The sequence below is a fragment of the Streptomyces deserti genome (assembly GCF_054782695.1).
Genome location: NZ_BAAGRZ010000010.1, coordinates 169,035 through 224,988, shown reverse-complemented (window position 1 = coordinate 224,988; position 55,954 = coordinate 169,035). Strand labels below are relative to the sequence as shown.

Below are 55,954 nucleotides of genomic sequence, written 5' to 3'. Positions count from 1 at the left end.
ATGAACATGTTGATCAGCCCGGTGCCACGGGCGCGCAGGGGCCGCCAGACGCCGCGGTCCGTGGCCCAGCCCACCAGGGCCCCGAAGGCCACGGCGGCGAGGGCGGCGGGGATCAGGTGCCAGCCGGGACCGGCGGGTGAGACGTTGAGGAAGAACGCGAACGTGGCGCCGATGGTGACGAACTCGCCGTGCGCGAAGTTGATCAGATGGATGGTCCCGAAGATCAGCGAGAGTCCCACCGCGGTGATCGCGATGATGACACCGAACTGAACGCCGTCGATGAACGCCTGCAGGGCGCGCGCCCCGAAGGCCGGGCCATGCCGGCCCTCCTCACCCTGCGCCCGCGCGGCGACCGCGCACAGCACCACCAGAAACAGGGCGAGCGCCGGTACGAGAACCCACCGACCACGCATCACGAGTCCGATATGTCTGATCTGTTCGTGTTAATAGTGTAAGAGGTGTCAAGAGGCCGTCTGGCGCAGCCCCAGCGCCCCCGTCACCTTCCGGGCCAGCGCCACCGAGTAGCTCTGTCCCCGGTCCTGCGGGTAGATCTGGGCCATCGTCGCGAGCGTGACGCGGCTCATCGGTGTCTCGTGGCCGGGGATCAGCGCCCGGTACCCGGGCGTCACCACCGGCTGGGCGAACCCGGCCTTCGAGAAGTGCCAGTCCTTGATCCAGGACTCGTCGAACTCGCAGTTGACGCGCCGCAGGTACGGCAGGAACCGGGTCAGCAGTTCGCCGGGCTCGGTCGTGAAACGCCAGTCGTCGCGCTCGACGTAGTTGCCGACGTACAGGACGTGCCGCCCGCCGTACACCGCCGGGTCGATCATCCGCGTGTGCTCGACCACCGCGAGGAACGGGAAGTCGGGTTCGTTGATGTTGAGCCAGTAGTACGGGATCACACTGCGGTCCAGCTCCAGGACGAAGCACGTCGCGCCCAGGTACTGGTTCCTCCACACGGCATCGTCCGCGGGCAGCCCGGCCGCCTTCGCGAAAACCGGCTGCGGGGTGGTGACGATCAGCCGGTCGAAGTCGTACGACGAGCCGTCCGCGCACCGCACCACCGCCGGCGCCTCGGCACCGTCCTGCCGGATGGACTCCACCGCCTTGCCGCACTCCACCTTGCCGCCGCGCTCCTCCACCCCGTCCCGCAGCGCCGCGTACACCCGCTCGAAACCGCCGTCGACATAGCCGAGTTCGAACGTACGGCAGTGGATACGGGCCCACAGCCACGCCATCGACACCTGCTCGGCCCGCTCCCCGAACTTGCCCCGCAGCAGCGGCTCCCAGATCGCCGCCGTGGCCTTGCGGCCGGCCCAGCGGCGCAGCCACGCCAGCGCCGTACGGTCGTTGTACCGCTCCCCGCTCCGCACCGCCTTCAGCAGCGCCGACGACCCCGCGAACCGCACCGCGTCCAGCGGCGAGAACTCCGGGAAGCGCAGCATGTCCACCGGCGTGGTGAAGTCGATCAGCCTGCCGCCGCGGAAGATGCCCGTCGTCGGCCTGTGGAAGCGCAGCGCGTCGCCCAGCCCCAGCTCCTCGATCAGGGCGATCATGTCCCGGTCGCTGCGGAAGATGTGGTGGTAGTAGCGCTCCAGGGGGACACCGCCCACCTCCAGCGAGGCGGCCAGGCCGCCCAGCTCGCGGGCCGCCTCCAGGACGGTGACCCGGTGGCCGGCGCGTACGGCGTCCCAGGCGGCGGTCAGGCCGGTGGCACCCGCGCCGATGATGCCGAGGTTCATCCGAAACTCCACTTTCTGTTGAGCGCGAACTGGAGCGCCAGGACCAGCGGCAGCGAGCCCGCCTTGACGAGGTTGGCGTCGATCCCCAGTGAGTCGGTGAAGACGAGGAGGAGCAGGTACGTCAGGGCGATCCCGGACAGCCCGACGGCGTAGAAGCGCAGGAAGCGCACGACGATCCGGTCGCGCCGGTCGAAGGTGAACAGCGCGTTGAGGACGAAGTTGTTGGTGATGCCGAGCGTGGTGCTGAGCGCGTTGGCGGCCTGCTCGTCCAGCCCCGCCGCGTTGTGCAGGAGCAGGAAGGCCACCAGGTCGAGCGTGACACCGCTGCCGCCGATCAGGGTGTAGCGGATCAGCTGGCGCAGTGTCCGGGAGGGAGCCTCGGCGGTCGTGGTGTCAGTCGCCACCGCCACCGCCCCGCCGCGCCCCGGCATCGGTGCCGATCACCTCGCGCACCAGGTACAGCGGCCGCCCCTGCGCCTCGCTGTAGATGCGCCCGACGTACGCGCCGATCACCCCGAGCGACAGCATCTGGGTGCCGCCCAGGAAGAGCACCACGACCATCAGCATCGTCCAGCCGGAGACGGTGATGTCGGGGCGGAAGAACTTCATGAACAGCGCGTAGAGGATGCCGAGCAGCGACAGCAGCAGCACCACGAAGCCGAGCCGGGTGATCAGCCGCAGCGGCACCGTGGAGAAGCTGGTCACCCCGTCGGCCGCGAGGCGGGCCATCTTGCGCAGCGGGTACTTCGTCTCCCCGGCGAACCGTTCGTCGCGGTCGAAGGTCACCTCGGTCTGCCGGTAGCCCATCGAGGCGACGATGCCGCGCACGAAACGGCTGCGTTCCCGGTACCTGCGCAGCTCGTCGGCGACCCGCCGGTCCAGGAGCCGGAAGTCTCCCGTGTCGAGCGGGATGTCCACCTCGGCGGCGGAACGCAGGACGCGGTAGTACAGGTGGGCGGTGGCCCGCTTGAAGGGGGAGTCCTGCCGGGTGCGGCGGCGGGCGTGCACGATCTCCGCGCCCGCCTGCCAGGCGTCGATCAGCTCCAGGCTGACCCGCGGCGGGTCCTGCAGATCGGTGTCCATGACGATCACCGCGTCTCCCGCGGCGAGGTCGAGCCCCGCGGTGATGGCGAGCTGGTGCCCGAAGTTGCGGGCGAAGTCGACCACCCGGACCCGTCGGTCCTGCTCCGCGAAGTCCTTGAGGATCGCCAGCGAACCGTCGACGGAGCCGTCGTTGACGTACACCAGTTCGTAGTCGAACTCCGTGCGCCGCGTGAGCGCGGCGGTCAGCTCGCAGTGGAAGGCGGCGATGCCGTCCTGCTCGTTGTAGACCGGGAGCACGTACGAGATCAGCGGCCGCGGCTCCGGCGGCGCGAGCCGGACCGGAGCCGGGGCGGGGACGGGCCGGCGGATGTCCTGCTGGGTCATCTCGGTCCGCCGACGGAGTCGAACGGTCTGCGGGAGAACGCTGTCTGAAGCATTGGAGGACGCTATGGAGGTTTCGTGAACCTCGGCCCAACGGCCCGCGTCCGTCAGTCGTCTTCCCTCTTTCTCTTCGCCCCGCCCGCTGCCCTCAGCGGCGCACCACCCGCTTCAGGTTCCGTGCCTTGCGCGCCATCCGGCGCACGGTCGCGTTGCGCGGCAGGAACGACAGCTGGGCGGGCACGCCGCCCGGCAGCCCCAGCGAGGTCAGCCGCTTCTTCTTGAAGTACCGCCGGGTGTGCGGGTTCAGATGCCTCGCCAGATACCCCTCGGCCTGAGCGCGCAGCTCCGGAAGGATCTTCGGCTGCATCGCGAACCCGACGGTCCTCACGAGGCCGCCGAGCGCGTCGGTGTCCATCGACCCGCGCTGTTCGTGGACGGCGGCGCGGTCGGTCAGCTCGGGCAGCAGCGCGTCGACGATGGTGACGGGGACGCGGTTGCTGTTCTCGTACGGGGTCAGGCGCTCCAGCAGGATGTCCGTGCCGATCCGGGCGACCGGCAGGCCGTACAGCGCGGACGCGGTGAGCAGGCCGGTGGAGAAGCAGCCGACGACCAGCGCCGGACGCATGCGCTGGTACAGCACCTCCGCCAGCACCGGCGTGTCCAGGACCGTGAGGTCGACGCCGAGCTTCTCGGCCTCCGTCTCCAGGATGCGGGAGAAGCGCGCCGGGGCCGAGGGATGCGGCTTGAACACGACCCGGGCGTGCCCGAGCTCGACGGCGCCCTTCAGCATCCGCACGTGCAGCTTCTCCTCCTTTTCGGCGGAGAGGATGCCCAGGGCCGACAGGTACTGGCCGAGCAGCAGCGCCGGCTCCTCGATGTCCGGCAGCTCGGCGCCGGTGTCGACCAGTTCGGCCAGCACCTTGGTGAAGGCGGCCGTCGGCACGACCTCCGGCTCCACGCCGAACTCGGTGAGCAGCAGGGGCCGCAGACCCGGCACGAGGTCCAGGTGCAGCAGCCGCTCCACGCGGGTGCCGACCAGCGGGTCGATCTTGTTGCGGGTGGGGCCGTAACTCATCAGGCCGTCGGCGTAGACGGTGACGGGCGCGTCGGTGAAGATCTGCGCCACGCCGAGCGCCGGGTTGACCTGGATCGACTCCACGGCCAGCGCCAGATCGTCGTCGCCGAGGCCCCAGGCGAGTCTCAAGTACCGCTCCCACATGGGGGCGTCCTCTATCCGCGGCGCCCAACCCCCGGGATGGAAGGGGAAGATGGCCTCGTTCCACGACACCACGTCGTCGAACCGGCCGCGCAGCCGCTCGAATCCGGGCATCTCGTCCACGGCCGGGGCCGTCTCCGGTGTCGCCGCGTTGTTGGAGACGAGGAGGATCCGCCGGTCGGCGGGCGCGAAGCAGCCGGCGTCCAGCGCGGCGGCGAGCGTGGCCGTGCCGTACAGCGTCGACGCCATGAAGATCTGCGTGGTCACGCGGCCACCTCCGCGGCCGGCACCGGACGGCGGCGCAGCCGGCGCAGGCGCGTGGCGCGCTCGGTGTCCATCGAGCCGAGGACCTCGTCGAGCGCGTCCTGCGGCATGCGCCGCAGCGCGGCGGCGCTCATCGACTTCAGTTTCTTGGCCACGGGAGGCTCGAACCTTTCGATGGAACCGAGGTGGTGGGAAATGATGGCGCAATACGTGCGCACGGCCTTCGGCAGCAGATTCGCCGCGTCCGCGTCCTCGGCGGTCTCCCTGACGACCTGGTCGAACGCGCGAATGAAATCGAGCTGCCGGGCGTCCCCGATCTGCGTCAGCGACGAGGCCACCCCGCGCCGGTAGAACACGCCGAGCAGCCCGGTCACCGCGAAGGACTCCGCCTCCCGGTGCAGCTTCCAGATCCACGGCCGGTCCTCGGCCGTGCGCAGCCCGTCGGTGAAGTGCAGCAGGCCGCGGTCGACGAGGCGGCGGTGGTAGACGCCGGCCCAGGCGTAGGCGTAGTCGACGGAGGTCGAGCGGTGGGCGGGCAGGATCGCCTCGCGCGGGCTCAGCACCGTGTTCCGGCGGCCGTGCGGCACGCGGTGCACGGAGCGGGCCCGCGCGGTGCACTGCACGTGGTCGACGCGTACGAAGTCGCAGCCCAGCCGCTCGATCGAGGCGACGAGCTGCGGGTAGTAGCCCGGGGCGAGCCAGTCGTCGCCGTCCAGGAACGTCAGGTACTCGCCGCGTGCCCGGTCGATCCCGGTGTTGCGCGCGGTCGCCAAGCCGCCGTTCCGCTCATGTCTGACCAGCACCGCGCCGGGCAGCTCGCGCTCCGCGCGCGCGAGAATGTCCGGTGTCCCGTCGGTCGAGCAGTCGTCGACGAGAATGAATTCGAAGTCGTCACGCGCGTTCGCACGCAGACTCCTCAGGGTGTCGGGGGCGTATTGCTGCACGTTGTAGAACGGCACGATGACGGAGAGCTTGAGCACGTCAGCGACGTTAGGTCGCGGCCCGGCCTACGTCTTTACCTGCGACTTGATGACGGGTGAACGCCGCGTGGCGAAGCCGTGAAGCGAACGCCTTTCCCGGCGTTCCGCGGCCGGATTCGCCATTCGGCGGTGTGCTGTTAACCGTTTGTTGCGTTCGGGTTGGGCGGATCCTAGAAAAGGCTTCCTAGCGTCTTCGACGTGCCAGCAAGTGCAACGAAGGCCCTGCGGGTGGCCGTTCTCGCGGACTCCGACACCCGGTGGAAATGGGGCGCGCTCACCGCGAACCGCATTGCGCCGGAGAACACCGGACACGCCGAACAACCAGACATCCGTCTGGACGGATACCTCCTGCGCGGCCGCGCCACCCCGACCGCCCGTCAACTGCAGGAAGTCGGCGTCCAGGCGGACTCGCTCCGCGAGGTGACCGCCGTCGAGTTCCTGCGGACCATGGCGCAGGAGTCGTACGACATCCTGGTCCTCGCCCTGGTCGGCGGCGGCGTGCAGGCGATGCTGCACGGCCTCAAGCGGGTCTGGGAGGACCGCACTTCGCGGCCCGTCGTCGTCACCGGCTACGTCGGTGTCGTCTACGAGAAGCTCGCCGACGGCCTGCTGCTGCGGCACGGCGCCGACCTCGTCCTCGCCAACTCCCGCCAGGACGCGGAGCGTTTCCGCGCCGTGTACGAGGGGGTCGGGGCCGACGCCTCGGCGGTGACCGAGGTGGCGCTGCCGTTCCTCGGCGGTGCCGCGTACACCGGCGAACACGACCCCTACACCGTGGTGTTCGCCGCGCAGCCGTCCGTCCCGGGCAGCCGCAAGGACCGTACGTACCTGCTGAACCGGCTGGTGCAGCACGCCCGGCTGCACCCCGAGCGCGAGGTGCTGCTCAAGCTGCGCTCCAGGCCCGGCGAACACACCACGCACATCGAGGAGTTGCCCTACCAGAAGCTGGCGCAGAAGCTCGACCCGCCGCCCAACTTCCGCATGGTCTACGGGCACATGGGTGAGGTGCTGGACCGCACCGACCTGCTGGTCACGGTCAGCTCCACGGCCGCGCTGGAGTCGCTGCACCGCCGTATCCCCACCGTCGTCCTCACCGACCTCGGCATCCGGGAAGCCCTCGGCAACCACCACTTCGTCGGCTCCGGCTGCCTCGCCTCCTGGGACCAGCTGGACGCCGGGCACCGGCCGGCGCCCGATGATGAGTGGGTGTCCCGGCAGGGCGTGGCCGCGGACGGCTCGTACGCCACCGCCTTCGACGCGGCCCGCGAGCGCATCACCAAGCTGCTTCAGCGGCCCGGCGGCCTGCCCCCGCTGACCCCGTACTACACACCCGGCACCGCGCCCGGCTACCTGCCCGGCATCCTCGCCCGCCACCACCTCGGCCCGGACGGCACCCCGCTGCCCGGCGCCCCCGCCGCCGACAGGGAGCCCGGTCCGGTCCGGCAGATCGTGCGCCGGGCGGCGCGCGGCGCCTACCGGCACGGCGTGCAGCGCGTGGCGCCGGTGATCCGGCGGATGGGCGAGCTGTGACCGCCGCCCCCCTCCCCGCCCCAGGACCTGCCCAAGGAGTAGATCCCATGTCCCACCCGGAAGCGGGCCACGGCGCAGCGGTGCGCCGGGTGCTCGCGGTGATCCCCGCACGCGGCGGCTCCAAGGGCGTGCCCGCGAAGAACCTCGCGTCCGTCGGCGGTGTGCCCCTGGTGGCCCGCGCGGTGCGCGAGTGCCGGGCCGCGCGGCTCGTCACGGACGTCGTCGTCTCCACCGACGACCAGGCCATCGCCGCCGCCGCCCGGCAGTCCGGCGCCGAGGTGGTGCTGCGGCCCGCCGCCATCGCCGGAGACACCGCGACCTCCGAGGCGGCCGTGCTGCACGCCATGGACGCCCACGAGGCGCTGCACGGCGCGCCGGTGGACGTGGTGCTGCTCGTGCAGTGCACCAGCCCGTTCATCGTCCGTGAGGACGTGGACGCGGTCGTGGCCGCCCTCGTCGACAACGGTGCCGACACCGCGCTGACCGTCGCCCCCTTCCACGGCTTCGTGTGGCGCAACGCCGACGACGAGGCCGTGGACGTCGAGTCCGGCACCCGCCCGGAGGGCGGCTACGGCGTCAACCACGACAAGTCCTTCCGCCCGCGCCGCCAGGACCGCCCCCAGGACTTCCTGGAGACCGGCGCCGCCTACGCGATGGACGCGGCCGGCTTCCGCAAGCACCAGCACCGCTTCTTCGGCCGGACCGAGCTCGTCCGCACCGACCCCGCGCGCGTGCTGGAGATCGACGACCCGCACGACCTCGCGCGGGCCCGGGCCCTCGCGCCCCTCTTCGACGCGGACCGGCCCGGTTCGCTGCCGACCGCCGACGACATCGACGCGGTCGTACTGGACTTCGACGGCACCCAGACCGATGACCGGGTGCTGATCGACGCCGATGGACGGGAGTTCGTCTCCGTGCACCGCGGAGACGGACTCGGCATCGCCGCCCTGCGCAAGAGCGGGCTGAAGATGCTGATCCTGTCCACGGAAGTGAACCCGGTCGTCGCCGCCCGGGCCCGGAAGCTCAAGCTCCCGGTGCTGCACGGCGTCGACCGCAAAGACCTCGCGCTGAAGCAGTGGTGCGAGGAGCAGGGCATCGCGCCGGAGCGCGTGCTCTACGTCGGCAACGACGTCAACGACCTCCCGTGCTTCGCCCTCGTCGGCTGGCCCGTGGCGGTCGCGAGCGCTCACGACGTCGTACGCGGCGCCGCACGCGCGGTCACCACCGTGCCCGGTGGCGACGGCGCGATCCGAGAGATCGCCGGCTGGATTCTCGGACCCTCGCTCGACTCTCTCGATCCCCTCACCAAGTAAGGACATCTCCTGCCATGAGCACCAACTCCCGCCTCCGTCAGCTCGGTTCGCGCGAGGTCGGCCCCGGCCGCCCCGTCTACATCACCGGCGAGATCGGCATCAACCACAACGGCGACATCGAGAACGCCTTCAAGCTGATCGACGCGGCCGCCGAGGCCGGCTGCGACGCGGTCAAGTTCCAGAAGCGCACGCCGGAGATCTGCACCCCGCGCGACCAGTGGGACATCGAGCGCGACACCCCCTGGGGCCGGATGACGTACATCGACTACCGCCACCGCGTGGAGTTCGGTGAGGACGAGTACCGCCAGATCGACGAGTACTGCAAGACCAAGAACATCGACTGGTTCGCCTCCCCGTGGGACACCGAGGCCGTCGCCTTCCTGGAGAAGTTCGACGTCCCGGCCCACAAGGTCGCCTCCGCCTCCCTGACGGACGACGAGCTGCTGCGTGCCCTGCGCGCCACCGGCCGCACGATCATCCTCTCCACCGGCATGTCGACCCCGAAGCAGATCCGCCACGCGGTCGAGGTCCTGGGCAGCGACAACATCCTCCTGTGCCACGCCACCTCCACCTACCCGGCGAAGGCCGAGGAGCTGAACCTCCGCGTGATCAACACGCTGGAGAAGGAGTACCCGAACGTCCCGATCGGCTACTCCGGCCACGAGACCGGCCTGCAGACCACGCTCGCCGCCGTCGCCCTCGGCGCCTGCTTCGTCGAGCGCCACATCACCCTCGACCGCGCCATGTGGGGCTCCGACCAGGCCGCCTCCGTCGAGCCGCAGGGCCTGCAGCGCCTGGTCCGCGACATCCGCACCATCGAGGCCTCCCTCGGCGACGGCGTGAAGAAGGTCTACGAGTCCGAGCTCGGCCCGATGAAGAAGCTGCGCCGCGTCACCGGCGTGGTCGCCGAGGCGGAGATCGCCACGGCGGCGGGCGAGCCGGTGACCGTCTGAACAGCCCAACCCCCCACAGCCCCTTACGACGGGACGGTCGTACGCCGATGAGCCCCCGCGCCGGGAATGCCGGTCCCCGCACCCTCGCGTTCGTCGAGAGTCCGGTACAGCTGCTGAACGTACTGGAGTGGGCACACACCCGTGCGCCCGGCGCGGGGCGGCCCGACGAGGGGCCTGTGGGCGATCCGGGCGACGGGCGTACGTCGTCCGCCGGGGGACTCACCCTGGTGGTGCTGTCCCCGATCGACCCGATGACGCGCGGCCAGCTGCGACGCATGTCCGAGCTGGCCCGCGAAGAGGGCTACGAGGTCCGCTGGGAGGAGGCGCGGGGCGGTGCGGCGGCGCCGTTCCACACCATCGGCGGACTCGCCGGCCTGCTGCGCCGGGCGCACCGGGTGGTCTTGGGGGACCCCTTCTCGCGCTACGTGCAGCTGCTGCTGACCATCACGCGGGCCCGCGACCTGGTCGTCGTCGACGACGGTACGGCGACGATGGAGTTCGTCGGCCAGCTGGCCCGGGGCGAGCGCCTGGTGCGGTGGCACCGCAAGGGCGGCCGCCCGGGCCCGCGTGACCTGCTCTTCGCGCCGGTGTCCTCCTCCGCCCGGCGCCGCCTGACCCCGAGCACCCGACGGCGGGTGGAGATCTTCTCCTCCATGCCGATGGCGGACATGCCGGACGGCATCACGGTGTCCGCCAACACCTTCGCCTGGACCCGCGCCCGCTTCGGCCCGCCCCGCATCACCAAGGGCGCCGACATGGTCGGCACGTCCCTGGTGGAGACCGGCGTGGTGGACGGCGACCGCTACCTGGAGGCCGTCCGGAGCCTGGCCAAGGCCCACGGCGCGACCCGCTACTTCGCCCACCGCCGTGAGAGCACCGAGAAGCTGCACCGCCTCGCGGTCGAGACCGGCCTGGAGATCGTCCGCCCCGAGCTGCCCCTGGAACTGATCGCCCGCCGTGGCCCGATCGGCCGTACGGTCCTGAGCTTTCCCTCCACGGTCGTCCACACGCTGCCGCTCGCCCTGTCCGGCACGGAGGTACGGGTCGCGGTGTGCGACATCGACCCCGAGTGGCTGACGGAGAACGCGTCACCGCGCGCGCAGGGGTTCCTGTCCGGGGTGACCGGTGCGGCACGCGATGTGCACCGGCTGTCGGCGGTGGCGGCCGGGGCGGTGTAGCTCAGGCCGGCCTGCGCGCCAGGAGGAAGGCGCGCGGGCGTTTCTCCTCGTCCTCCGGCTCGCGCAGCACCCGGGCCCGGATCTCCAGGCCTGCCTTGGTGAGGTGGGCCGCCACGGTGTCCGGCGTGCGCCAGTAGCAGTCGAGCGACACCGGCCGGCCGAAGCGTTCGTCGAGGTGGAGGCGGCCCTCCTCGTCACCGGACTGGAAGGCGAGCAGGACGGGCCCGCCCGGAACCAGGACACGGTGGAACTCGGCGAAGACCGCCGGCAGGTGGTCGTCCGGGACATGGACGACCGAGTACAGGGCGACGATGCCGCCGAGCGTGCCGTCCGGCAGGTCCAGGGCCGTCATCGAACCGACGTGGAACCGCAGGTGCGGGTACGCCCGGCGGGCCAGGGCCACCATCCGGGGGGAGAGGTCGATCCCGAAGACCGGCAGACCGAGGTCGTGCAGCCGCGCGGTCACCCGGCCGGGTCCGCTGCCGATGTCGGCGACCGGCGGTGGGGCGGGTTTCTCCTCGCGCGGGCGGGCCAGGTCGGCGAAGGCCGTCAGCAGGGCGAGGTCCAGGGGTCTGTCGGCCAGGCCGTCGGGAAAGCGGTCGGCGTAGGCCTCGGCCACGCCGTCGTACGAGGTGGGGTTGCGGCACCGTCGGGTGCCCGAGGGGGTTCCCCCGCCTGCGCGTGCCCCTCGCACCGTCCGTCAGGTGAACAAGTGAGCCTGCCCCGCGCGTGGCGTGGTATGCGTGGAAGAAAGGGATCGTGCCGAGTCGCGGCTCGGGTTGTGGGAGATATCACACTCCGTGGCAGGGAGTGCAGACTCGGCCGCAAAAAGGGCACAGTTTACCCATCTCAGTTGATAGCTATGCGTCGGGCGGCCCGATTTTCTTCCCCTAACGGGCTGAAGTTTTGTTGATCGCCGGTCAGCCGACCGCCCCGGCGCCCTACCCTTCAAAGGGTGAAGCAATTGATGTCACTGGAGTCCGAGGTCGTTCTGCCCCAGGGAGCCCTGCTTCCCGGCGCGCTTCCCGACGCGCTGCGCGCCGAGCTCATCGCGTTCCGCCGCGACCTGCACATGCACCCGGAACTCGGCAACCAGGAGTTCCGCACGACCGCCGCGATCAAGGAACGGCTGGAGAAGGCCGGTCTGAAGCCGCGGTTGCTCGCCGTCGGGACCGGACTCGTCTGTGACATCGGCGTCGACGGCGGCCAGTGGCACGGGGCGCCCAGCATGCTCGCCATGCGGGCCGACATCGACGCCCTGCCCATCCCGGACATGAAGACCGAGTGCCCCTACCGGTCCACCGTGCCCGACCGGGCCCACGCCTGCGGCCACGACGTGCACACCACCGTCGTGCTCGGCGCCGGACTCGTCCTCGCCGAACTGCACAAGCAGGGCCGGCTGCCCCGGCCCGTCCGGCTGATCTTCCAGCCCGCCGAGGAGGTGCTGCCCGGCGGCGCCGCCGACGCCATCACGGACGGAGTGCTGGACGGGGTCGGCGCGATCATCGCCCTGCACTGCGACCCGCGCGTGGACGCCGGGAAGATCGGGCTGCGGGAGGGCGCCATCACCTCCGCCTGCGACCGGCTGGAGATCGCCCTCGACGGGCCCGGCGGCCACACCGCCCGACCCCACCTCACGACCGACCTGGTCACCGCCGCCGCCCGGGTCGTCACCGACGTACCCGCCCTCGTCGCCCGGCGCTTCGACAGCCGCAGCGGGCTCGCCCTGACCTGGGGACGGATCGAGTCGGGGCACGCCCCCAACGTCATCCCGCAGCACGCCGAGCTCTCGGGCACCGTGCGGTGCCTCGACATCGAGGCGTGGCGGCAGGCGCCCGACGTCGTGGTCGCGGCGATCGACGAGGTCGCCAACCTGCACCGCGCCAAGTCGGAGATCAACTACGTCCGTGGCGTCCCGCCCGTCGTCAACGAGCCCGGCGTCACCGAACTGCTCCGCGACGCCATGATCGCCCGACGCGGTATCGACTCCGTCGAGGGCACCGACCAGAGCCTGGGCGGCGAGGACTTCTCCTGGTACCTGGAGCGCGTGCCCGGCGCCATGGCACGGCTCGGCGTGCGCACCCCCGGCGAGCGGATCGTACGCGATCTGCACCAGGGCGACTTCGACGTCGACGAGTCGGCGATCGCCGTGGGCGTGGAGCTCTTCACCGCCGCCGCGCTGCTGCACGGGGTTCGGTAGGACCGGCCCGCCGGGGCCCATCCTCGGCACACGCCCACCGCACGGAGACCCCGTCACCGCCCTCGCCGCCCGCCCGGCCGCCGAGGGCGGTGGCGCGGTACGCCACGTCGTGCGCCACCGCCACGAAACCGGCCAGGGCCGGCCGGACGGTCCGGAGGCTCCCACCGCCCCGGCCAACCGCGCACCTCCCGTCCGGTTGCGCCCCGAACGGGCCAGGGGCAGCCTTGTGCGCGTGGCGTCCAGGTATGCGGCCGCGGTCCGAGTGCACCTTTCGATCCCGTTCGATCCCGTGGTTCACAAGGGCGTAACCGGCCATCGGCACGAATGGATAACGGCCCCGCGGAACCCCGTTCCCAGGAGTGTCTACGCGCGTTAATGTGCGCCGCACTGAGCACCCGCTGCGGGGCTGCGGAGAATGGGGAACTTCAGATGCGTCGGATATCCAAACTGACCCGCGTCGCGGTGGGGGTCGCGTCGCTCGCACTCGCCGCCACAGCCTGTGGTGGCACCAGCGGTGAGGACGGTGGCAGCGGAGGCAAGGAGAACCTGGGCCTCGCCATCGCCTACGACATCGGCGGCAAGGGTGACCAGTCCTTCAACGACGCCGCCTACGCCGGCCTGACCAAGGCCAAGGATGAGTTCGGCTACAAGACCGCCGACATCGAGCCCACCGAGGGCGAGACCGACGCCGACAAGGAACAGCGCCTGGCCTCGCTGGCGAAGCAGGGCTACAACCCGGTCATCGGTGTCGGCTTCGCCTACGGGCCGGCGATGAAGGCCGTGGCCGCGAAGTACCCGGACACCACCTTCGGCATCGTGGACTCCGTGGTCGAGGGCAAGAACGTCGCCTCCCTCGTCTTCGCCGAGGAGCAGGCCTCGTACCTCGCCGGTGTCGCAGCGGCCAAGGCCACCAAGACGAACACCGTCGGGTTCGTGGGCGGCGTGGACATTCCGCTGATCCACAAGTTCGAGGCCGGCTACAAGCAGGGCGTGCAGGAGACCAACCCGAAGGTCAAGGTCATCTCGCAGTACCTGACGCAGACGGCCGAGGAGGGCGGCTTCTCCAGCCCCGACAAGGGCAAGGCCGCCGCCGAGGGCCAGATCGAGAAGAAGGCCGACGTCGTCTACCAGGCGGCCGGTCTGTCCGGTCAGGGCGTCATCGAGGCCGCGGCGAAGGCGAAGGTCTGGGCGATCGGCGTCGACTCCGACCAGTACAAGCAGGCCGCGCTCGCCAAGTACAAGAACTACATCCTCACCTCCGCCCTGAAGGACGTCGGCGGTGCGGTGTACGCCCTGTCCAAGTCGGTCCACGACGACAAGCCGCTGACCGGCACCCAGACCTTCGACCTGAAGGTGAACGGCGTCGGCCTGTCCGAGAGCAACCCGGAGTTCGCCAAGATCGCGGGTCTCAAGGACGCCGTGGACAAGGCCAAGGAGGGCATCGTCAACGGCTCCATCAAGGTCAAGACCGAGTAGCACAGCCGCCCGGCCCCGCCCGAACGGGCGGCACCGACGGACGCACAGGAAGCGGGCGGTCCCCGAAAAGGGCCCGCCCGCTTCTGCGCTGTCTCCGTGATTGTCTCGGTGGTTGTCTCCATGGGAAGCGGGCTCGCCGCTGACTGGGCCTCACGCGTGCGGCGAAGTCCGCGAAGTCGTCCCGCAGGCGCTGCGGATCGTACGGCTCCGGCCGCACCTGGATCCCGACCGCCCCCGGTCTGGGCACCTGCCGACAGCGCCCCGGAAAACCTGCCCGCAGCGCAGGCGCCCCCGAACCCGCTCCCACTCCGCCATACGTGACCACGAGCCGCACAACCCCAGCCCCACCGGGCTCGGTACCCCACAACACTCCGGACAGGCGGAGGGTGCGGACGGCTGGACGGAGGGCTCGTAGGGAGCGGGCCCGCTCCGCATCCCTCCACACGCCCCGAGCGGGGCGGATGCCCGGGGGGAGAGGACGGCGGGTGGTTTCCGGCGGGCCGGACGACAGGGCCGGCCGCACTCGCACATCGGCCGCAACCGCGCGTCGGCACGGCTGCACCGGCACGGCCACAGCACCACGCACCGGAAGCCGGCCGGGGTCCTCTCCGCCCTGCGGTACGCCCCCGTCCACGCCGGACCGCAGGGCCGGCCGCACCCGCACGCCGGCACAGCTGCACCGGCACGGCCACAGCAGCACGCTGTGAACGGTGCGGACGGCCGGGCGGAGACGAGGACCCCCAGCGGTGCCGCGCTGCGCACCCGTGCGGTCGCGCCCCGGGTGCGTATGCGGTCGGCCTCGTCGTCCCGACCGGTCGGACGGACGGGGCAGCGCCGACCGGGCGAGGCACCGCTCACGTCACCCACCGCCACCCCCCGTTCGCAGTCGGCAATGCCGCGGCCAAGGGCTCGTGATGCGTTGGCCACGGGCGCATAACAAGGTGGACAGAAGGGGTTTTCAGGCAGGTCTACGCGCGTTAATCTGCGGCGAAGCCAGCGCCGAAGCTGAACCGTCCGGCGCTAAGCGACCCTGGAGAAGTGCGAGCACGCCCCCACGCCACCCTGCACGCACGCCGCTACCGCGGCAGGCGCGGGAGCGCATCCGCGCATTTCCGGACCCGCTAGTACGACTAGGAGCACCACAACATGCGCCGGATTTCCCGGATCACGGTCGCAGGCGCGGCGACCGCCTCCCTGGCCCTCGCCCTCTCCGCCTGCGGCTCCACCTCGACCTCCGGGTCCGCGGACTCGAAGGGCGACAAGGGCCTCGCCATCGCGTACGACGTCGGCGGCAAGGGCGACCAGTCCTTCAACGACGCCGCCTACGCGGGCCTGGAAAAGGCGCAGAAGGAGTTCGGCTACAAGACGGCCGACATCGAGCCCACCGAGGGCGAGACCGACGCCGACAAGCAGCAGCGCCTGGAGTCACTGGCGAAGCAGGGCTACAACCCGGTCATCGGCGTCGGCTACGCGTACGCCTCGGCCGTGAAGGGTGCCGCGGAGAAGTTCCCGGACACCACCTTCGGCATCGTGGACGACGCCACGATCAACGCCAAGAACGTCGCCGACCTGGTCTTCTCCGAGGAGCAGGCGTCCTACCTGGCCGGTGTCGCCGCCGCCAAGAGCACCAAGAGCAACGTCGTCGGCTTCGTGGGCGGTGTGGACATCCCGCTGATCCACAAGTTCCAGGCCGGCTTCGAGCAGGGCGTCAAGGACACCGACCCGAAGGTCAAGGTGCTGTCGCAGTACCTGACGCAGACGGCCGAGGAGGGCGGCTTCTCCAGTCCCGACAAGGGCAAGACGGCCGCCGAGGGCCAGATCGAGAAGAAGGCCGACGTCGTCTACGCGGCCGCCGGCCTGTCCGGTCAGGGCGTGATCGAGGCCGCCGCCGCCAACAAGGTGTGGGCGATCGGCGTCGACTCCGACCAGTACAAGCAGGAAGCCCTCGCCAAGTACAAGGACGCGATCCTCACCTCGGCGATGAAGGACGTCGCCAAGGCGGTGTACAACCTGGCGAAGTCGGTCAAGGACGGCAAGCCCGAGACCGGTATCGTCAGGGGCGATCTGAAGACGGGCGAGGTGAGCCTGTCGAACTCCAACCCGAAGTTCGCGGCCAACGCCGAGCTCCAGAAAGCCATCGAGACGGCCAAGGAGAAGATCATCAGCGGCGAGATCAAGGTCAAGAGCAGCTGACCCCCAGCACCACCTCGAGCAGCGTGTAACCGCGGGGTTACGTCCGCTCAACGGGGTACGGGGAGGCTGTCTCCTCGTACCCCGTTGTCGCGGTGCGTCGGCCCTTTTGTATGCCGTAGGGGCGCTACGCGCGTAGACGACCCCCGTCCCCAGGAGAGTGCGCCATCAACGCGTCCAGCAGCCCTCCGGCCGGAGCGGCGGTCAACAGTCAGGTGACCGCCGTCGAACTCGCCGGGATCACTAAGCGTTTCCCGGGTGTCGTGGCCAACCACGACATCCACCTCACCGTCCGCAAGGGCACCGTCCACGCCCTCGTCGGCGAGAACGGCGCCGGCAAGTCGACGCTCATGAAGATCCTCTACGGCATGCAGAAGCCGGACGAGGGCACCATCGCGATCGACGGCGAGAAGGTGACCTTCCACAGCCCCGCCGACGCCATCGCCCGCGGCATCGGCATGGTGCACCAGCACTTCATGCTCGCCGACAACCTCACCGTCCTCGAGAACGTGGTGCTCGGCAGCGAGAAGCTGTACGGCATCGGCGCCCGCGCCCGCCGCAAGATCAAGGAGATCTCGGAGCGGTACGGCCTCGACGTACGCCCCGACGTCCTGGTCGAGGAGCTCGGTGTCGCCGCCCGCCAGCGCGTGGAGATCCTCAAGGTCCTCTACCGCGGCGCCCGCACGCTGATCCTGGACGAGCCGACGGCCGTGCTCGTGCCGCAGGAGGTGGACGCGCTCTTCGCCAACCTGCGCGAGCTGAGGTCCGAGGGCCTGTCCGTCATCTTCATCTCGCACAAGCTGGGCGAGGTGCTGTCGGTCGCCGACGAGATCACCGTCATCCGGCGCGGTACGACGGTCGGTACGGCGGTCCCCTCCGAGACGACCCCGCGTCAGCTCGCCGAGATGATGGTCGGCAGCGAACTGCCGACGCCCGATACCGCCGAGTCCACCGTCACCGACCGCCCGGTCATCTCGGTCGACAAGCTGCGCCTGGCGGCCCCCGGCGGCAAGGCCCTGCTGGACGACATCAGCTTCACCATCCATGCGGGCGAGGTCCTGGGCATCGCCGGCGTCGAGGGCAACGGCCAGACCGAACTGGTCGACGCGCTCATCGGCCTCAGGCACGCCGACTCCGGCACCATCCGGCTCGCCGAGGAGGAGATCACCGCCTGGCCCACCCGCAAGCGCCGCGAGCAGGGCATCGGCTACATCCCCGAGGACCGCCACCGCCACGGCCTGCTCCTGGAGGCCCCCCTCTGGGAGAACCGCATCCTCGGCCACGTCACCGAGAAGCCCAACGCCAAGGGCGTCTGGCTGGACCCGAAGGCGGCCCAGGAGGACACCCGCCGGATCGTGACGGAGTACGACGTCCGCACCCCGGGCATCGACGTCACCGCCGCCTCCCTCTCCGGCGGCAACCAGCAGAAGCTGATCGTCGGCCGCGAGATGAGCCACAAGCCGCGCTTCCTCATCGCCGCCCACCCCACCCGCGGTGTGGACGTCGGCGCGCAGGCCGCGATCTGGGACCACATCCGTGAGGCCCGCCGCGAGGGCCTGGCCGTGCTGCTGATCTCCGCCGACCTGGACGAGCTGATCGGCCTGTCCGACACCCTGCGCGTGATCTACGACGGCAAGCTGGTCGCGGACGCCGACCCGGCCACCATCACCCCCGAGGAGCTCGGCTCGGCCATGACCGGTGCCGCCACCGGACACCTCGAACACGAAGAACCGCCGGCCGGCGACGAGGACGCGGAAGACGAGGCCCGTTGATGAAGAAGTTCGACAAGGAGCGCGTGCTCCTCGCGGTGGCCGGACCGGTCATCGCGCTCGCCGTGGCCTTCGTGCTGAGCGCGATCGTGCTGGTCGCGTCGGGCAAGAACCCCGTCGAGCCGTTCGCCCTGATGTTCGAGCAGGCGTCGTTCTCCGACATCCAGGTCCTGATCATCAACCAGGCCTCGATGTACTACATCGCCGCCCTCGCGGTCGCCATCGGCTTCCGGATGAACCTGTTCAACATCGGCGTCGACGGCCAGTACCAGCTCGGCGCCATGCTGGCCGCCATCGTCGGCGCCCACCTGAACCTGCCGGCGTTCCTCCAGATCCCGCTGCTGCTGCTGACCGCCGTCTGCACGGGCGCCTTCTGGGCCGGCATCGCCGGTGTCCTCAAGGTCACCCGCGGCGTCAGCGAGGTCGTCGCGACGATCATGCTGAACGCGATCGCGACCTCCGTCATCGCCTACCTGTGGCTGCCGAACGTCTTCGGCGTCAAGGTCGGCAACAACAACACCACCGGCGAGATGCACTCCTCGGGCTGGATCCCCGGCATCGACATGGGCGCGGCCGGCGAGATCTACGGCCTGGTCCTCCTCGCCGTACTCCTCGGCATCGGCTACTGGGTCGTCCTCAACCGCACCCGCTTCGGCTTCGACCTGCGCGCCTCGGGCGCTTCGCAGACCGCCGCCGCGGCCAGCGGTGTCGACCCCCGGCGCATGGTGCTCAGCGCCATGCTGATCTCCGGCGGCATCGCGGGCCTGGCCGGCCTGCCGATCCTGCTCGGCGACACCCACACCTACAGCCTGAACTTCCCCACCGGCATCGGCTTCCTCGGCATCGGCATCGCCCTGCTCGGCCGCAACAGCCCGGTCGGCATCGCGTTCGCCGCCCTGCTGTGGGCCTGGCTCGACAAGGCCTCGCCCGAGCTGGACTTCCACGGCTACGACAAGGAGATCGCGGTCATCATGCAGGGCCTGATCGTCCTCTCGGTCGTCGTCTCCTACGAGGCCGTCCGCGAGTGGGGCCTGCGCCGCCAGCAGCGCCGCGTCGGCGCCGAACTGGCCGCCGGACACGTCCTCGGCAACAACGACACCACGAAGGAGGTGGCTGGCCGATGACCACCCCGCAGACGACCGCGACCGACGTCAACCAGCCCACGCTGCAGCCCGCGGCGCCCACCGGCCGCCGCCTCTCCGTACAGACGTTGCTCCTGGTCATCGCCGGAGCCCTGGCGCTGACCTCGATCGTGCGCATCATCACCGGCGCCGACGGCATCACCAACGTCAGCCAGATGTCCACCGCGCTCCAGCTCGCCGTCCCGATCGGCCTGGCCGGTCTGGGCGGCCTGTGGGCCGAGCGCGCGGGCGTCGTCAACATCGGCCTCGAGGGCATGATGATCCTCGGCACCTGGTTCGGCGCCTGGGCCGGATTCCAGTGGGGCCCGTGGACCGGTGTCCTGGTCGGCATCCTCGGCGGCGCGATCGGCGGCCTGCTGCACGCCTTCGTCACCGTCACCTTCAACGTCAACCACATCGTCTCCGGTGTGGCCATCAACATCCTCGCCCTCGGCGCCACCCGCTACCTCGCGCCCCTCGCCTTCGAGGGCCACCCGGGCGGCTCCGCCAAGCAGTCCCCGGCGGTCGAATCCCTGGGCAACTTCACGGTCCCCGGCCTGTCCGACGCACTCCGGGACCTCAACGCCAAGGGCTGGTTCTTCGTCTCCGACATCGCGGGCCTGCTCGGCGGCCTGGTCACCAACGTCTCCTGGCTGACCCTGATCGCCGTCGCGCTCATCCCCGCCACCTGGTGGATCCTGTGGCGCACCGCGTTCGGCCTGCGCCTGCGCTCCTGCGGCGAGAACCCGGTCGCGGCCGAGTCCCTCGGCGTGAACGTCTACAAGTACAAGTACCTGGCCGTGGTCATCTCCGGCGGTCTGGCCGGCCTCGGCGGCGTCTTCCTCTCCATCGTCGCCAACCCCTTCTACCTGGAGGGCCAGGTCAGCGGCCGCGGCTTCATCGGCCTCGCCGCGATGATCTTCGGCAACTGGATGCCGGGCGGACTCGCCCTCGGCGCCGGCCTGTTCGGCTACACCGACAGCCTCAACCTGCGCGGCGGCTCGGCCAACGTGCACGCGCTGTTGCTGCTCGGCGCCCTGCTGCTGATCATCGGCGCGATCTGGCTGGTGATCCGCAAGAAGTACGTCCCGGCCGTGATCACCCTGGTCGCCGGCGCCCTGGTGTTCGCCTGGTACGCGGGCACCAACGAGGTCCCGAACCAGGTCGTCTCCGCCACGCCGTACGTCGTCACCCTGGTCGTCCTCGCCCTGTCCGCGCAGCGCCTGCGCATGCCGAAGGCGAACGGCCTGCCGTACCGGAAGGGACAGGGCAAGTGACCACCGCGGTCGACTGGGAGCGGCTGCGCGAGGTGGCCCGGGAGGCGATGTCCCGGGCGTACGCCCCGTACTCCGGCTACCCCGTCGGCGTGGCGGCGCTCGTCGACGACGGCCGCATCGTCTCCGGCTGCAACGTCGAGAACGCGTCGTACGGCCTCGGCCTGTGCGCCGAGTGCGGCCTGGTGTCGGAACTGCAGAACACCGGCGGCGGCCGCCTGACCCACTTCACCTGCGTGGACGGCAACGGCGAGATCCTCGTCCCCTGCGGCCGCTGCCGCCAGCTGCTGTACGAGTTCGGCGGCCCGGACCTCCTCCTGGAGACCCCGGCGGGAATCCTGCCGCTGTCGGAGATGCTGCCCCAGGCCTTCGGGCCGGGCCATCTCACCAAGTGACTCCCGTGCGGCCCCTCTGAGTTGCTCAGGGGGGCCGCACACTTCTGGAACCCTGGAAGGAAAGCCATGGCCATGGACGCCATCTCCGTCATCCGCACCAAGCGGGACCGCGGTGAACTCAGCGACGAGCAGATCGACTGGGTCATCGACGCGTACACCCGCGGGGAGGTGGCCGACGAGCAGATGTCGGCCCTCGCGATGGCCATCCTCCTCAACGGCATGAACCGCCGCGAGATCGCCCGCTGGACCGCCGCGATGATCGCCTCCGGCGAGCGCATGGACTTCTCGTCCCTGTCCCGACCGACGGCCGACAAGCACTCCACGGGCGGCGTCGGCGACAAGATCACGCTGCCGCTGGCACCGCTGGTGGCGGCGTGTGGTGCCGCCGTCCCGCAGCTGTCGGGCCGGGGGCTGGGCCACACCGGCGGCACCCTGGACAAGCTGGAGTCGATCCCCGGCTGGCGCGCCCTGCTGTCCAACGAGGAGATGCTCTCCGTCCTGGACAACGTGGGCGCGGTGATCTGCGCGGCGGGCGACGGCCTGGCCCCCGCCGACAAGAAGCTGTACGCCCTGAGGGACGTCACCGGCACGGTCGAGGCGATCCCGCTGATCGCCTCCTCGATCATGTCGAAGAAGATCGCGGAAGGTACGGGCTCCCTGGTCCTGGACGTGAAGGTGGGCACCGGCGCCTTCATGAAGACGATCGAGGACGCGCGGGAACTGGCCTCGACGATGGTCGGCCTGGGCACGGACCACGGCGTGAAGACGGTCGCGCTGCTCACGGACATGTCGACCCCGCTCGGCCGCACGGCGGGCAACGCCCTGGAGGTCCGCGAGTCGGTGGAGGTCCTGGCGGGCGGCGGCCCGGCGGACGTCGTGGAACTGACGCTGGCCCTGGCCCGCGAAATGCTGGACGCGGCGGGCGTGAAGGCCGCCGACCCCGCCAAGGCCCTGGCCGACGGCTCCGCGATGGACGTCTGGCGCCGCATGATCGCCGCGCAGGGCGGCGACCCGGACGCCGAACTGCCCACCTCGCGCGAACAGCACGTCGTCAAGGCCCCGGCGTCGGGCGTCCTGACCCGCCTCGACGCCTACGACATCGGCATCGCCGCCTGGCGCCTCGGCGCGGGCCGGGCCCGCAAGGAGGACCCGGTGCAGGCCGCGGCGGGCGTCGAGATGCACGCCAAGCCGGGCGACACGGTGACGGCGGGCCAGCCCCTGCTGACCCTCCACACGGACACCCCCGAGCGGTTCGCGTACGCGCTGCAGGCGGTGGAGGGCTCCTACGACATCGCCGCCCCGGGCACGGACTTCACACCGTCGCCGGTGGTGCTGGAACGTATCGCCTGACCTGGGGTTTGTTCCTTTCGAGTGAACGGGATCGGTGGACCGGCACCGGTCCCGTTCGGCATGCTGGACTCGGTGACGCACCGATAGGAGACCGCCATGAGCGCACTCACCGTCAGCCAGGACCCCGAACAGAGCTGGGACGACCTCGTCCGGTTCTGGGAGGAGATGGAGTGGCCTGAGGGCAGCAAGGTGGAGATCATCGAGGGGATCATCACCGTGTCACCTGCTCCCGCGTTTCGTCACAATCTGATCGCGGCCCGTATCCAGCGTCGCCTCTACTCCGTGATCCCCGACGACTGGGAGATCTTCCAGACGCTGGCCATCGCCGTACCGTCGCGTCTGGGCATGCTCATCCCTGACCTCGTCGTGGCGCCCGTGCGGGAGGACACCGACACGGACACTCACATCCCGGCCGGCCTCGCCGAACTCGTCGTCGAGGTGACCTCCAAGTCCAACGCCCGCCACGACCGCATCAGCAAGCCCGCCGCCTACGCCACCGCCGGCATCCCGCTCTACCTCCTCGTCGACCGCTGGGCCCCCGACGGTCCCACCACTACCCTCTACGGGGAACCGAAGGGCGACGTCTACCGCCCCCTGAGCACCGCCAAGTTCGGCGAGCCCATCAAGCTGCCCGATCCCTTCGATCTCGTCATCGACACCAGCGAGTTCCCCGAGCCCTGAGTCACCCGAGCAGCGCCGCCACCACCACCAGAACCGGCACCGACACCACCGTCGACAACAGAATCGCCTCCCTGGCCAGCACCTCGCCCACCCGGTAACTGCTCGCGTACGTGAACAGGTTCTGCGCCGCAGGCAGGGACGACGTCACCACCACGTCCAGCAGCGCCGCACCCCGCAGCCCGAACACCCCCGCCGCCAGCGCCCAGGCGACCACGGGCTGGACGAACGACTTCAGGAAGACGGCGAGCAGCACAGGGGCCCGCTCGGCACCGCGCAGCGGAAGTGTGCTGCCCCGCAGCGAGATGCCGAAGGCCAGCAGCACCGCCGGGACCGACATGTTGCCGATCAGTGTCAGCGGGTCCATCAGGGGACCCGGGACATGGACACCGGCCGCCGACACCGCCACCCCGGCCAGCGATCCCACCGCGATGGGATTGCGCAGTGGGGTCAGCAGCCGCTGCCACAAGGGCCGCTTCTCCCCACCACCCGCGAGGTCCAGGATCGTCAGCGCCACCGGCGTGACCCCGACGAGCTGGAACAGCAGCACCGGCGCCACCAGCGACGCGTCCCCCAGCACATACACCGCGATCGGGATCCCGAGGTTGCCCGAGTTGACGTAACTGGAGCACAGGGCACCGATCGTCGTACGACCCACACCCCAGCGGCGTACGACACCCACCGCCACGAACACACCGGCCGCCGCCGCGGTGCTCATCGCCGTGACCAGGAGCCGGTTGGAGAAGATCAACGACAGGTCGGCCCGGGCGAGCGTGGTGAACAGCAGGGCAGGGGACGCGACGTGGACGCCAGCCTGGTCAGGACCTCACGGCCCTGATCGCCCAGGTGCCCGCGTCTGCCGATCGCATAGCCGACGGCGATCACGACGGCGATGACCGCGAACCCGCTCAGCACCCCCTGCACGACGGCTCCTCACCGGCGAAGAGAGCATCGGAACCGGCGAAGAGAGCATCGGAGGGCGCGGCAGGGGCAGATGCATGGGGCATACAGCCAACCCTCCGGGGGAGGACATGCCCCGGTCAATGTGATCCTCGTGGCGCCGATCTCCCAGGCAGCCGCGATGAGTTACGTCCGCCCGCCCGGTCTACCGATCGTGGACGCGATGACACCCCCCGTGCTCGTGCTGGCCGGCCCGGTCACCCGGGACGAGGTGAGAGAGCTGAGTGACCAGGTGCAGTCGCTGCTGCGGACCAGCGGTGCCGGGGTCGTCGTGTGCGACGTCGCAGGGCTGGGGCCGCCGGGACTGGGCTCCGTGGACCTGCTGGCGCGGCTGCAGCTCGCCGCCCGCCGCGCCCGGGGCCGGATCCGGCTGCGCGACCCCGACCCGGGCCTACACGCCCTCCTGAACCTGGTCGGCCTCCGCTTCGAGGTGGAGGGGCAGCCCGAACAGCGGGAACCAGCGCTTGGTGTCGAGGAAGCAGTGGAACCCGGTGATCCGGCCGTCTGAGATCTCCAGCACCTGGACCGCCCACGGGGTGAAACCGCCCGCCTCCGGGTCCGGCTTGTACTGGGCGAAGCCCGGCAGCCCGTTGACCTGCACCGGCACCAGCCGGGACCCCGCGCAGGGCGCGCCCAGCGTCGTCATGAAGCCGGTGATGTCCTCCACGCCGGTCAGCCACAGGTCGAACGGCGGCATCGTCATGATGGCGTCCTCGTGCAGCAGCGTGGTCAGCGCCGTCATGTCGTAGCCCTCGAAGGCCGCGACATACCGCTCGAGCAGCTTCTGCTGCTCCTCGTCCAGCGGGTCGGAGACGGCCGCGTCGGCGCCCGGCTCCTGCTGCTCGGCCAGGGTCGCGCGGGCCCGCTGGAGCGCGCTGTTGACCGACGCGACCGAGGTGCCGAGCAGCTCGGCGACCTCGCTCGCCTTCCAGGCCAGCACCTCGCGCAGGATCAGCACCGCCCGCTGTTTGGCCGGCAGCTTCTGCAGGGCGGCCATGAAGGCGAGCCGCACGGACTCCTTGGCGACCGCGGCCTCCGCCGGGTCCTCGATGGTGGGCAGCACGCGGGCGTCGGGCATGGGCTCCAGCCAGGTGTTGTCCGGGCGGGGGGAGAGGGCCGCCCGGGCGAGCGGGGTCGACTCGGTCAGGTCCATGGGCCTGGCGCGCTTGTTGCTCGCGGTCAGCATGTCCAGGCAGACGTTCGTCGCGATGCGGTAGAGCCAGGAACGGAGGCTGGAGCGGCCCTCGAACTTGTCGTAGCTGCGCCATGCCCGGACCATCGTGTCCTGCACCGCGTCCTCGGCCTCGAAGGAGGAGCCGAGCATGCGGTAGCAGTACCCGGTCAGTTCGACCCGGTGTGCCTCCAGCCTGGCATCCAGGTCCGTCGTGGTCGCCGTGCCGTTCGTCATCGTCCACCCACCCCTGTGGCATTCCTGTCGCGCACCTTCGCGCCCAGCACTTCGGAAGCTACCGCAGCCCACTGACAACGGCCTGCCGAGTGAACGAAGGGGCAGGTCAGGGGCGGTTGCCTGATGCGATGCGCGGCTGAGCGGCGTGCGCAGCAAGACGGACGCACCCGCAGTCGCGTACCCCGACCCACCCACCGAACAGGGGGCGCTGCACCGGCCCCCACCGAAGCCGCACAGGCCGCCGCAGGCATCCCAGCCCCACGCGACGGCCACCGGACGATGCGGACGAGCGGACGACCCGGAACGATCAAACCGCCGCCGGTCGCCGCTGCGCCCGCGCCGCCCGCGTCCCGAAAACCGTGATCGTCACGACCCCGGCCACCGCCAGCAGTCCGACTCCCACCGTCCCGGCCCAGCCCCCGGCGTGGAAGGCCACCGCACCGGCCGTGCTGCCCGCGCTCGAGCCGATGTAGTACGCGGACTGGTACAGCGCCGACGCCTGCGCGCGACCACGCGTCGCCGTCTTGCTGACCGCCGAGGACGCCACCGCGTGCCCCGCGAAGAAGCCCGCCGTGATCAGGACCAGGCCCAGCAGCACCGACACGAGCGACCCCGTGAGGGACAGCAGCAGGCCCGCCGCCGTCGTACCGCCGGCCGCGTACAGCGCCCCGCGCCGGCCCAGTCGGCCGACCAGCCGCCCCGCCGTCGACGCCGACACCGTACCGACCAGGTACACCAGGAAGACCGAGCCGATAATGCCCTGCGGCAGCCCGAACGGCGCATCGGCCAGGCGGTAGCCGATCACCGTGTACACGCCGCCGAACACCGTCATGAACAGCGCACCGATCGCGTACAGCCGGCACAGCAGCGGGTCGGACAGATGACCCCGAACCGTCCCCACCAGCACCCGCGGCCGCAGCGACCCCGGCCTGAAGTGCCGCGGCGCCGGCAGCAGCAGCCGGAACGCCACCGCGCACGCCACCGCGATCACGCCGATCGTGCCGACGGCGACCCGCCAGCCCCACTCCTGCGCGACCCAGCCGGTGATCACCCGGCCGCTCATCCCGCCCACACTGTTGCCCGCGACGAACAGCCCGATCGCGGTGACCAGCGCCTTCGGGGTGACCTCCTCCGCGAGGTACGCCGTCGCCGACGCGGGCACTCCGGCCAGCGCCGCGCCCTGGAGCGCCCGCAGCGCCACCAGCGCGGTCAGCGAGGGCGCGAAGGGGACCAGCAGCCCGACCGTCACCGCGACCGCCAGCGACACCGTCATGACCGTTCGCCGCCCGAAACGCTCCGACAGCGCGCTCATGGGAAGGACGAACAGCGCCAGCCCACCCGTCGCGGCGGCCACCGTCCAGCTCGCGTCGCTCGCCGTCACCCCGAACTCCCCGGAGATCAGCGGCAGCAGGGCCTGCGTGGAGTACAGCAGCGCGAAGGTCCCGACACCCGCGAGGAAGAGGGCGAGGCTCATCCGGCGGTAGCCGGGGCCGCCCGGGCTCATACGGGAGTCGGCAACAGGAACAACGGCATCGGCGCCCACGGTGGTGGACGCCTCGGTACTGGCGGGAGACATGCCTCGAAAGTACGTACGCCCGCACTCATCCGTCCAATGCATAGAGCTGTCATAATCGTTCCCATGGCGCATCAGCAGAGGTCACAGGGTCACCTGTCACCATCCAGTGACACACAAGACATGGCAGAGATGACGAGGCTGCTCGCGCCCCGCCTCGCGTACTTCGCCGGCGTCGCCCGCACCGAGCACGTCACGCGCGCCGCGCAGGAGATGAACGTCCCGCAGTCCACGCTCTCCCGCGCCATGGTCCGCCTCGAACAGGACCTGGGCGTCGACCTGTTCGCCCGCCACGGCCGTACGGTGTCCCTCACCCCCGCGGGCCGCACCTTCCTCGCGTCCGTCGAGCGCGCCCTCGCCGAGATCGAGCGGGCGGCCGACGAGGTGCGCGCGGACGCCGACCCGGCCACCGGCAAGGTCGCCTTCGGGTTTCTCCACACCATGGGCGCCGAGACCGTGCCTGGCCTGATCCAGGCGTTCCGCGCCGACCACCCCCGCGTCCGCTTCAGCCTCGTGCAGAACTACGGCGAGGCGATGATCGAGCGCCTGCGCGCCGGTGAGCTGGACCTGTGCCTGACCTCGCCGGTCCCCGACGCCCCCGACCTCGTCGCCCGCCGCCTCGACGAGCAGAAACTCCGTCTCGTCGTCCCCGCCGACCACCGCCTGGCCACCCGCAGACGCATCCGCCTGGCCGAGGCCGCCGACGAAACCTTCGTCACCCTGGAACCCGGCTACGGCCTCCGCCGCATCACCGACGACCTGTGCATGGAGGCCGGCTTCAAGCCCCGCGTCGCCTTCGAGGGCGAGGAGGCGGAGACACTGCGGGGCCTGGTGGCGGCGGGGCTCGGGGTCGCCCTCCTGCCCCCGCCCGCCGTACCCCGCCCGGGCGTCGTGGAGCTCACGGTCACCGCGCCGCGCGCGGCCCGCGAGATCGGCGTCGCCTGGCTGGAGGGCCGCCCGGACACACCCCCGGTGGCGGCGTTCAAGAAGTTCCTGCTCTCCAGAAGAGGCAACCTGCTGCCGACCTGAAGGGGCGCCGAGGAACTGCGCGACCAACCACAAACAGCTCGCGCCCCGAAGGCAACCGGAAGCCCCACGGCGCTACCGCCGCAACGCTCCCGAGAACAACCGGAAGCCTCACGGCGCTACCGCCGCAACGACCTCCCGAACCCCGCCGCGAGCGGCATCCGCAACCCCAACGGCGGCGGCGCGGCAAACGCATCCTGCACGGGCCGAGAGAAGGCCCGCCCGAACAACACCCCCATCACGAAGTCCTCGGCCAGCGCCAGGACTTCGTCCCGGTACTGCTGCAACCCGTGCCCGTCGGTGTGCACTTCGAACCGGCACACCTCCCGGTTCGCCTTCTTCGCCCGCGCCGCCAGCCGGAACGACAGTTCGGGATCGGTCCGTTCGTCGTTCGTGCCGTGCACGATCAGCACTCGCCGACCGGCGAGCTGTTTCACCGGTTCGGGTGGTGCGGCCACGTCCTCCTCGGGCAGCCAAGGGGCAAGCGCCAGCACGGAGTTGACGGCCTCGTGGCCGCCCGCGTGCAGCGCGGCCCGGCCGCCCATGCCGATGCCGGCGAGGCAGACGGGGACGTCTCCGTAGCGCCGTACGACCTCGTCGGCGGCCCAGGACGCGTCGCGCGCCAGGTGTGCCTCGCTGCCGTTCCAGCCGCGGTAGCGGTAGTGCACCACGTGGACGGCGAGACCCTCGTCCCGGCCCGCGCGGGCCAGACGGCGTCCCAGCGCGCGCACGGACGCGGTCGCCATCATCGGGGACGGTCTGCGGCTGGAGACCTCCTCGCCGCCGGGGAGCAGCAGCACCGCTCCGCTGACCGCCGCCGGCTCCGGGCCGAGCGTCCTCCCCAGCCGGGCCCTGCGAACCGGCGTCGCTTGCTGTGCCATGACAGAACAGTGTCAGAAGTGCGGGTGTACTCCACCCCTACGCGGGGTCACCGTTACGTATCGACGGAAAAGTACAGGGGCCGGAAGAGAGCGATCTACGCGCGTAGGAGTTAGAGTGCGGAGATGACGAGCCAGACCACCGCGAAGACCCCGACGCCGGACCAGATCCGCCGGGCACCCAAGGTTCTGCTGCACGACCACCTCGACGGCGGGCTGCGCCCCGCCACGATCGTCGAACTCGCCCGCGCCACGGGCTACTCCCAGCTCCCCGATACCGACCCCGGCCGGCTCGCCGTCTGGTTCCGCGAGGCCGCCGACTCCGGGTCCCTGGAGCGGTACCTGGAGACCTTCTCCCACACCGTCGGCGTCATGCAGACCCGCGACGCCCTGGTGCGGGTCGCCGCAGAGTGCGCCGAGGACCTCGCCGAGGACGGCGTCGTCTACGCCGAGGTCCGGTACGCCCCCGAGCAGCACCTCGAAGGCGGGCTGACCCTGGAAGAGGTCGTCGAGGCCGTCAACGAGGGCTTCCGGGAGGGGGAGCGGCGCGCGAAGGCGAACGGCCACCGCATCCGCGTCGGCGCCTTGCTCACCGCCATGCGGCACGCCGCCCGCGCCCTGGAGATCGCCGAACTCGCCAACCGCTACCGCGACCTGGGCGTCGTCGGCTTCGACATCGCGGGCGCCGAGGCCGGCTACCCGCCCACCCGGCACCTGGACGCCTTCGAGTACCTCAAGCGCGAGAACAACCACTTCACCATCCACGCCGGCGAGGCCTTCGGGCTGCCGTCCATCTGGCAGGCCCTGCAGTGGTGCGGCGCCGACCGGCTCGGGCACGGGGTGCGCATCATCGACGACATCCAGGTCCACGAGGACGGCACGGTCAAGCTCGGGCGGCTGGCCTCGTACGTCCGGGACAAGCGCATCCCGCTGGAGCTGTGCCCGAGCTCCAACCTGCAGACCGGGGCGGCCTCCTCGTACGCCGAGCACCCCATCGGCCTGCTGCGCCGCCTGCACTTCCGCGCGACCGTCAACACGGACAACCGCCTCATGTCCCACACCAGCATGAGCCGGGAATTCGAGCACCTTGTCGAGGCCTTCGGTTACACACTCGACGACCTGCAGTGGTTCTCCGTCAATGCGATGAAATCAGCGTTCATTCCATTCGATGAACGCCTGGCGATGATCAATGACGTGATCAAGCCGGGATATGCCGAGCTGAAGTCCGAATGGCTGTTCCAGCAGACCGCGTCCACCAGCGATTCTGCTGATTCGAAGGGCTGAGCCGGGTTCGGGGAATGCGGGCGGCGTTCACCATCCGTCCGCATTTCGATGTTTGCGGCGCGCGGCCACGCGTGTCTACGGTCGCTGGACCGCTCACACCCCCGTCATCCCATTCCAAGTCATTTCGAGGACGCATTTCATGAAGCAGTCTGCTGCCAAGACCCTCGGTGTCGCCGCTCTCGGTGCCGCCTTCGCCGCCGCCGGTGCGGGTGCCGCGAACGCGGCCCCGGCCCTGCCGGACGCCGGCCAGACGCTGGAGACCGTGAACAAGACGCTGCCGGCGGAGCAGGCCGCCCAGGTGCTGCCGGGTGCGGGTGGCGTGCTGGAGCAGGGGCAGCACGCGGCCGCCCCGGCTCTGGAGACCGCGCAGCCGATCGCCCAGCAGCTGGGCGAGCAGCAGCTGCCCCAGGGCCCGACCGAGCCGGTCGCCGGGCTGCTCGGCGGCATGCCGGTGCAGGGGGTGCCCGCGCAGGGCACGCCGGTGAACGGAATCCCGCTCGGCTGAGCCACGCGACTGCGGACACGCACGCGATGGGGCGCGCTCCCGGATCCGGGAGCGCGCCCCATCGCGCGCGTGCGTCAGGCACTCACCAGGCCGTGCGTGCCTTGTCCTCTGACGGCAGGAAGATCCACAGCGCGATGTAGAGCAGGAACTGCGGGCCGGGCAGCAGGCACGACAGCAGGAAGATCACCCGCATCGTCGTCGCGGAGGTGCCGAAGCGCCGTGCCAGCGCGGCACATACTCCGCCGATCATGCGGCCGTCGGTGGGGCGGGCGAGGCGGGACATGTGCGGCTCCTTCGTGTTTGTGGCTCGTTCGCGAGGCGTCGGTGCGAGGCGTCCGGTTCTGGCTGCCTCGTTCCGGCTCCTCGTCTGCACTCCACGTTACGGAGACGAAGGGGGCAAAGCATCACTCCACGGGGCGATCCCGACCCTGGGAATCGTCGGGGTGCGACCCTGAGCCGGCTCCTCCTGGACTACGACCGTGCGGATCCGGCGCTCGGCCCGGCGGCGCAGCCACGAGCGGCCCGCGGGGACGACGGCGAGGTGGGCGAGAGCCACACCCACGGTGTTGAGGAGCAGCGAGTCGACGTCCACGACCTGACCGGGCACCCCGGTCTGCAACAGCTCGATGCCCAGCGACAGCAGGGCGCCCGCGGCGACGGTCCGGGCCAGGGAGCCCAGCCGCGAGACGGCCAGCCGGCCGCCCGCCATCGGCAGCAGCACACCCAGCGGCGCCAGCAGGGCGAGCCCCTCGCCGATCCGGCGGGCCGCCTCGGGCCAACCCAGCGCGAGGTCGGCACGGATCCCGGCGAACGGACGCAGGTTGGCGGGCATCACCCAGGGGACGTCCAGTGGTCGCAGCGTGAGCCAGGCGACGAACGCGAGGTGTGCGACGAGGAGGGAACCTCCTGTCACACGGATGCGGATCGCGGCGCTGCCGCCGATGGAGCCTTGACGCTGCACGACCCCCTAGACGCGGCCTTCGGCACGATCGGTTCCGGGTTGTCACCCGGTACCGGGGTGAGGCATGCGCCACAGCGGGCGTCAGCCGCCCATGACCTCCGTCGACGGCGGTTCCTTGCTGCCGGGCCGGGCACGGACCTCGTCGGTGCACTCGTAGCGGCGCGGCGGTTCGGCGCCGGGTCCGCCAAGGATCACGGACCCGTCGCCCTCGGCGGCCGCCGAGTCGGAGAAGGTGCAGACGAGCTGGGCGAGCGCGTACGAGGTGAGCGCGCCCGGCGCGCTGCTCAGCCGCAGCGTGTCGTCCGGGTCACCGGGGCGCGGTCCGCTCACGGTCATGCCGCCGCGGACGTTCGTGGTGTACCCGGCCTCCTTCTCGGCGGCCGACTGCGGCGCCGAGAGCTGGTCGAGCAGCCCCTGCGCCACCAGCACGCGCCGCTCGGAGTCCGCCGTGCCGTCCGGGACCCGCACGGTCCGGTCGACGGCCACGAGCGAGGAGCCGCACAGCAGGAACACCCGCACCGGCAGACCGCGCGCGGTCTGCGTCGACACCTCCGGCTCGGCGAGCGAGCAGCGCACCCGTGACGGCGCCGGCCCGAAGTCCGTCGGCACCTCGGTCGCCCGGATCCCGCACCCGGCGAGCAGCACGGCGAGGGCGGGGACGGCCAGCAACCGCGGCAGACGTCGTATGTTCATCAGGCGTCCCCCTTCGAGCCCTCGCCCTTGCTCTGGTCGGTGCTGCCGCCCTTGCCGTTCTGCGTGCCCTCGGGCTGCTCGGTCAGCGTCGAGGTGTCCCGTGGCAGCCGCAGTGTGAACTCCGCGCCGCCCTCGGGACAGTTGGCGGCGGTGAGCTCGCCGCCGTGGATGTGCGCGTTCTCCAGGGCGATGGACAGGCCGAGGCCGCTGCCCTCGGAGCGCGGCCGGGAAGCGCTCGCCTTGTAGAACCGGTCGAAGACGTGCGGCAGGACGTCCTCGGGGATGCCCGGCCCGTGGTCCCGCACCTGGATGACGACCTCGCTGTCCTCCTCGCGCACGGACACCCGCACCGGGGAGCCGCCGTGCTTGAGCGCGTTGCCGATGAGGTTGGCCAGGATCACGTCCAGGCGGCGCGGGTCGAGACGGGCGTGGATGCCGCGCTCGGCGTCCAGCTCGACCGCGTCCAGCCAGGCACGGGCGTCGATGCACGCGGTGATCTGGTCGGCGATGTCGACGTCGTCCAGCACGAGCCGGGCGGTGCCCGCGTCGAAGCGGGTGACCTCCATCAAGTTCTCGACCAGGTCGTTCAGCCGCCGCGTCTCACTGACCACGAGCCGTACGGCCGGCTCGATCATCGGGTCGATGCCGCCGCCCTCGGACTCCAGCTCCTCCTCCAGCACCTCGGTCACGGCGGTGATGGCGGTCAGCGGCGTCCGCAGCTCATGACTCATGTCCGCGACGAAACGCCGGGACGCCTCGTCGCGCGCGGCCATGTCGGCGACCCGTTTCTCCAGCGCCTCGGCCGCGTTGTTGAACGTCCGCGACAGATCGGCCAGTTCGTCGGTGCCGGACACCCGCAGCCGGGTGTCGAGCTTGCCCTCGCCGAGCCGCCGGGCGGCCACCCCGAGCCGCTGCACCGGCTTCAGCACGGTCGTCGCGGCGGCCTGCGCGAGCAGCGCCGAACCGATCAGCGCGAGCCCCGTGGCGATCCCCAGCGACCAGGCCAGCGAGTTGAGGTCCTTCGCCTCCGGCTCCAGCGACTTGAGCATGTAGCCGGTCGGGCCGCCGCCGATCACCCGCGTCCCGGCCACCAGGTACGGGGTGTCGTCCTCGACGATCCGCTGCCAGTACAGGTGGTACGCGTGCTTGTTGGCCGAGGTGACCTTCTGCCGCTTGTTCACCGCCTCGCGCAGCGACTCGGGCACGTCCCGCAGCGCGAAGCCGTTCAGCCCGCCGGAGCTGCCGTACACGGTCCTGCCCTCGGCGTTCTCCGCGACCAGCAGCACGCTGAAACGCTGGCTGCTGCCCGCCATCTGCCCCGCGGTGTGCTGCAGCTCGTCCTGCGTCGGGTTCTGCGGCAGCGCGCCCGCGCGGTTCTGCATCTCCTGCTCGAAGTCGCGCAGCACGGCGTCCTGGGTGCGGGTGAGCACGGCCTCGCGGTTGAGCCAGTACGCGATCCCGGACGCGGAGACGGCGGCCGTCAGCGCCACCAGCCCGAAGACGACGACCAGCCTGAGGCGCAGGCTGGTGAAACGCAGCCGCGACTGAACCTTCTTGCGCGCCGCGGCCCAGCCGCGGGTCCCCCCTTGGTGCTCCTGGGTCACTGAGGCGGATCCAGCCGGTAGCCGACACCGCGCACGGTACGGATCAGCGTCGGGGACGACGGCACGTCCTCGACCTTGGCGCGCAGCCGCTGGACACACGCGTCCACCAGCCGCGAGTCACCGAGGTAGTCGTGCTCCCACACCAGCCGCAGCAGCTGCTGCCGCGACAGCGCCTGCCCCGGCCGCCGGCTCAGCTCCAGCAGCAGCCGCAGCTCGGTCGGCGTGAGCTGGAGATCCTGGCCGTTCTTGGTCACGGTCATCGCCGAGCGGTCGATGACGAGGCTGCCGAACGTCGCCGAGTCGCTGGACTCCCGCTCCCCGCGCCGCAGCACCGCCCGGATCCGGGCGTCGAGCACCCGGCCCTGCACCGGTTTGACGACGTAGTCGTCGGCGCCGGACTCCAGACCGACGACGACGTCGATGTCGTCGCTGCGCGCGGTCAGCAGGATGATCGGCAGCTGGTCGGTGCGCCGGATGCGCCGGCACACCTCGAAACCGTCGATGCCGGGCAGCATCACGTCCAGCACGATCAGATCCGGCCGCTGCTCGCGCAGCAGCTTCAGACCGTCCTCACCGCTGGCAGCGGTCGCCACCCGGTGTCCCTGGCGCGTCAGAGAGAGCTCCAGGGCCGTCCGGATGGCGTCGTCGTCCTCGATCAGCAACAGGGAAGGCACGGGCTCATTCTGGCCCATGGAGGGCTCGCTGTTCGACCTGTGGTCCGAGATGGTGCGGGCCGGCCCCTGTGACAGCTCTGTGACAGTCGGCGGACACGGCCATGAAGTCGCCCCGGCAAGCTTTTCGGCACAGGCAAGACAGCAGAACGACAGCAAGACCGAACACCGGTAAGTCCACGACGGGGGGCGCGAGATGAACACGCTGCACGGCACCAGCACCAGCGCAGTGGTCACGCGTCTGCACGACGTGCACCGGGGTAATGAGAAGTCCGGTGTCGTTGGGGGCACCTCCCTGCTCGAGCGAAGCCGAGAGCTTGGGGGAGGGCGGGGGTGCGCTCGCGGCGCCGGGCGTCAGCACACCGCCTACATGACGGTGGTTGACGCATCCACGGGGGAAACGCACGGGGGAGCCGCGTACGGGGAGGCCTCGGGGGAGCGCCGCAGCCTGTCGGAGGCGGAGTTCACCGCCTACGTCCAGGAGCGCCGCGCCTCCCTGTACGCCACCGCCTACCACCTCACCGGCGACCGCTTCGAGGCCGAGGACCTGCTGCAGAGCGCGCTGTTCTCGACGTACAAGGCGTGGGACCGGATCAGTGACAAGGCGGCGGTCGGCGGATACCTCCGCCGCACCATGACCAACCTGCACATCAGCGCCTGGCGGCGTCGCAAGCTCAACGAGTACCCGACCGAGGAACTGCCGGAGACGCCCGGCGACACGGACGCGATGCGCGGCACCGAGCTGCGCGCGGTCCTGTGGCAGGCGCTGGCCCGGCTGCCCGAGCTCCAGCGCACCATGCTGGTCCTGCGCTACTACGAGGGCCGCACGGACCCGGAGATCGCGGAGATCCTCGACATCAGTGTCGGCACGGTGAAGTCCAGCATCTGGCGGTCGCTCCGCCGGCTGCGCGAGGACGAGGTCCTCAGCTTCGGCCGTGACGAGGAGGACGCCTTCGGCGAGTTGGTCGCCTGAAGGTCCGGGGGAAGCAAAAAAATAGGGCTCCGGGTGTATCACGGGGGAGGTACCGGGGTCTGCATAACAGGGTCCCGGTATCCGGGGCCCTGGGGGGAGCACGGGGGAAGCACCACAGGGGGGATCACGGGGGAACCACGGGGGAGCGGGACTGGAGGGCCGGGGGGTCCGTCCAGTCCCGCTTTTTCGTCGCCCCTCTTCGTAGCTCTTCGAGGTTTCGTAGCCCTTCGATGTCCTTCGTTTGTCGCGCGTACGTCCGTCAGACCGCCGTACGCGCCGTCACGCACCGCCCCGCCGCCGCGGCCGCCAGGCGGCCCATCGCCTCGTCCCGGTCGCAGGCGTGGGCGCCGAGTGCCGTCTGGCGGGCGATGATCGCGCGCTCCTGCCGCATCAGGCGCCAGCCGCGGCGCAGCAGGAACGGCACCGACTTGCGGCCCTCCCTGAGGTCCCGCACGAAGCGGCGGCGGAAGGTCTTCACCGGGCCGCGGCTCAGGCACAGGGCGTCGGCCAGGACGCCGAGCTCCCGGCAGCGTGTGACGATCTCCGCGGCGAAGATGCCCTCCGCGATGAACAGCGGGGTCCGCCCGATCTCCACCGTTTCCTCGCCGGTGCGGGCGCTGAGGGCGATGTCGTAGACGGGGACGTTCGTACGGCCCGTGCGGCACAGCTCCGTGATGGCGGCGACGGCCGTGTCCGCGTCCCAGGAGCCCGGGTGGTCCCAGTCGATGTCGGAGCTCCCCGCCACCAGTGGAAGGGTCGGGTCGTCGCCCTCCTTGTAGAAGTCGTCGAGCCGCAGCACCGGGAGGCCGGAGCGGGCCGCGAGGAGGGACTTGCCGGAGCCGGAGGGGCCGCAGAGCAGCACGACTCGCGTCGGTATGGGCGGTTGGGAACTCACGGGACACCAGTGTGAGGCATCGATCGGCCGCCGTACGACCCTGCGGGTCGGCTTTGAAGCGCGCATCACACCTCAACTACCCTCCGTGGTCACTCGATCACCCGGTGCAGTAGCAGGTGGCAGCGGCGATGGCCCGCAGGCCGGTCTCCAGGCGACGGCCGGCACGGTCGGTTACGCCACCGGCCCGGTCGCGGGACTGAAGCCCAACCCGCTCGCCGGCACGGGCGTCACCCCGCTCGACAACGGCGTCGGCACCCAGGTCGCCGACTTCCAGCCGGTGAGCCCGGCGGCAGTGACCGGGCCGGTCGCGCAGGCGTCGTCGGTCGGGGCGATGCCGGTGGTCGGCCAGGCCACCGGCCCGCTCTTTCCTTAGGGCCGGCTGCCGCGCAGCGGGACCTCCCGGATCAGCCAGGACACCGAGACCCGCCAGGCGCTCGCCCCGCAGATACAGCGCGTCGGTATCTGACGTCGTGCGTCATGGCCCGGCGTGCGGAAGCCCCGGCCCCCTGGACGGAGGAGAGCCGGGGCTTCCGGTCTGTGCGGCGGCTCCGCGATGAGCCGCGGCGTGCCTAGTACGACGAACCGGACGCGCCCAGCGACCCGGTCGGGTGCCAGACCGTCTTCGTCTCCAGGAACGCCGTCATACGGTCGATGCCCGGCGTCCGCGCGTAGTCCACAGGCTGGGGACGCAGCACCCGCTTGAGGTTGTCCGCCGCCGCGATCTCCAGCTCCTTCGCCAGCACCTCGTCGGCGCCCGCGAGGTCGATCGCGTTGACGTCCTGGTGGGCGGCCAGTGGTGTGGCGATCTCCGCCGTACGGCCGGAGAGGATGTTGACCGTGCCGCCGGGGACGTCCGAGGTCGCCAGGACCTCGCCCAGGGACAGCGCCGGGAGCGGGGACTTCTCGCTCGCCACCACGACCGCCGTGTTGCCGGTCGCGATCACCGGGGCGACGACGGACACCAGGCCCAGGAAGGACGACTCCTGGGGCGCGACGACCGCGACCACGCCGGTCGGCTCGGGGGAGGAGAGGTTGAAGAACGGGCCCGCGACCGGGTTTCCGCCGCCGACCACCTGCGCGATCTTGTCGGTCCAGCCCGCGTACCAGACCCAGCGGTCGATCGTCGCGTCGACCACCGAGGCCGCCTTCGACTTCGACAGGCCCTCGGCGTCGGCCACCTCGCGGACGAACTGGTCGCGGCGGCCCTCCAGCATCTCCGCGACCCGGTAGAGGATCTGGCCGCGGTTGTACGCCGTCGCGCCCGACCACGCTCCGAAGGCCTTGCGGGCGGCGACCACCGCGTCACGGGCGTCCTTGCGGGAGGAGAGCGGTGCGTTGGCCAGCCACTTGCCCTTCGAGTCGGTCACCTCGTACACCCGGCCGCTCTCGGAACGCGGGAACTTCCCGCCGACGTACAGCTTGTAGGTCTTGAAGACGGAGAGTCGCTCGGTCCTCTCGGTCTTCTCGTTCTTCTCGGTTTTCTCGTTCTTCTCGGACGTCGTCTTCTCAGACATCGAGGTACGCCTCCAGGCCGTGGCGGCCGCCCTCGCGGCCGAAGCCCGACTCCTTGTAGCCGCCGAACGGCGAGGTCGGGTCGAACTTGTTGAACGTGTTGGACCAGATGACACCCGCGCGGAGCCTGTTCGCGACGGCCAGGATCCGGGAGCCCTTCTCGGTCCAGACGCCCGCCGACAGGCCGTACGGCGTGTTGTTGGCCTTGGCGACGGCCTCGTCCGGGGTGCGGAAGGTGAGGACCGACAGCACCGGGCCGAAGATCTCGTCGCGGGCGATGGTGTGCGCCTGCGTGACGTTGGTGAAGAGCGTCGGGGCGAACCAGTAGCCGTTCTCGGGGAGTTCGCAGGCCGGCGACCAGCGCTCGGCGCCCTCCGCCTCACCCTGCTCGACGAGTGAGGTGATGCGGGAGAGCTGTTCGGCGGAGTTGATCGCGCCGATGTCCGTGTTCTTGTCGAGGGGGTCGCCGAGGCGGAGGGTGGAGAGCCTGCGCTTCAGGGCCTCCAGCAGCTCGTCCTGGACCGACTCCTGGACGAGCAGGCGGGAACCCGCGCAGCAGACCTGGCCCTGGTTGAAGAAGATGCCGTTGACGATGCCCTCGACGGCCTGGTCGATGGGGGCGTCGTCGAAGACGATGTTGGCGCCCTTGCCGCCGAGTTCGAGGGTGAGCTTCTTCCTCGTCCCCGCCACCGTGCGGGCGATCTCCTTGCCGACCGCGGTGGAGCCGGTGAAGGCGACCTTGTTCACGTCCGGGTGCGCGACGAGCGCGGCGCCCGTGTCGCCGTAGCCCGGGAGGATGTTGACGACGCCCTTGGGCAGGCCCGCCTGGCGGCAGATGTCCGCGAAGAACAGGGCTGAGAGCGGGGTCGTCTCGGCGGGCTTGAGGACGACCGTGTTGCCGGTCGCCAGGGCCGGGGCGATCTTCCACGCCAGCATCAGCAGCGGGAAGTTCCAGGGGATGACCTGGCCCGCGACGCCCAGCGGCCGCGGGCTGGGCCCGCTGTGTTCATTTGTCGTCCTCCGGCCGAACCCAGCGTGCTCCAGCTTGTCGGCCCAGCCCGCGTAGTAGAAGAAGTGGGCGGCGACCAGCGGGAGGTCGGCGTCGCGCGTCTCCTTGACGGGCTTGCCGTTGTCGAGGGTTTCGAGGACGGCGAGTTCGCGGCTGCGCTCCTGGATGATCCGGGCGATGCGGAACAGGTACTTGGCGCGCTCGGAGCCCGGCAGCGCCGACCACTTCTCGAAGGCCTTGCGGGCGGCCCGGACGGCACGGTCGACGTCTTCGGAACCGGCCTGGGCGACCTCGGAGAGCACCTCCTCGGTCGACGGGCTGACCGTCTTGAAGACCTTGCCGTCGGCGGCCTCGGTGAACTCGCCGTCGATGAACAGGCCGTAGGAGGGGGCGATGTCGACGACCGAGCGGGACTCGGGTGCGGGGGCGTATTCGAATGCCGATGCCATGGTGATCAGTCCACCGTCACGTAGTCGGGGCCGGAGTAACGGCCGGTGGCGAGCTTCTGGCGCTGCATCAGCAGGTCGTTCAGCAGCGAGGAGGCGCCGAAGCGGAACCAGTGGTTGTCCAGCCAGTCCTCGCCGACGGTCTCGTTGACCAGGACCAGGAACTTGATCGCGTCCTTGCTGGTCCGGATGCCGCCTGCGGGCTTCACCCCGACCTGTACCCCGGTCTGCGCCCGGAAGTCGCGCACCGCCTCCAGCATGAGGAGGGTGTTCGCGGGCGTGGCGCTCACCGCCACCTTGCCGGTCGAGGTCTTGATGAAGTCCGCTCCCGCCAGCATGCCGAGCCAGCTCGCGCGCCGGATGTTGTCGTACGTCGACAGCTCGCCCGTCTCGAAGATGACCTTCAGGCGGGCGCTCGTCCCGCAGGCCTCCTTCACGGCGGCGATCTCGTCGTACACCTTCAGGTACTTGCCCGCGAGGAACGCCCCGCGGTCGATGACCATGTCGATCTCGTCGGCACCGGCGGTGACCGCCTCGCGGACGTCCGCCAGCTTGACGGAGAGCGGGGCGCGGCCGGCCGGGAAGGCGGTGGCGACCGAGGCGACCTTCACGCCCGAGCCGGCGACGGCCTCCTTGGCGACGGCCACCATGTCGGGGTAGACGCAGACCGCGGCCGTGGTGGGGGCGCTGCGGTCGGTCGGGTCGGGGCGGACCGCCTTCGCGCCGAGCGCCCGGACCTTGCCCGGGGTGTCCGCGCCTTCCAGCGTCGTCAGGTCGACCATCGAGATGGCGAGGTCGATGGCGTACGCCTTCGCGGTCGTCTTGATCGAACGGGTGCCGAGGGAGGCGGCACGCGCCTCCAGGCCGACCGCGTCGACGCCGGGCAGCCCGTGGAGGAAGCGGCGCAGCGTGCTGTCGGACGCGGTGACGTCTGAGAGCGAGTGCGGGAGTGCAGTGGTGGGCATGGTCACCAGACGAGCATATCTACGCGCGTAGCGGCTGTACAGAGCTGGGGGCTCATCTCGCGGGGGGTTCGCGCGGATGAGCGGGTGCGGTAATCGGAGAACGTGGGCGGATGAGTGGGGCGGCATCTCGGAGGGGGCGTGTGCGGACGAGGTGGGGCGGTACTTCGGAGGGGCGTGCGCGGATGAGGTGGGGCGTGTGCGGATGGGGCGGGGCGGTACCTCGTAGGAGCGTGTGCGGTGCTGTCGGGCAGAATCGGGAGCATGACGACCCCGGAGCACCAGTCACCAGCGCCGCAGCCGTCGGAGCCCTCGGAGCCCGCGTTCAAGGACCGGGTCCACCGGTCGGCCGCGAGCATCGCCGGCGGCGTGCTGCTGCTCGGCATCGGCGGATGGCTCGGCATCGACGCCGTGGTCTCCGGCCAGGGCCGCACGCCGTGGCTGGCGCTCGCCGCGCTGCTCCTCGCCGTACCCCTGGTCGCCGCCTTCACCCTGCGCCCCGCCGTCTACGTCAACCAGGACCGGCTGCGGATCCGCAACCCCTTCCGGATCATCGTCCTGCCCTGGGGCGAGGTCGCCTCGCTGCGCTCCGGCTACTCGAACGAGGTGGTGGCGAACTCCGGCACGAAGTACCAGCTGTGGGCCCTCCCCGTCTCGCTGCGCGCCCGCAAGAGGGCGGCGCGCCGGGAGGCGCGGGCGGCGGCCGAGGGCGTACGAGGCGGTGGTGGTGGCCGGGCCGGAGGGCGGGGGCCGGGGCTGAGCGGTGGCAGGAGCGGGGGCTTCGGGCCGGGGGGCGGTTCGGTGGCCGAGGGGCCGACGCGGGCGGAGACCGACCGGATCATGGACGACCTGCGTGAGCTGCACGCGGATCGGCGGGAGGCTCGGTCCGCGCAGGGGGAGGTGACCGTGCGGTGGGCGTACGAGATCGCGGGGCCGGCGGCTGCCGGGGCGGTGTTGCTGGTGATCCTGCTGGCCCTGTGACACCGGGGACTCGGCGGCGAGGGGGCCGGAGGGGCCGCAACCCCTGACGCGGGTCGGGCGCTGTGGGCGCCGGCCGTGCTGCTGGGGGTGCGTGGCTGGTGGTGGAGGGGGTGCGGTGGGGAGATCGGGGATGACTGAGAGGGGGCGCGTGTCGGCTGCTGTGGTAGCGGCCGATGGGGTGTCTCCGGGGCTGGGGAGGGGCACCCAATCGGCCGCTGTGTGGGGGAAGCGCGCGTCAGATGCCCGCTGCTGTTGACAGGTCCCGCTTGATCGACGTCAGCAGGTCCGTCGCCTTCGCGCGGGCCGCGGGGAGGTCGGCGTGCGCGGCTACGGGGACCACGACCTCCAGGTAGCACTTCAGCTTGGGCTCCGTGCCGCTGGGGCGGACGATCACGCGGGCGCCGTCGAGGGTGTAGCGCAGGCCGTCTGTGGGCGGGAGGCTGTCCGTGCCCCGCGTGAGGTCCTCGGAGCGGGTGATCGGCAGGCCGCCGAGACGGGTCGGGGGGTGTTCGCGCAGGCGGCGCATCGCGGCCGCGATGACGGAGAGGTCCTGGACGCGGACCGAGAGCTGGTCGGTGGCGTGCAGGCCGTGCTCCACGGCGAGGTCGTCGAGGAGGTCGAGGAGGGTGCGGCCCTCCGACTTGAGGACCGAGGCGAGTTCCGTGATGAGGAGCGCGGCCGTGATGCCGTCCTTGTCGCGTACGCCGCCGGGGTCGACGCAGTAGCCGAGGGCCTCCTCGTAGCCGTACCGCAGGCCTTCGGCGCGGGCGATCCACTTGAAGCCGGTGAGGGTTTCGGTGTGGGGGAGGCCCGCCTTCTCGGCGATGCGGCCGAGGAGGGAGGACGAGACGATCGACGCCGCGAAAGTGCCCTCTGCTCCGCGGTCGACCAGGTGGGCGGCGAGGAGGGCGCCGACCTCGTCGCCGCTGAGCATGCGCCAGTCGGCACCGTCCTTGACGGCTACGGCGCAGCGGTCGGCGTCCGGGTCGTTGGCGATGACCAGGTCCGGGTCGGCCTCGCGGGCCTTCGCGAAGGCCAGGTCCATCGCGCCGGGCTCTTCCGGGTTGGGGAAGGCGACGGTGGGGAAGTCCGGGTCGGGGTCGGCCTGCTCGGTGACGAGGACCGGCTCCGGGAAGCCGGCGCGGGCGAAGGCGGCGAGGAGGACGTCCGTGCCGACGCCGTGCATCGCGGTGTAGACGGTGCGGGCGGTGCGGGGGGAGCCGGCGGCGAGGACGGCGTCCGTGCGGGCGAGGTAGGCGTCGAGGACGCTGTCGTCGAGGGTCTCCCAGCCTTCGGTGGGGCGGGGGACGACGGTCAGGGAGGGCACGGCGGCGATCTCGGCGGCGATGTCCGCGTCGGCGGGCGGGACGATCTGGGAGCCGTCGCCGAGGTAGACCTTGTAGCCGTTGTCGCGGGGCGGGTTGTGGCTCGCGGTGACCTCCACGCCGGCGACCGCGCCGAGGTGCCTTATGGCGAAGGCGAGGACGGGGGTGGGGAGGGGGCGGGGCAGCACGGCGGCCCTGAGGCCTGCGCCCGTCATGACGGAGGCGGTGTCGCGGGCGAAGTCCTCCGACTTGCGGCGGGCGTCGTAGCCGATGACGACGAGGCCGGCGTCGGCGTCCCCGTGGGGGGTCCCGTTCTTCTTCAGGTACGCGGCGAGGCCGGCGGCGGCGCGGATGACGACCGAGCGGTTCATGCGCATGGGGCCGGCGCCGAGTTCGCCGCGCAGGCCGGCGGTGCCGAACTGGAGGGTGCCGCTGAAGCGTGCGGCGAGCTCGGCGTGGTCCTTGGCGTCGATGAGCCGGGCGAGTTCCTCGCGGGTCTCCGCGTCGGGGTCCTCGGCGAGCCACGCCTGGGCCTGTGCGATGAGGTCGTCTTGCACGGTCGTGTCAGCCTCTCGTCGTTGGGTGCGGGTGCGGGTGCGGGTGCGGGTGCGGGTGCGGATGCGGATGCCTGCGGCGGCCTGTGCGGCTTCGGCGGGGGTTGCTGCCGCGCCTACGCGGTGGTGCTGGGTTCGGGGCCGCGCGGGGGGTGTCCGTCCTCGGTCCGGTGGACCGGCCCATTGCCGGGTACCCGGCAAATCCGCCGGCCGCTGCGGGCGGACACCCCCGACACGTCCCCTTCCGTGCGCGGGCGAGTGCGGGCCCGTCCATCTTGCGGTGCCGGGCGGCCGTCGGCTCGCGGGGGGCGGTACGTGCGCACCGCGGGGCCCGTTGACCGCGGGCAATCGTGCCGCCTGGTCGGCACCCCGCGGCGCCGGGTTGCGCGACCCGCCTGCCCCCGCACCCGCGCCGGGCACCTGGCAACGCCGCCCAGCCCAGGGAACTACAGTCGCCCGAGCACCTGGGCCAGCAGCGACCCCATCCGTGTCGCCGAGTCACGGCCCGCCTGCAGGACCTCCTCGTGATTGAGGGGCTCACCCGTCATACCGGCAGCCAGGTTGGTGACCAGGGAGATGCCCAGCACCTCCGCACCCGCCTCGCGCGCGGCGATCGCCTCCAGGACCGTGGACATGCCCACCAGGTCCGCGCCGATGACACGGGCCATGCGGATCTCGGCCGGGGTCTCGTAGTGCGGGCCGGGGAACTGGGCGTAGACGCCCTCCTCCAGCGTGGGGTCGATCTCCTTGCACAGGGCGCGCAGGCGCGGGGAGTACAGGTCCGTGAGGTCGACGAAGTTCGCGCCGACGATGGGGGACGTCGCCGTGAGGTTGATGTGGTCGCTGATCAGGACCGGCTGGCCGGGGCGCATGCCCTCGCGCAGGCCGCCGCAGCCGTTGGTCAGGACGACCGTCTTGCAGCCCGCCGAGACGGCGGTGCGGACGCCGTGGGCGACGGCGGCCACCCCGCGGCCCTCGTAGTAGTGCGTGCGGCCCAGGAAGACCAGGGCGCGCTTGTCGCCGATCCGGTACGAGCGGATCTTGCCTCCGTGGCCCTCGACCGCCGGCGGCGGGAAACCGGGCAGCTCGGTGACCCGGAGCTCGGCGTCGGGGTCGCCGAGGGCGTCCACGGCCGGAGCCCAGCCGGAGCCCATCACGAGGGCGACGTCGTGGGTCTCGGCGCCCGTGAGTTCGCGCAGGCGAGCGGCGGCGGCGTCGGCGGCGCCGTAGGGGTCGCCCTGGATGTCGTCCGGAAGAAGAGATGCGTTCACGCCGACGAGGGTAGCCGGTCCGTGCCTACGCGCGTAGATGACAGAGCTGATGAGATGGCGATCGTTGTCTTGTCGTTTCCGACGAGAGCGGTGACGGAAGGGGCTGCCGTGGCCTGTCAGCAGGGGCGCTTGCGGAGTTCCATGACGTAGTCGTGGGGGGCTCCGGCGGACTCGGCCGCGTCCGCGATCTCACCGAGGTAGCGGGCGGAGGGCAGGCCGCCCTCGTAGGCGTTCAGGACGTAGGTCCAGGCCGGCTCCTCGCCGTCCAGGGTGTGCACACGGATCCGCATCCGGCGGTATATGTCCATGCCGACGCCCTCCCAGCGGTCCAGCGACTCCTCGTCCATGGGAGCGAGGTCGTACAGCGCGACGAAGACCTGGGCCAGGGGGTCCTCGACGATCGTGGCCAGCGCGCCGTCCCAGCCCATGTGCTCGCCGCCGAAGGTCAGCCGCCACCCGTTCAGCCAGCCGGTGGCGCGCAGCGGCGAGTGGGGGGCGCGGCGGGACATCAGCCGCGCGTCGAGGTTGCCGGCGTACGCGGCGTAGAGCGACATGGGGAGAGCGTACGGCAGCGGCACCGGAGTCACTCCCGTAACAGAGCCGCATCGGCCGGGGCCCCGGGCGGTCGCACGTTGAACGGTGCGGGACAATGGAGTACGTGACTCGGATCGTGATCATCGGTGGCGGACCCGGCGGATACGAAGCGGCGCTGGTCGCCGCACAACTCGGTGCGGAGGTGACCGTCGTCGACTGCGACGGTCTGGGCGGTGCGTCGGTCCTGACCGACTGCGTGCCGTCGAAGACCCTGATCGCCACGGCCGAGGTGATGACCACCTTCGACTCCTCGTACGAGGAACTGGGCATCATCGTCGCCGACGACACCCCGCCGCTGGAGCAGGCGGCCCGGATCATCGGCGTGGACCTGGGGAAGGTCAACCGGCGTGTGAAGCGCCTGGCCCTCGCCCAGTCGCACGACATCACCGCCTCCGTCACGCGTGCCGGTGCGCGGGTGATGCGCGGCCGCGGGCGGCTGGACGGCATGCAGGCCCTCGACGGGTCGCGCAAGGTCGTCGTCACCGCCGCCGACGGGAGCGAGGAGACGCTGACGGCGGACGCGGTGCTCATCGCGACCGGCGGCCACCCGCGCGAGCTGCCCGACGCCCGGCCCGACGGCGAGCGGATCCTGAACTGGACCCAGGTGTACGACCTCACCGAGCTGCCCGAGGAGCTCATCGTGGTCGGGTCGGGTGTGACCGGTGCCGAGTTCGCCGGCGCGTACCAGGCCCTCGGGGCGAAGGTGACGCTCGTGTCGTCCCGGGACCGGGTGCTGCCCGGTGAGGACCCGGACGCGGCGGCCGTGCTGGAGGAGGTCTTCCGGCGCCGCGGCATGAACGTCATGGCCCGCTCCCGTGCCGCCTCCGCCAAGCGGGTCGGCGACCGGGTCGAGGTCACGCTCGCCGACGGCCGGGTCATCACCGGGTCGCACTGCCTGATGGCCGTCGGCGCCGTGCCGAACAGCGCGGGCCTCGGTCTGGAGGAGGCCGGCGTCAAGCTGCGCGAGTCGGGTCACATCTGGACCGACAAGGTGTCGCGGACGACGGCTCCCGGCGTGTACGCGGCCGGTGACGTGACCGGGGTGTTCGCCCTCGCGTCCGTGGCGGCCATGCAGGGACGTATCGCCATGTACCACTTCCTGGGTGACGCGGTGACCCCGCTGAACCTGAAGACGGTCTCCTCCAACGTCTTCACCGACCCCGAGATCGCCACCGTCGGCTACACCCAGGCCGACGTCGACGGCGGGAAGATCGACGCCCGGGTCGTGAAGCTGCCGCTGCTGCGCAACCCGCGCGCGAAGATGCAGGGCATCCGCGACGGCTTCGTCAAGATCTTCTGCCGGCCGGGCACCGGGATCGTGGTCGGCGGTGTCGTCGTGGCGCCCCGCGCGTCGGAACTGATCCACCCCATCTCGATCGCGGTCGACAACAATCTGACGGTCGAACAGATCGCGAACGCCTTCACCGTGTACCCGTCCCTGTCGGGCTCGATCGCCGAGGTCGCCCGGCAGCTCCACACCCGCAAGGCGGGCGACGCCTGACGGCCGGATCCGACTCCTCGCTGGTCACGGGGAGTTGTCGAATGTGCGTGCGGCATAGGCGGCGGGACTAGGTTCTATACCACTTCCCGCCGCTCCGTGCGAACAACTTCTGTTATTCGGCGCATACTGCTGAAACCAGACGGTCGTTGGGGTTACTGTCAGTTTCGTGTTCGCTGCAGAACGTCGCCAATTGATCCTCGAAATGGTGCGAGCGAACGGGGCCGTGTCGCTCCGTGAGCTCGCCCGCGTCGTCCAGACCTCCGAAGTGACCGTACGGCGGGACGTGCGCGCGCTGGAGGCAGAAGGACTCCTCGACCGCCGGCACGGCGGTGCGGTACTGCCGGGCGGTTTCACGCGGGAGTCCGGCTTTCCGCAGAAGTCCCATCTCGCGACCGCCGAGAAGACCGCCATCGCCGACCTCGCCGCGAACTTCGTGGAAGAGGGCGAGGCCATCGTGGTCGGGGCGGGCACCACCACCCAGGAGCTGGCCCGCCGGCTCGCCCGGGTGCCCGGGCTGACGGTCGTCACCAACTCCCTCCTGGTGGCCCAGGCGTTGGCCCACGCCAACCGGGTGGAGGTCGTGATGACCGGCGGTACGCTCCGCGGTTCGAACTACGCCCTCGTCGGCAGCGGCGCCGAGCAGTCCCTGCAGGGGCTGCGGGTGTCGCGCGCCTTCCTCTCCGGCAGCGGCCTGACCGCCGAGCGCGGCCTGTCCACCTCCAACATGCTGTCGGCGTCCGTCGACCGGGCGCTGGTGCAGGCCGCCGCGGAGGTGGTCGTCCTCGCCGACCACACGAAGCTCGGTACGGACACCATGTTCCAGACCGTGCCGACGGATCTCATCACTCGGCTGGTGACGGACGAACCGCCCGCCCACGACGACCGTGCGGCCACCGAGCTGCAGGCGCTCGCCGACCAGGGTGTGCAGATCGCCGTGGCGGGCGTGCCGGGGGGTTCCTCGGATTCCGCGGGCTCTTCGGGGTCCGCGAGGTCGGGGGGTGATTCGGTTCCGGCGCGTCAGCAGCGCCGGGACGTGTCACTGCCCGGTCCACGCCGCCAGGTTCCCGGCGCCGGACCGGGGCTGCGCACGGCGACGGCCCTGGGTGAGCAGACGCCCGGGGCGGAACGGGCGCGGGTCGCTGATCTGCGACGCAGGTGAGGGGTGACGGCCGTCGGCCGAGCCGCGTGTCCGGCAGCCGTCTGCTTGCCGGTCGCCCGGCGCTGGAGCTGGGCAGGGGCGGGTCCGCGCCCCGGCGCCGCGGGGTGCCGCTGCGCCCACCCTCCCCCCCCCCAGCGGCACGACCGGCCGCGGCTGAGCGGGACCGGCGCCCGCGGCTTGGCCGTGCGTCTGGGCGCGTAGCCCCACCCGGCCGCAGGCCCCGCCCCGCGACGAGACCATAGGCGCTACGCGCATCCCCACCGGATCCGCGCAGGCCGCCGCGGGCATCCCACCCTCACCGCCGGACGCACCCGCCCGCAGCTGCCCGCCACCGCCCCAGGGCATGGGAAAAACGAAGCACCCGGCGGACTGACTGTTGCAGTCCGCCGGGCGCCCGGTGCGTCGTACGACCACTCAGTCCTTGATCTCGCAGATCGCCGCGCCGGACGTCACGGACGCGCCGACCTCCGCGCTCAGCCCCTTGATCGTGCCGGACTTGTGCGCGTTGAGCGGCTGCTCCATCTTCATCGCCTCGAGGACGACGATCAGGTCGCCTTCCTTGACCTCCTGGCCCTCTTCCACGGCGATCTTGACGATGGTGCCCTGCATCGGGGAGGCGAGGGTGTCACCGGAGGCCGCGGGCCCGGACTTCTTGGCCGCGCGGCGCTTGGGCTTGGCGCCCGCCGCCAGGCCCGTACGGGCCAGGGACATGCCCAGCGAGGCCGGCAGGGAGACCTCCAGGCGCTTGCCGCCGACCTCGACGACGACCGTCTCGCGGCCCGACTCCTCCTCCGTCTCCGCGGCGTCGGCGGGAGCGGCGAAGGGCTTGATCTCGTTGACGAACTCCGTCTCGATCCAGCGGGTGTGGACCGTGAACGGCGCGTCGGAGCCGGTGAGTTCGGGGGCGAAGGCGGGGTCCTTGACCACCGCGCGGTGGAACGGGATCGCCGTCGCCATGCCCTCGACCTGGAACTCCTCCAGCGCGCGGGCGGCCCGCTGCAGCGCCTCCTTGCGGGTACGGCCGGTGACGATCAGCTTGGCCAGCAGGGAGTCCCAGGCCGGGCCGATGACCGAGCCGGACTCCACGCCCGCGTCCAGACGCACACCCGGGCCGGACGGCGGGGCGAACCTGGTGACCGTACCGGGGGCCGGGAGGAAGTTGCGGCCCGGGTCCTCGCCGTTGATGCGGAACTCGAAGGAGTGGCCGCGCAGTGGCGGGTCGTCGTAGCCGAGCTCCTCGCCGTCGGCGATGCGGAACATCTCGCGGACGAGGTCGATGCCGGCGACCTCCTCGGTGACCGGGTGCTCCACCTGGAGGCGGGTGTTGACCTCGAGGAAGGAGACCGTGCCGTCGTTGCCGACCAGGAACTCGACCGTGCCGGCGCCGACGTAGCCGGCCTCCTTCAGGATCGCCTTCGAGGCGCGGTACAGCTCGGCGACCTGCGCCTCGGACAGGAAGGGCGCCGGGGCCTCCTCGACCAGCTTCTGGTGGCGGCGCTGCAGCGAGCAGTCACGGGTGGAGACCACGACCACGTTGCCGTGCTGGTCCGCCAGGCACTGCGTCTCCACATGCCGCGGCTTGTCCAGGTAGCGCTCGACGAAGCACTCGCCGCGACCGAAGGCGGCCACCGCCTCACGCACCGCCGAGTCGTACAGCTCGGGCACCTCTTCCAGCGTCCGCGCCACCTTCAGGCCGCGCCCACCGCCGCCGAAGGCCGCCTTGATGGCGATCGGCAGGCCGTGCTCCTCGGCGAAGGCCACGACCTCGTCGGCGCCGCTCACCGGATCGGGCGTACCGGCCACCAGCGGCGCGCCCGCGCGCTGGGCGATGTGCCTTGCCGCGACCTTGTCACCCAGGTCGCGGATCGCCTGCGGCGGCGGGCCGATCCAGATCAGCCCGGCGTCCAGCACGGCCTGGGCGAACTCCGCGTTCTCGGAGAGGAAGCCGTAGCCGGGGTGGACGGCGTCGGCGCCCGACTCGCGCGCGGCCTTCAGCACCTTGTTGATGTCGAGGTAGCTGGTGGTCGGAGTGTCACCGCCCAGCGCGAACGCCTCATCCGCGGCGCGGACATGCAGAGCGTCCCGGTCCGGGTCGGCGTAGACGGCCACGCTCGCGATCCCGGCGTCCCGGCAGGCCCGGGCCACGCGGACAGCGATTTCGCCACGGTTGGCGATGAGCACCTTGCGCACGATTGAGGCTCCCTCCTTGAAACAAGCCGAGTTTAGGGACTGCCGACACGGCTCTTCGACAGGTCCCCGGTGGTGAGCTTGCCCACACGGAGCGTGATACGAGGCTCGCTCGACCCGCGAAATCCCTTGTCGCACCGCACTACGCAGGACTCCTCCGGCAAACCCTAGCCGTCCCCTGTGGTCAAGGTCTCTGTCATCACGTGCTGCGGGCCACTCTGTTTCTTTGTGGAGTCCCTACGAATGGCCCAATGATTCTTTGCCATCCGCATGACTCTTGTCCCGAGGTTTACCCGTTAGTAGCGTTCGTGACGTCTCCAAACGTACTCGGGGTAACCGAACCCCGGATGGACGTGTGTTCGGAAGTGGGTGGGGCCGGTGGTGCGCAGGCCGGTGGCGTGGGTCGTGGCGGTCGTGCTCTTCGCCGAGGCGCTGGGGATCGCTGCCCTGAACTGGTTCCTGGGGGTCGTCGTCGACCGGCAGGACATGTCCCTGGCCGGCCTCGACCCGCACATGATGTCGGTGTCCTCGAAGGCCGGCGGGATCGTCTTCGGTCTCTACTTCGCGCTGTGCGGCCTGGTGGCCCTGCTGGTCGCGCTGCGGAACCGCCCGGCGGCGGGCTTCGGGCGCGTGCTGCTGATCAGCGCGGCCGTGGTGCACGGGACGCTGGGCGCGTTCGTGTGGGGGCTGGTCGGCTGGCCGGCATTCCTGTTCATGGCGCTGGTGCTCGGCCTCATCGTGCTGCTGCTGATGACGTACGACCGTCCGGCCGAGCTCGCCGACGCCACGCCGGCGGGAGGCGAGGGGGACGACGGCGGCTCCCCGGTCACTTCTCCGCCGGTCGATTCCCCGCCGGTCACTTCCCCGTCGGCGCCCACAACTCCGTGATGCCGACGCCCAGTTCGGCCAGCAGGCGCCGCACCAGCGGCAGGCTGATGCCGATCACGTTGCCGTGGTCGCCGTCGATGCCGTCGATGAACGGGGCCGAGCGGCCGTCGAGGGTGAAGGCTCCGGCGACGTAGAGGGGTTCGCCGGAGGCGACGTACGCGGCGATCTCCTCGTCGGTCGGCTCGCCGAAGCGGACGACGGTGGAGGCGGTCGCGGAGGCGTAGCGGCCGCTGAGCGTGTCGTAGACGCAGTGGCCCGTCTGGAGGGTTCCGGTGCGCCCGCGCATGGCCTTCCAGCGGGCGGTGGCCTCCTCGGCGTCCGCGGGCTTGCCGAGGGCCTGGCCGTCCAGGTCGAGCACCGAGTCGCAGCCGATCACGATCGCGCCCTTGACCTCGGGCTTCGCGGCCACGACGGAGGCCTTCGCCTCGGCGAGGGCGAGCGCCAGTTCGGCGGGGGTGGGGGCGGTGACGGCGTCCTCGTCGACGCCGCTCACGATCACCTCGGGGTCGAGTCCGGCCTGGCGGAGCAGCCCGAGCCGGGCGGGGGACTGGGAGGCGAGGACGAGTCGGCGGCGCGGCTGATCTGTCATGCGCTCAGCGTATCGGCGCGGCCCCGGTGCCCTCATCTCACGCCGATCACGAGCATCGCCAGCACCATGGCCAACGCCATGAGAACGCCCAGTCGCCGCAGCATCTCCTGCGTGTCCCGCAGTTCCTTGGGGGGCTCGTTCTCGGGGTCGGACCACAGCATGCCTTCCATCGTCGGTCGGCGATCCGGCGCGGCGCCTGAGTACGCGTACTCAACTTGCCCGGCACCCGGCCCTAGCCAAAAGGGAATGTGGATCCGTTAAGCTAAAGGGACTCTGGTTCCCTTTGGAAGGCGTGTCATGTTCACCACTGCCTGGACCGCGTCACCCCAGCTCCCCGGCGAGGGCTTCACCCCCAACTGGTCCCGCGAGGGCTTCTGGCGTCAGTCACTGCGCCAGGTCGTCCGCCTGACCGCCGGCGGCGACCGGCTGCGGGTCCGGTTCTCGAACGCGTACGGGACCTCTCCGCTCCGCATCGCGGGCGCGACGGTCGGCCGTACGACCGCGGGGGCGGCCGTCGCGCCCGGTTCGCTGCGGCGGCTCACCTTCGCGGGCGCGTACGGCACCGGGATCCCGGCACACGGGGAACTGCTGAGCGACCCGGCCGAACTCGCCGTACCCGCACGGGAGTCGGTCACCGTCACCCTCCACTTCGACACCGCGACCGGCCCGGCCACGTTCCACGCGCAGGCCTTCGCGACCAGCTACCGGGGCGAGGGCGATCTCCTCACGGACGCCGCGGGGACGGGCTTCGACGCCACGACCGAGTCCTGGTACCTCCTGTCGGCCGTCGAGACCGACGCGGGCCGCGGCGACGGGATCGCGCTGTTCGGCGACTCGATCACCGACGGCTTCGGCTCCACGCCCGGCGCGAACCGCCGCTGGTCGGACGCGCTCGCCGAGCGCACCGGGCGTCCCGTGCTGAACGCGGGCATCGGCGGGAACCTGCTGCTCAACGACTCGTCCTGGTACGGCGAGAAGGCCGTCCGCCGACTCCAGCGGGACGTCCTCGCCCACCCGGGCGTGGACACGCTCGTCGTGCTGCTCGGCCTGAACGACATCGGCTTCAGCGAGACGGACGAGCAGCCGACGTACAAACCGGCACCGGTGGTGGAGGCCGCCGAACTCATCGACGGTCACCGGCAGTTGATACGGCAGGCGCACCGCCGCGGTCTGCGGGTGATCGGCGCGACCCTGCTGCCGCTCGGTGGGTCGGACCACTGGGGCGAGCACGCGGCCAAGGTGAGCCACGAGCTGAACGAGTGGATCCGGTGCGCGGAGGAGTACGACACGGTCGTCGACCTCCACCGCGTCCTGGCCGACCCGGTGGACCCGGACCGGCTGCGTCCGTCGTACGACTTCGGCGATCACCTGCACCCGAGCGACGCGGGGTACGCGGTGATGGCCGAAGCCGTCGCGGCGGTGCTCTAGGTTCTGGTCACGAACCAGGCCAGTACGTGCGGGCCCACGCCGCCGGGCCCGGCTGGGGCAGGCGGTGGGTGGCGATGCGGGACGGGTCGGACCAGGAGTCGCGGGGGCGGGGCGCGCCGGGCGGCGTGGCGGCCGCCGCCGCGGCGCGCGCCCGGACCACCGCCAGTGCGGCGGCCAGCTCCTCCGGGGTCGGATTGCCCCGTACGACCTTGATCGTCATGTAGCGCTCCAAGGGGCCGTAGGGCTTACAGGCTGACGGTTACAGGCTTACAGGGGGATGTTGCCGTGCTTCTTCGGAGGCAGGGATTCCCGCTTGGTGCGCAGCTGACGCAGACCGCGTACGACGTGACGGCGGGTGTCCGACGGCATGATCACCGCGTCGACGTAGCCGCGCTCGGCCGCGACGTAGGGGTTGAGGAGGGTGTCCTCGTACTCCTGCATCAGCCGGGCGCGGGTGGCCTCCGGGTCGTCCGACTCGGCGATGGTGCGGCGGTGCAGGATGTTGACCGCGCCCTGGGCGCCCATGACGGCGATCTGGGCGGTGGGCCAGGCGAGGTTGAGGTCGGCGCCCAGGTGCTTGGAGCCCATGACGTCGTAGGCACCGCCGAAGGCCTTGCGGGTGATGACCGTGATGAGCGGGACGGTGGCCTCGGCGTAGGCGTAGATCAGCTTGGCGCCGCGGCGGATGATGCCGTCGTGCTCCTGGTCGACGCCGGGGAGGAAGCCCGGCACGTCGACGAAGGTGAGGACCGGGATGTTGAAGGCGTCGCAGGTGCGCACGAAGCGGGCGGCCTTCTCGCTCGCCTTGATGTCGAGGCAGCCCGCGAACTGCATCGGCTGGTTGGCGACCACGCCCACCGGGTGGCCCTCGACGCGTCCGAAGCCGGTGAGGATGTTCGGCGCGAACAGCGGCTGCGTCTCGAAGAACTCGCCGTCGTCCAGGACGTGCTCGATCACCGTGTGCATGTCATACGGCTGGTTCGCGCTGTCCGGGACGATCGTGTCCAGCTCGAGGTCGTCGTCGGTGACGGTGAGGTCCGCCTCCTCCGGGAACGCCGGGGGCTCGGAGAGGTTGTTGGACGGCAGGTACGACAGCAGCTGCTTGACGTACTCGATCGCGTCCTTTTCGTCCCCGGCCATGTGGTGCGCCACGCCGGAGGTGGAGTTGTGGGTGCGGGCGCCGCCGAGCTCTTCGAAGCCGACGTCCTCGCCGGTGACCGTCTTGATGACGTCCGGGCCCGTGATGAACATGTGCGAGGTCTGGTCGACCATGACCGTGAAGTCGGTGATGGCCGGGGAGTACACCGCGCCGCCCGCGCAGGGGCCGACGACCAGGCTGATCTGCGGGATCACGCCCGAGGCGTGGGTGTTGCGGCGGAAGATCTCGCCGTAGGCGCCGAGGGAGGCGACCCCCTCCTGGATGCGGGCGCCACCGGAGTCGTTGATCCCGATGACGGGACAGCCGGTCTTGAGGGCGAAGTCCATCACCTTGACGATCTTCTGCCCGTAGACCTCGCCGAGGGCTCCGCCGAAGACGGTGAAGTCCTGCGAGAACACGGCGACCGGGCGACCGTCGACGGTCCCGTACCCGGTGACGACGCCGTCCCCGTACGGGCGGTTCTTGTCCAGCCCGAAGTTCGTGGACCGGTGGCGGGCGAACTCGTCGAGTTCGACGAAGGAGCCTTCGTCGAGCAGGAGCTCGATCCGCTCACGGGCTGTCAGCTTGCCCTTGGCGTGCTGCTTCTCGACGGCGCGTTCGGAGCCGGCGTGCGTCGCTTCGTGGATACGGCGCTTCAGATCCGCGAGCTTGCCCGCGGTCGTGTGAATGTCAGGCTGCTGCTCTTCCGGCTCGGACATCGGGATGCGGCTCCCTGCCTGCTCAAAAGGGGGGACGGTTACTCATCCGTAGCGTAGTGGGGTGCCTCCACATCGGCAGTGCGGTGTTTACCACACCTAGGGTGGCTTGCATGACGCCGCGAGATGCATCAGACGACAGCCGCTGGTCCGACCTGGAACGTCCGCCCCTCAATGCCGCCGCGCTGCGGCGGGGGCTGGTGCGGGACGGCGGGCACGGCGGGCACGGCGGGCTCTATTGCGACATCGAGGTCGTGCAGCGGACCGGGTCCACCAACGCCGACCTGGTGGCCCGGGCCGCCGCGGGCGACGCGCAGGAGGGCACCGTCCTCGTCGCCGAGGAGCAGACCGCCGGGCGGGGCCGCCTCGACCGGCAGTGGACAGCGCCGGCCCGGTCGGGGCTGTTCTTCTCCGTCCTGCTGAAGCCGACGGACGTACCGGTGGCCCGCTGGGGCTGGCTGCCGCTGCTCACCGGTGTCGCCGTGGCGACGGGGCTGTCGCGGGCGGCGGGCGTGGACACGGCGCTGAAGTGGCCGAACGACCTGCTGGTGATCGTGGGCGGGGAGGAACGCAAGGCCGGGGGGATCCTGGCGGAGCGGGCGGGCGACGACGGGGTCGTGGTCGGGGTCGGGGTGAACGTCACCCTGCGCGAGGACGAGCTGCCGGTCCCGACGGCGGGCTCGCTGGCGCTGGCCGGGGCGGTGTCGACGGACCGGGACCCGCTGCTGCGGGCGGTGCTGCGGTCGCTGGAGGACTGGTACGGGCGGTGGCGGGCGGCGAGCGGTGACGCGGCCGCGTGCGGGCTGCAGGAGACGTATGCGGCGGGGTGCGCGACGTTGGGGAGGGCTGTGCGGGCGGAGCTGCCGGGGGACCGGGCGGTGGTCGGGGAGGCGGTCGCCGTGGACGGGGACGGGCGGTTGGTGCTGGCGACGGAGGAGGGGGTGCAGGAGCCGGTGGGGGCGGGGGACATCGTGCATTTGCGGCCCGCTTGAGGGGGTGCGGGGTGCGGGTGTCTGCGGCGGCCTGTGCGGGTGGGGTGGTGGCCGGTGTAGCGCCTACGCGGTGGTTGTGGGTCGGGGCCGCGTCGGGGGGTGTCCGTCCTCGGTCTGGGGAGCTGGTCCGTTGCCGCGGTATCGGGCGTTTCCGCCAGCCGCTGCGGGCGGACACCCCGCCCCGCGGCAACGCCCTCTCACCTCGTCCCCCCGGCTG

At 71.2% G+C, this 55,954-nt stretch carries 51 protein-coding genes and 2 pseudogenes (1 of these 53 running past the window's edge); 25 read left to right on the top strand and 28 right to left on the bottom strand.

What is annotated here, in order from left to right; translation table 11 throughout:
* From ACYVMZ_RS19650 to ACYVMZ_RS19625, 6 genes are all read right to left on the bottom strand, one after another.
* Window positions 1-413, bottom strand: the beginning of a protein-coding gene (locus ACYVMZ_RS19650; protein WP_461081332.1) for a branched-chain amino acid ABC transporter permease. 583 nt of this gene lie to the left of the window's left edge; 413 of the gene's 996 nt are visible here — the first part of the coding sequence; its start codon is at window positions 411-413; the stop codon falls past the left edge of the window.
* Window positions 414-461: 48 nt separating this feature from the next.
* Window positions 462-1,742: an NAD(P)/FAD-dependent oxidoreductase gene (locus tag ACYVMZ_RS19645; protein ID WP_461081330.1), complete on the bottom strand. Its 1,281-nt coding sequence runs from the start codon at window positions 1,740-1,742 to the stop codon at window positions 462-464.
* Window positions 1,739-2,146, bottom strand: coding sequence for a GtrA family protein (locus ACYVMZ_RS19640; protein WP_461081328.1), 408 nt, complete (start codon window positions 2,144-2,146; stop codon window positions 1,739-1,741). Before ACYVMZ_RS19640 ends, ACYVMZ_RS19645 begins: the two co-directional genes overlap by 4 nt.
* Window positions 2,136-3,170, bottom strand: coding sequence for a glycosyltransferase family 2 protein (locus ACYVMZ_RS19635; RefSeq protein WP_461081326.1), 1,035 nt, complete (start codon window positions 3,168-3,170; stop codon window positions 2,136-2,138). The genes ACYVMZ_RS19640 and ACYVMZ_RS19635 overlap by 11 nt, the downstream gene beginning before the upstream one ends.
* A gap of 145 nt (window positions 3,171-3,315) precedes the next feature.
* Entirely contained in the window at window positions 3,316-4,650 is a 1,335-nt protein-coding gene (locus ACYVMZ_RS19630; RefSeq protein ID WP_461081324.1) for a polysialyltransferase family glycosyltransferase, read from the bottom strand.
* The gene (locus ACYVMZ_RS19625) at window positions 4,647-5,627 is read right to left on the bottom strand and encodes a glycosyltransferase family 2 protein (RefSeq protein ID WP_461081322.1); all 981 of its coding nucleotides are present in this window, start codon (window positions 5,625-5,627) and stop codon (window positions 4,647-4,649) included. Before ACYVMZ_RS19625 ends, ACYVMZ_RS19630 begins: the two co-directional genes overlap by 4 nt.
* Window positions 5,628-5,825: 198 nt before the next feature.
* Here ACYVMZ_RS19625 and ACYVMZ_RS19620 point away from each other — a divergent pair, with 198 nt between their 5' ends.
* From ACYVMZ_RS19620 to ACYVMZ_RS19605, 4 genes are read left to right on the top strand one after another with little or no spacing between them, the layout of a single operon-like run.
* Complete coding sequence (locus tag ACYVMZ_RS19620) at window positions 5,826-7,157, top strand: DUF6716 putative glycosyltransferase (protein WP_461081320.1); 1,332 nt, start codon at window positions 5,826-5,828, stop codon at window positions 7,155-7,157.
* Window positions 7,158-7,204: 47 nt separating this feature from the next.
* Window positions 7,205-8,470 (top strand): cytidylyltransferase domain-containing protein, encoded by a 1,266-nt coding sequence (locus ACYVMZ_RS19615; RefSeq protein ID WP_461081318.1) that lies wholly within the window; start codon window positions 7,205-7,207, stop codon window positions 8,468-8,470.
* A gap of 14 nt (window positions 8,471-8,484) precedes the next feature.
* Window positions 8,485-9,423: an N-acetylneuraminate synthase family protein gene (locus ACYVMZ_RS19610; RefSeq protein WP_461081316.1), complete on the top strand. Its 939-nt coding sequence runs from the start codon at window positions 8,485-8,487 to the stop codon at window positions 9,421-9,423.
* A 47-nt stretch (window positions 9,424-9,470) separates the two neighbouring features.
* On the top strand, window positions 9,471-10,601 hold the full coding sequence (locus ACYVMZ_RS19605) for a hypothetical protein (protein ID WP_461081314.1): 1,131 nt from the start codon (window positions 9,471-9,473) through the stop codon (window positions 10,599-10,601).
* 1 nt (window position 10,602) lies between these two features.
* Here the strand turns inward: ACYVMZ_RS19605 and ACYVMZ_RS19600 are convergent, their stop codons facing one another.
* Window positions 10,603-11,220, bottom strand: coding sequence for a class I SAM-dependent methyltransferase (locus ACYVMZ_RS19600; protein ID WP_461081312.1), 618 nt, complete (start codon window positions 11,218-11,220; stop codon window positions 10,603-10,605).
* A 348-nt stretch (window positions 11,221-11,568) separates the two neighbouring features.
* Here ACYVMZ_RS19600 and ACYVMZ_RS19595 point away from each other — a divergent pair, with 348 nt between their 5' ends.
* The 9 genes from ACYVMZ_RS19595 (at window position 11,569) to ACYVMZ_RS19555 (ending at window position 23,057) form a co-directional block, all read left to right on the top strand.
* Window positions 11,569-12,801 carry a M20 family metallopeptidase gene (locus tag ACYVMZ_RS19595; protein WP_461081372.1) on the top strand — a complete coding sequence of 411 codons (1,233 nt, stop codon included), beginning with the start codon at window positions 11,569-11,571 and terminating at the stop codon, window positions 12,799-12,801.
* Between the two features lie 429 nt (window positions 12,802-13,230).
* Window positions 13,231-14,277, top strand: coding sequence for a BMP family lipoprotein (locus tag ACYVMZ_RS19590; RefSeq protein ID WP_461081310.1), 1,047 nt, complete (start codon window positions 13,231-13,233; stop codon window positions 14,275-14,277).
* 1,146 nt (window positions 14,278-15,423) lie between these two features.
* The gene (locus ACYVMZ_RS19585) at window positions 15,424-16,470 is read left to right on the top strand and encodes a BMP family lipoprotein (protein ID WP_461081308.1); all 1,047 of its coding nucleotides are present in this window, start codon (window positions 15,424-15,426) and stop codon (window positions 16,468-16,470) included.
* Between the two features lie 212 nt (window positions 16,471-16,682).
* Window positions 16,683-18,239, top strand: a complete 1,557-nt coding sequence (locus tag ACYVMZ_RS19580; protein ID WP_461081306.1) for an ABC transporter ATP-binding protein — start codon at window positions 16,683-16,685, stop codon at window positions 18,237-18,239.
* Window positions 18,239-19,360, top strand: coding sequence for an ABC transporter permease (locus ACYVMZ_RS19575; protein WP_461081304.1), 1,122 nt, complete (start codon window positions 18,239-18,241; stop codon window positions 19,358-19,360). The genes ACYVMZ_RS19580 and ACYVMZ_RS19575 overlap by 1 nt, the downstream gene beginning before the upstream one ends.
* Window positions 19,357-20,634: an ABC transporter permease gene (locus tag ACYVMZ_RS19570; RefSeq protein ID WP_461081302.1), complete on the top strand. Its 1,278-nt coding sequence runs from the start codon at window positions 19,357-19,359 to the stop codon at window positions 20,632-20,634. Before ACYVMZ_RS19575 ends, ACYVMZ_RS19570 begins: the two co-directional genes overlap by 4 nt.
* Window positions 20,631-21,026: a cytidine deaminase gene (locus ACYVMZ_RS19565; RefSeq protein ID WP_461081300.1), complete on the top strand. Its 396-nt coding sequence runs from the start codon at window positions 20,631-20,633 to the stop codon at window positions 21,024-21,026. Before ACYVMZ_RS19570 ends, ACYVMZ_RS19565 begins: the two co-directional genes overlap by 4 nt.
* Window positions 21,027-21,092: 66 nt before the next feature.
* Window positions 21,093-22,376: a thymidine phosphorylase gene (locus ACYVMZ_RS19560; RefSeq protein ID WP_461081298.1), complete on the top strand. Its 1,284-nt coding sequence runs from the start codon at window positions 21,093-21,095 to the stop codon at window positions 22,374-22,376.
* A gap of 96 nt (window positions 22,377-22,472) precedes the next feature.
* Window positions 22,473-23,057, top strand: a complete 585-nt coding sequence (locus ACYVMZ_RS19555) for a Uma2 family endonuclease (RefSeq protein WP_461081296.1) — start codon at window positions 22,473-22,475, stop codon at window positions 23,055-23,057.
* A gap of 1 nt (window position 23,058) precedes the next feature.
* On the opposite strand, the pseudogene ACYVMZ_RS19550 reads toward ACYVMZ_RS19555, so the two are convergent.
* Window positions 23,059-23,978 (bottom strand): annotated as a pseudogene (locus ACYVMZ_RS19550) (AEC family transporter).
* Window positions 23,979-24,135: 157 nt separating this feature from the next.
* Between ACYVMZ_RS19550 and ACYVMZ_RS19545 the strand changes: the two are divergent.
* Window positions 24,136-24,522 carry an STAS domain-containing protein gene (locus ACYVMZ_RS19545; RefSeq protein WP_461081370.1) on the top strand — a complete coding sequence of 129 codons (387 nt, stop codon included), beginning with the start codon at window positions 24,136-24,138 and terminating at the stop codon, window positions 24,520-24,522.
* Here the strand turns inward: ACYVMZ_RS19545 and ACYVMZ_RS19540 are convergent.
* The gene (locus tag ACYVMZ_RS19540; protein WP_461081294.1) at window positions 24,406-25,422 is read right to left on the bottom strand and encodes a sigma-70 family RNA polymerase sigma factor; all 1,017 of its coding nucleotides are present in this window, start codon (window positions 25,420-25,422) and stop codon (window positions 24,406-24,408) included. The two genes, ACYVMZ_RS19545 and ACYVMZ_RS19540, sit on opposite strands and share 117 nt — an antisense overlap.
* Before the next feature lie 307 nt (window positions 25,423-25,729).
* Complete coding sequence (locus tag ACYVMZ_RS19535; RefSeq protein ID WP_461081292.1) at window positions 25,730-26,998, bottom strand: MFS transporter; 1,269 nt, start codon at window positions 26,996-26,998, stop codon at window positions 25,730-25,732.
* 63 nt (window positions 26,999-27,061) lie between these two features.
* Here ACYVMZ_RS19535 and ACYVMZ_RS19530 point away from each other — a divergent pair, with 63 nt between their 5' ends.
* Window positions 27,062-28,024, top strand: coding sequence for a LysR family transcriptional regulator (locus tag ACYVMZ_RS19530; RefSeq protein ID WP_461081290.1), 963 nt, complete (start codon window positions 27,062-27,064; stop codon window positions 28,022-28,024).
* A 116-nt stretch (window positions 28,025-28,140) separates the two neighbouring features.
* Here ACYVMZ_RS19530 and ACYVMZ_RS19525 read toward each other — a convergent pair whose 3' ends face one another.
* Window positions 28,141-28,902: an alpha/beta hydrolase gene (locus ACYVMZ_RS19525; RefSeq protein ID WP_461081288.1), complete on the bottom strand. Its 762-nt coding sequence runs from the start codon at window positions 28,900-28,902 to the stop codon at window positions 28,141-28,143.
* Between the two features lie 123 nt (window positions 28,903-29,025).
* Here ACYVMZ_RS19525 and ACYVMZ_RS19520 point away from each other — a divergent pair, with 123 nt between their 5' ends.
* Both ACYVMZ_RS19520 and ACYVMZ_RS19515 read left to right on the top strand, forming a co-directional pair.
* The gene (locus ACYVMZ_RS19520; protein WP_461081286.1) at window positions 29,026-30,183 is read left to right on the top strand and encodes an adenosine deaminase; all 1,158 of its coding nucleotides are present in this window, start codon (window positions 29,026-29,028) and stop codon (window positions 30,181-30,183) included.
* Between the two features lie 139 nt (window positions 30,184-30,322).
* Complete coding sequence (locus ACYVMZ_RS19515; RefSeq protein ID WP_461081284.1) at window positions 30,323-30,688, top strand: ATP-binding protein; 366 nt, start codon at window positions 30,323-30,325, stop codon at window positions 30,686-30,688.
* 82 nt (window positions 30,689-30,770) lie between these two features.
* Here ACYVMZ_RS19515 and ACYVMZ_RS19510 read toward each other — a convergent pair whose 3' ends face one another.
* The 5 genes from ACYVMZ_RS19510 to afsQ1 all read right to left on the bottom strand — a co-directional run bounded on the left by ACYVMZ_RS19510 (window position 30,771) and on the right by afsQ1 (window position 34,620).
* On the bottom strand, window positions 30,771-30,971 hold the full coding sequence (locus ACYVMZ_RS19510) for a PspC domain-containing protein (RefSeq protein ID WP_381021955.1): 201 nt from the start codon (window positions 30,969-30,971) through the stop codon (window positions 30,771-30,773).
* A gap of 96 nt (window positions 30,972-31,067) precedes the next feature.
* Entirely contained in the window at window positions 31,068-31,649 is a 582-nt protein-coding gene (locus ACYVMZ_RS19505) for a VanZ family protein (protein WP_461081281.1), read from the bottom strand.
* Window positions 31,650-31,730: 81 nt separating this feature from the next.
* Window positions 31,731-32,342: a hypothetical protein gene (locus tag ACYVMZ_RS19500; RefSeq protein WP_461081279.1), complete on the bottom strand. Its 612-nt coding sequence runs from the start codon at window positions 32,340-32,342 to the stop codon at window positions 31,731-31,733.
* Window positions 32,342-33,946 (bottom strand): ATP-binding protein, encoded by a 1,605-nt coding sequence (locus ACYVMZ_RS19495; RefSeq protein ID WP_461081277.1) that lies wholly within the window; start codon window positions 33,944-33,946, stop codon window positions 32,342-32,344. The genes ACYVMZ_RS19500 and ACYVMZ_RS19495 overlap by 1 nt, the downstream gene beginning before the upstream one ends.
* On the bottom strand, window positions 33,943-34,620 hold the full coding sequence (afsQ1, locus tag ACYVMZ_RS19490; protein WP_187827957.1) for a two-component system response regulator AfsQ1: 678 nt from the start codon (window positions 34,618-34,620) through the stop codon (window positions 33,943-33,945). The genes ACYVMZ_RS19495 and afsQ1 overlap by 4 nt, the downstream gene beginning before the upstream one ends.
* Window positions 34,621-34,813: 193 nt before the next feature.
* On the opposite strand from afsQ1, the gene ACYVMZ_RS19485 reads away from it, so the two are divergent.
* The gene (locus tag ACYVMZ_RS19485; RefSeq protein WP_461081274.1) at window positions 34,814-35,590 is read left to right on the top strand and encodes a SigE family RNA polymerase sigma factor; all 777 of its coding nucleotides are present in this window, start codon (window positions 34,814-34,816) and stop codon (window positions 35,588-35,590) included.
* Between the two features lie 259 nt (window positions 35,591-35,849).
* On the opposite strand, the gene ACYVMZ_RS19480 is transcribed toward ACYVMZ_RS19485, so the two are convergent.
* Window positions 35,850-36,485 (bottom strand): uridine kinase family protein, encoded by a 636-nt coding sequence (locus ACYVMZ_RS19480; RefSeq protein ID WP_461081272.1) that lies wholly within the window; start codon window positions 36,483-36,485, stop codon window positions 35,850-35,852.
* 133 nt (window positions 36,486-36,618) lie between these two features.
* Here ACYVMZ_RS19480 and ACYVMZ_RS19475 point away from each other — a divergent pair.
* Window positions 36,619-36,858 (top strand): annotated as a pseudogene (locus tag ACYVMZ_RS19475) (hypothetical protein); the annotation flags it as partial.
* A gap of 196 nt (window positions 36,859-37,054) precedes the next feature.
* On the opposite strand, the gene ACYVMZ_RS19470 reads toward ACYVMZ_RS19475, so the two are convergent.
* Genes ACYVMZ_RS19470 through deoC form a run of 3 tightly spaced genes read right to left on the bottom strand, consistent with a single transcriptional unit; the run spans window position 37,055 to window position 40,417 of the window.
* Window positions 37,055-37,999 carry an aldehyde dehydrogenase family protein gene (locus tag ACYVMZ_RS19470; RefSeq protein WP_461081270.1) on the bottom strand — a complete coding sequence of 315 codons (945 nt, stop codon included), beginning with the start codon at window positions 37,997-37,999 and terminating at the stop codon, window positions 37,055-37,057.
* A complete protein-coding gene (locus ACYVMZ_RS19465; protein ID WP_461081268.1) occupies window positions 37,992-39,455 on the bottom strand; it encodes an aldehyde dehydrogenase family protein in 1,464 nt (487 codons plus the stop codon). Before ACYVMZ_RS19465 ends, ACYVMZ_RS19470 begins: the two co-directional genes overlap by 8 nt.
* Window positions 39,456-39,460: 5 nt before the next feature.
* Window positions 39,461-40,417 carry a deoxyribose-phosphate aldolase gene (gene deoC, locus ACYVMZ_RS19460; protein ID WP_461081368.1) on the bottom strand — a complete coding sequence of 319 codons (957 nt, stop codon included), beginning with the start codon at window positions 40,415-40,417 and terminating at the stop codon, window positions 39,461-39,463.
* 261 nt (window positions 40,418-40,678) lie between these two features.
* Between deoC and ACYVMZ_RS19455 the strand changes: the two genes are divergently transcribed.
* A complete protein-coding gene (locus ACYVMZ_RS19455; RefSeq protein WP_461081266.1) occupies window positions 40,679-41,395 on the top strand; it encodes a PH domain-containing protein in 717 nt (238 codons plus the stop codon).
* Between the two features lie 235 nt (window positions 41,396-41,630).
* Here the strand turns inward: ACYVMZ_RS19455 and ACYVMZ_RS19450 are convergent, their stop codons facing one another.
* From ACYVMZ_RS19450 to ACYVMZ_RS19440, 3 genes are all read right to left on the bottom strand, one after another.
* On the bottom strand, window positions 41,631-43,277 hold the full coding sequence (locus ACYVMZ_RS19450) for a phospho-sugar mutase (RefSeq protein ID WP_461081264.1): 1,647 nt from the start codon (window positions 43,275-43,277) through the stop codon (window positions 41,631-41,633).
* Between the two features lie 443 nt (window positions 43,278-43,720).
* The gene (locus tag ACYVMZ_RS19445) at window positions 43,721-44,545 is read right to left on the bottom strand and encodes a purine-nucleoside phosphorylase (protein WP_461081262.1); all 825 of its coding nucleotides are present in this window, start codon (window positions 44,543-44,545) and stop codon (window positions 43,721-43,723) included.
* 116 nt (window positions 44,546-44,661) lie between these two features.
* Window positions 44,662-45,099, bottom strand: coding sequence for a gamma-glutamylcyclotransferase (locus tag ACYVMZ_RS19440; protein ID WP_461081260.1), 438 nt, complete (start codon window positions 45,097-45,099; stop codon window positions 44,662-44,664).
* Between the two features lie 95 nt (window positions 45,100-45,194).
* Here ACYVMZ_RS19440 and ACYVMZ_RS19435 point away from each other — a divergent pair, with 95 nt between their 5' ends.
* Together ACYVMZ_RS19435 and ACYVMZ_RS19430 are read left to right on the top strand one after the other, a co-directional pair.
* The gene (locus tag ACYVMZ_RS19435; protein WP_461081258.1) at window positions 45,195-46,640 is read left to right on the top strand and encodes an NAD(P)H-quinone dehydrogenase; all 1,446 of its coding nucleotides are present in this window, start codon (window positions 45,195-45,197) and stop codon (window positions 46,638-46,640) included.
* A gap of 166 nt (window positions 46,641-46,806) precedes the next feature.
* Window positions 46,807-47,799: a DeoR/GlpR family DNA-binding transcription regulator gene (locus tag ACYVMZ_RS19430; RefSeq protein ID WP_461081256.1), complete on the top strand. Its 993-nt coding sequence runs from the start codon at window positions 46,807-46,809 to the stop codon at window positions 47,797-47,799.
* Between the two features lie 414 nt (window positions 47,800-48,213).
* Here the strand turns inward: ACYVMZ_RS19430 and ACYVMZ_RS19425 are convergent, their stop codons facing one another.
* Entirely contained in the window at window positions 48,214-49,989 is a 1,776-nt protein-coding gene (locus tag ACYVMZ_RS19425; RefSeq protein ID WP_461081254.1) for an acetyl/propionyl/methylcrotonyl-CoA carboxylase subunit alpha, read from the bottom strand.
* A gap of 375 nt (window positions 49,990-50,364) precedes the next feature.
* Here ACYVMZ_RS19425 and ACYVMZ_RS19420 point away from each other — a divergent pair, with 375 nt between their 5' ends.
* Window positions 50,365-50,874 carry a hypothetical protein gene (locus ACYVMZ_RS19420; protein ID WP_461081252.1) on the top strand — a complete coding sequence of 170 codons (510 nt, stop codon included), beginning with the start codon at window positions 50,365-50,367 and terminating at the stop codon, window positions 50,872-50,874.
* Here ACYVMZ_RS19420 and ACYVMZ_RS19415 read toward each other — a convergent pair.
* Both ACYVMZ_RS19415 and mmpB read right to left on the bottom strand, forming a co-directional pair.
* Complete coding sequence (locus ACYVMZ_RS19415; RefSeq protein ID WP_461081250.1) at window positions 50,843-51,463, bottom strand: Maf family protein; 621 nt, start codon at window positions 51,461-51,463, stop codon at window positions 50,843-50,845. The genes ACYVMZ_RS19420 and ACYVMZ_RS19415 overlap by 32 nt on opposite strands.
* 32 nt (window positions 51,464-51,495) lie before the next feature.
* The gene (mmpB, locus tag ACYVMZ_RS19410) at window positions 51,496-51,624 is read right to left on the bottom strand and encodes a morphogenic membrane protein MmpB (RefSeq protein ID WP_365666435.1); all 129 of its coding nucleotides are present in this window, start codon (window positions 51,622-51,624) and stop codon (window positions 51,496-51,498) included.
* 136 nt (window positions 51,625-51,760) lie between these two features.
* Between mmpB and ACYVMZ_RS19405 the strand changes: the two genes are divergently transcribed.
* Window positions 51,761-52,891 carry an SGNH/GDSL hydrolase family protein gene (locus ACYVMZ_RS19405; protein ID WP_461081248.1) on the top strand — a complete coding sequence of 377 codons (1,131 nt, stop codon included), beginning with the start codon at window positions 51,761-51,763 and terminating at the stop codon, window positions 52,889-52,891.
* 7 nt (window positions 52,892-52,898) lie between these two features.
* Here ACYVMZ_RS19405 and ACYVMZ_RS19400 read toward each other — a convergent pair whose 3' ends face one another.
* Together ACYVMZ_RS19400 and ACYVMZ_RS19395 are read right to left on the bottom strand one after the other, a co-directional pair.
* Window positions 52,899-53,111, bottom strand: a complete 213-nt coding sequence (locus tag ACYVMZ_RS19400) for an acyl-CoA carboxylase epsilon subunit (RefSeq protein WP_461081246.1) — start codon at window positions 53,109-53,111, stop codon at window positions 52,899-52,901.
* A 47-nt stretch (window positions 53,112-53,158) separates the two neighbouring features.
* A complete protein-coding gene (locus tag ACYVMZ_RS19395) occupies window positions 53,159-54,748 on the bottom strand; it encodes an acyl-CoA carboxylase subunit beta (protein WP_461081243.1) in 1,590 nt (529 codons plus the stop codon).
* Between the two features lie 110 nt (window positions 54,749-54,858).
* Here ACYVMZ_RS19395 and ACYVMZ_RS19390 point away from each other — a divergent pair, with 110 nt between their 5' ends.
* The gene (locus tag ACYVMZ_RS19390) at window positions 54,859-55,737 is read left to right on the top strand and encodes a biotin--[acetyl-CoA-carboxylase] ligase (protein WP_461081241.1); all 879 of its coding nucleotides are present in this window, start codon (window positions 54,859-54,861) and stop codon (window positions 55,735-55,737) included.
* Window positions 55,738-55,954 lie beyond the last annotated feature (217 nt).

Bases quoted from the DNA above. Each gene is read 5' to 3' on its own strand.
- ACYVMZ_RS19590 (WP_461081310.1), top strand. From the start codon at position 13,231: ATGCGTCGGATATCCAAACTGACCCGCGTCGCGGTGGGGGTCGCGTCG.
- ACYVMZ_RS19515 (WP_461081284.1), top strand. From the start codon at position 30,323: ATGAAGCAGTCTGCTGCCAAGACCCTCGGTGTCGCCGCTCTCGGTGCC.
- ACYVMZ_RS19585 (WP_461081308.1), top strand. From the start codon at position 15,424: ATGCGCCGGATTTCCCGGATCACGGTCGCAGGCGCGGCGACCGCCTCC.
- ACYVMZ_RS19560 (WP_461081298.1), top strand. From the start codon at position 21,093: ATGGCCATGGACGCCATCTCCGTCATCCGCACCAAGCGGGACCGCGGT.
- ACYVMZ_RS19525 (WP_461081288.1), bottom strand. From the start codon at position 28,902: ATGGCACAGCAAGCGACGCCGGTTCGCAGGGCCCGGCTGGGGAGGACG.
- ACYVMZ_RS19510 (WP_381021955.1), bottom strand. From the start codon at position 30,971: ATGTCCCGCCTCGCCCGCCCCACCGACGGCCGCATGATCGGCGGAGTA.
- ACYVMZ_RS19540 (WP_461081294.1), bottom strand. From the start codon at position 25,422: ATGACGAACGGCACGGCGACCACGACGGACCTGGATGCCAGGCTGGAG.
- ACYVMZ_RS19405 (WP_461081248.1), top strand. From the start codon at position 51,761: ATGTTCACCACTGCCTGGACCGCGTCACCCCAGCTCCCCGGCGAGGGC.
- ACYVMZ_RS19535 (WP_461081292.1), bottom strand. From the start codon at position 26,998: ATGTCTCCCGCCAGTACCGAGGCGTCCACCACCGTGGGCGCCGATGCC.
- ACYVMZ_RS19615 (WP_461081318.1), top strand. From the start codon at position 7,205: ATGTCCCACCCGGAAGCGGGCCACGGCGCAGCGGTGCGCCGGGTGCTC.
- ACYVMZ_RS19465 (WP_461081268.1), bottom strand. From the start codon at position 39,455: ATGGCATCGGCATTCGAATACGCCCCCGCACCCGAGTCCCGCTCGGTC.
- ACYVMZ_RS19555 (WP_461081296.1), top strand. From the start codon at position 22,473: ATGAGCGCACTCACCGTCAGCCAGGACCCCGAACAGAGCTGGGACGAC.
- ACYVMZ_RS19645 (WP_461081330.1), bottom strand. From the start codon at position 1,742: ATGAACCTCGGCATCATCGGCGCGGGTGCCACCGGCCTGACCGCCGCC.
- ACYVMZ_RS19435 (WP_461081258.1), top strand. From the start codon at position 45,195: ATGGAGTACGTGACTCGGATCGTGATCATCGGTGGCGGACCCGGCGGA.
- ACYVMZ_RS19470 (WP_461081270.1), bottom strand. From the start codon at position 37,999: ATGTCTGAGAAGACGACGTCCGAGAAGAACGAGAAAACCGAGAAGAAC.
- deoC (WP_461081368.1), bottom strand. From the start codon at position 40,417: ATGCCCACCACTGCACTCCCGCACTCGCTCTCAGACGTCACCGCGTCC.
- mmpB (WP_365666435.1), bottom strand. From the start codon at position 51,624: ATGCTGTGGTCCGACCCCGAGAACGAGCCCCCCAAGGAACTGCGGGAC.
- ACYVMZ_RS19575 (WP_461081304.1), top strand. From the start codon at position 18,239: ATGAAGAAGTTCGACAAGGAGCGCGTGCTCCTCGCGGTGGCCGGACCG.
- ACYVMZ_RS19520 (WP_461081286.1), top strand. From the start codon at position 29,026: ATGACGAGCCAGACCACCGCGAAGACCCCGACGCCGGACCAGATCCGC.
- ACYVMZ_RS19440 (WP_461081260.1), bottom strand. From the start codon at position 45,099: ATGTCGCTCTACGCCGCGTACGCCGGCAACCTCGACGCGCGGCTGATG.
- ACYVMZ_RS19500 (WP_461081279.1), bottom strand. From the start codon at position 32,342: ATGAACATACGACGTCTGCCGCGGTTGCTGGCCGTCCCCGCCCTCGCC.
- ACYVMZ_RS19545 (WP_461081370.1), top strand. From the start codon at position 24,136: ATGAGTTACGTCCGCCCGCCCGGTCTACCGATCGTGGACGCGATGACA.
- ACYVMZ_RS19610 (WP_461081316.1), top strand. From the start codon at position 8,485: ATGAGCACCAACTCCCGCCTCCGTCAGCTCGGTTCGCGCGAGGTCGGC.
- ACYVMZ_RS19485 (WP_461081274.1), top strand. From the start codon at position 34,814: ATGAACACGCTGCACGGCACCAGCACCAGCGCAGTGGTCACGCGTCTG.
- ACYVMZ_RS19395 (WP_461081243.1), bottom strand. From the start codon at position 54,748: ATGTCCGAGCCGGAAGAGCAGCAGCCTGACATTCACACGACCGCGGGC.
- ACYVMZ_RS19455 (WP_461081266.1), top strand. From the start codon at position 40,679: ATGACGACCCCGGAGCACCAGTCACCAGCGCCGCAGCCGTCGGAGCCC.
- ACYVMZ_RS19390 (WP_461081241.1), top strand. From the start codon at position 54,859: ATGACGCCGCGAGATGCATCAGACGACAGCCGCTGGTCCGACCTGGAA.
- ACYVMZ_RS19605 (WP_461081314.1), top strand. From the start codon at position 9,471: ATGAGCCCCCGCGCCGGGAATGCCGGTCCCCGCACCCTCGCGTTCGTC.
- ACYVMZ_RS19530 (WP_461081290.1), top strand. From the start codon at position 27,062: ATGGCGCATCAGCAGAGGTCACAGGGTCACCTGTCACCATCCAGTGAC.
- ACYVMZ_RS19570 (WP_461081302.1), top strand. From the start codon at position 19,357: ATGACCACCCCGCAGACGACCGCGACCGACGTCAACCAGCCCACGCTG.
- ACYVMZ_RS19400 (WP_461081246.1), bottom strand. From the start codon at position 53,111: ATGACGATCAAGGTCGTACGGGGCAATCCGACCCCGGAGGAGCTGGCC.
- ACYVMZ_RS19635 (WP_461081326.1), bottom strand. From the start codon at position 3,170: ATGACCCAGCAGGACATCCGCCGGCCCGTCCCCGCCCCGGCTCCGGTC.
- ACYVMZ_RS19415 (WP_461081250.1), bottom strand. From the start codon at position 51,463: ATGACAGATCAGCCGCGCCGCCGACTCGTCCTCGCCTCCCAGTCCCCC.
- ACYVMZ_RS19595 (WP_461081372.1), top strand. From the start codon at position 11,569: ATGTCACTGGAGTCCGAGGTCGTTCTGCCCCAGGGAGCCCTGCTTCCC.